General features: G+C 53.8%; 50 protein-coding genes, 2 rRNA genes and 2 pseudogenes (2 of these 54 only partly in view). 28 read left to right on the plus strand and 26 right to left on the minus strand.

What is annotated here, in order from left to right; all coding sequences use genetic code 11:
• Nucleotides 1–2,308, minus strand: partial view of a bifunctional cytochrome P450/NADPH--P450 reductase gene (locus JMJ16_RS32190; protein WP_201388266.1) — the 5' portion only. The gene continues 935 nt to the left of window position 1, outside the view; 2,308 of the gene's 3,243 nt are visible here — the first part of the coding sequence; the start codon lies at nucleotides 2,306–2,308; the stop codon falls past the left edge of the window.
• A 246-nt stretch (nucleotides 2,309–2,554) separates the two neighbouring features.
• Between JMJ16_RS32190 and JMJ16_RS32195 the strand changes: the two genes are divergently transcribed.
• A complete protein-coding gene (locus tag JMJ16_RS32195) occupies nucleotides 2,555–3,790 on the plus strand; it encodes a cytochrome P450 (protein ID WP_201388268.1) in 1,236 nt (411 codons plus the stop codon).
• A gap of 132 nt (nucleotides 3,791–3,922) precedes the next feature.
• Here JMJ16_RS32195 and JMJ16_RS32200 read toward each other — a convergent pair whose 3' ends face one another.
• On the minus strand, nucleotides 3,923–4,978 hold the full coding sequence (locus tag JMJ16_RS32200; protein WP_201388270.1) for an aldose 1-epimerase: 1,056 nt from the start codon (nucleotides 4,976–4,978) through the stop codon (nucleotides 3,923–3,925).
• A gap of 403 nt (nucleotides 4,979–5,381) precedes the next feature.
• On the opposite strand from JMJ16_RS32200, the gene JMJ16_RS32205 reads away from it, so the two are divergent.
• Nucleotides 5,382–6,323: a D-alanyl-D-alanine carboxypeptidase family protein gene (locus JMJ16_RS32205; RefSeq protein WP_201388271.1), complete on the plus strand. Its 942-nt coding sequence runs from the start codon at nucleotides 5,382–5,384 to the stop codon at nucleotides 6,321–6,323.
• 75 nt (nucleotides 6,324–6,398) lie between these two features.
• On the opposite strand, the gene JMJ16_RS32210 is transcribed toward JMJ16_RS32205, so the two are convergent.
• Both JMJ16_RS32210 and JMJ16_RS32215 read right to left on the minus strand, forming a co-directional pair.
• Entirely contained in the window at nucleotides 6,399–6,830 is a 432-nt protein-coding gene (locus JMJ16_RS32210) for an OsmC family peroxiredoxin (protein WP_201388273.1), read from the minus strand.
• Nucleotides 6,831–6,900: 70 nt separating this feature from the next.
• Nucleotides 6,901–7,476, minus strand: a complete 576-nt coding sequence (locus tag JMJ16_RS32215) for a TetR/AcrR family transcriptional regulator (protein ID WP_201388275.1) — start codon at nucleotides 7,474–7,476, stop codon at nucleotides 6,901–6,903.
• Nucleotides 7,477–7,676: 200 nt separating this feature from the next.
• Between JMJ16_RS32215 and fabF the strand changes: the two genes are divergently transcribed.
• Nucleotides 7,677–8,891, plus strand: a complete 1,215-nt coding sequence (gene fabF, locus JMJ16_RS32220) for a beta-ketoacyl-ACP synthase II (protein WP_236601762.1) — start codon at nucleotides 7,677–7,679, stop codon at nucleotides 8,889–8,891.
• A gap of 58 nt (nucleotides 8,892–8,949) precedes the next feature.
• Here fabF and JMJ16_RS32225 read toward each other — a convergent pair whose 3' ends face one another.
• Nucleotides 8,950–9,732, minus strand: a complete 783-nt coding sequence (locus tag JMJ16_RS32225; RefSeq protein ID WP_201388277.1) for an alpha/beta fold hydrolase — start codon at nucleotides 9,730–9,732, stop codon at nucleotides 8,950–8,952.
• A gap of 278 nt (nucleotides 9,733–10,010) precedes the next feature.
• On the opposite strand from JMJ16_RS32225, the gene JMJ16_RS32230 reads away from it, so the two are divergent.
• Genes JMJ16_RS32230 through JMJ16_RS32240 form a run of 3 tightly spaced genes read left to right on the plus strand, consistent with a single transcriptional unit; the run spans nucleotide 10,011 to nucleotide 12,102 of the window.
• Nucleotides 10,011–10,421, plus strand: coding sequence for an EVE domain-containing protein (locus JMJ16_RS32230; RefSeq protein WP_201372164.1), 411 nt, complete (start codon nucleotides 10,011–10,013; stop codon nucleotides 10,419–10,421).
• A gap of 16 nt (nucleotides 10,422–10,437) precedes the next feature.
• Nucleotides 10,438–11,280, plus strand: a complete 843-nt coding sequence (locus JMJ16_RS32235; RefSeq protein WP_201388280.1) for an aminotransferase class IV — start codon at nucleotides 10,438–10,440, stop codon at nucleotides 11,278–11,280.
• 39 nt (nucleotides 11,281–11,319) lie between these two features.
• Complete coding sequence (locus JMJ16_RS32240; RefSeq protein ID WP_201388282.1) at nucleotides 11,320–12,102, plus strand: HAD family hydrolase; 783 nt, start codon at nucleotides 11,320–11,322, stop codon at nucleotides 12,100–12,102.
• Between the two features lie 132 nt (nucleotides 12,103–12,234).
• Here JMJ16_RS32240 and JMJ16_RS32245 read toward each other — a convergent pair whose 3' ends face one another.
• Nucleotides 12,235–12,852: a helix-hairpin-helix domain-containing protein gene (locus JMJ16_RS32245; protein WP_201388284.1), complete on the minus strand. Its 618-nt coding sequence runs from the start codon at nucleotides 12,850–12,852 to the stop codon at nucleotides 12,235–12,237.
• 297 nt (nucleotides 12,853–13,149) lie between these two features.
• Nucleotides 13,150–14,424, minus strand: coding sequence for a general stress protein (locus JMJ16_RS32250; RefSeq protein ID WP_201388286.1), 1,275 nt, complete (start codon nucleotides 14,422–14,424; stop codon nucleotides 13,150–13,152).
• Between the two features lie 310 nt (nucleotides 14,425–14,734).
• Here JMJ16_RS32250 and JMJ16_RS32255 point away from each other — a divergent pair, with 310 nt between their 5' ends.
• The 5 genes from JMJ16_RS32255 to JMJ16_RS32275 all read left to right on the plus strand — a co-directional run bounded on the left by JMJ16_RS32255 (nucleotide 14,735) and on the right by JMJ16_RS32275 (nucleotide 23,200).
• Nucleotides 14,735–15,487, plus strand: a complete 753-nt coding sequence (locus tag JMJ16_RS32255; protein ID WP_201388288.1) for a hypothetical protein — start codon at nucleotides 14,735–14,737, stop codon at nucleotides 15,485–15,487.
• A gap of 274 nt (nucleotides 15,488–15,761) precedes the next feature.
• Nucleotides 15,762–17,006 (plus strand): NAD(P)/FAD-dependent oxidoreductase, encoded by a 1,245-nt coding sequence (locus JMJ16_RS32260; protein WP_201388290.1) that lies wholly within the window; start codon nucleotides 15,762–15,764, stop codon nucleotides 17,004–17,006.
• A 768-nt stretch (nucleotides 17,007–17,774) separates the two neighbouring features.
• Nucleotides 17,775–19,255 (plus strand): 16S ribosomal RNA (locus JMJ16_RS32265).
• A 298-nt stretch (nucleotides 19,256–19,553) separates the two neighbouring features.
• Nucleotides 19,554–22,521 (plus strand): 23S ribosomal RNA (locus JMJ16_RS32270).
• The 16S and 23S rRNA genes sit together here, the layout of an rRNA operon.
• 454 nt (nucleotides 22,522–22,975) lie before the next feature.
• Nucleotides 22,976–23,200: a mycoredoxin gene (locus tag JMJ16_RS32275; RefSeq protein ID WP_374226796.1), complete on the plus strand. Its 225-nt coding sequence runs from the start codon at nucleotides 22,976–22,978 to the stop codon at nucleotides 23,198–23,200.
• Between the two features lie 174 nt (nucleotides 23,201–23,374).
• On the opposite strand, the gene JMJ16_RS32280 is transcribed toward JMJ16_RS32275, so the two are convergent.
• The gene (locus JMJ16_RS32280) at nucleotides 23,375–23,959 is read right to left on the minus strand and encodes an HdeD family acid-resistance protein (RefSeq protein ID WP_201388294.1); all 585 of its coding nucleotides are present in this window, start codon (nucleotides 23,957–23,959) and stop codon (nucleotides 23,375–23,377) included.
• A 222-nt stretch (nucleotides 23,960–24,181) separates the two neighbouring features.
• On the opposite strand from JMJ16_RS32280, the pseudogene JMJ16_RS32285 reads away from it, so the two are divergent.
• Nucleotides 24,182–24,947: pseudogene (locus tag JMJ16_RS32285) on the plus strand (IS6 family transposase).
• Between the two features lie 141 nt (nucleotides 24,948–25,088).
• On the opposite strand, the gene JMJ16_RS32290 reads toward JMJ16_RS32285, so the two are convergent.
• The 6 genes from JMJ16_RS32290 to JMJ16_RS32315 all read right to left on the minus strand — a co-directional run bounded on the left by JMJ16_RS32290 (nucleotide 25,089) and on the right by JMJ16_RS32315 (nucleotide 28,981).
• A complete protein-coding gene (locus JMJ16_RS32290) occupies nucleotides 25,089–25,313 on the minus strand; it encodes a hypothetical protein (protein ID WP_201388296.1) in 225 nt (74 codons plus the stop codon).
• Between the two features lie 192 nt (nucleotides 25,314–25,505).
• Entirely contained in the window at nucleotides 25,506–26,111 is a 606-nt protein-coding gene (locus JMJ16_RS32295) for a response regulator transcription factor (protein ID WP_201388298.1), read from the minus strand.
• Nucleotides 26,108–27,379: a sensor histidine kinase gene (locus tag JMJ16_RS32300; protein WP_201388300.1), complete on the minus strand. Its 1,272-nt coding sequence runs from the start codon at nucleotides 27,377–27,379 to the stop codon at nucleotides 26,108–26,110. The genes JMJ16_RS32295 and JMJ16_RS32300 overlap by 4 nt, the downstream gene beginning before the upstream one ends.
• On the minus strand, nucleotides 27,306–27,581 hold the full coding sequence (locus JMJ16_RS32305; protein ID WP_201388302.1) for a hypothetical protein: 276 nt from the start codon (nucleotides 27,579–27,581) through the stop codon (nucleotides 27,306–27,308). The genes JMJ16_RS32300 and JMJ16_RS32305 overlap by 74 nt, the downstream gene beginning before the upstream one ends.
• A gap of 139 nt (nucleotides 27,582–27,720) precedes the next feature.
• Nucleotides 27,721–28,485 (minus strand): SDR family oxidoreductase, encoded by a 765-nt coding sequence (locus JMJ16_RS32310; RefSeq protein WP_201388303.1) that lies wholly within the window; start codon nucleotides 28,483–28,485, stop codon nucleotides 27,721–27,723.
• Between the two features lie 94 nt (nucleotides 28,486–28,579).
• On the minus strand, nucleotides 28,580–28,981 hold the full coding sequence (locus JMJ16_RS32315; protein ID WP_236601763.1) for a hypothetical protein: 402 nt from the start codon (nucleotides 28,979–28,981) through the stop codon (nucleotides 28,580–28,582).
• A 1,140-nt stretch (nucleotides 28,982–30,121) separates the two neighbouring features.
• Here JMJ16_RS32315 and JMJ16_RS32320 point away from each other — a divergent pair.
• A complete protein-coding gene (locus tag JMJ16_RS32320) occupies nucleotides 30,122–30,412 on the plus strand; it encodes a winged helix-turn-helix domain-containing protein (RefSeq protein WP_201388307.1) in 291 nt (96 codons plus the stop codon).
• On the plus strand, nucleotides 30,381–30,959 hold the full coding sequence (locus JMJ16_RS32325; protein ID WP_201388309.1) for an IS630 family transposase: 579 nt from the start codon (nucleotides 30,381–30,383) through the stop codon (nucleotides 30,957–30,959). Before JMJ16_RS32320 ends, JMJ16_RS32325 begins: the two co-directional genes overlap by 32 nt.
• Nucleotides 30,960–30,984: 25 nt before the next feature.
• On the opposite strand, the gene JMJ16_RS32330 is transcribed toward JMJ16_RS32325, so the two are convergent.
• Nucleotides 30,985–31,452 (minus strand): GNAT family N-acetyltransferase, encoded by a 468-nt coding sequence (locus tag JMJ16_RS32330; RefSeq protein ID WP_236601847.1) that lies wholly within the window; start codon nucleotides 31,450–31,452, stop codon nucleotides 30,985–30,987.
• On the opposite strand from JMJ16_RS32330, the gene JMJ16_RS54720 reads away from it, so the two are divergent.
• From JMJ16_RS54720 to JMJ16_RS32345, 4 genes are all read left to right on the plus strand, one after another.
• Nucleotides 31,333–31,647, plus strand: a complete 315-nt coding sequence (locus tag JMJ16_RS54720) for a hypothetical protein (RefSeq protein ID WP_236601865.1) — start codon at nucleotides 31,333–31,335, stop codon at nucleotides 31,645–31,647. The genes JMJ16_RS32330 and JMJ16_RS54720 overlap by 120 nt on opposite strands.
• A gap of 339 nt (nucleotides 31,648–31,986) precedes the next feature.
• Nucleotides 31,987–33,963 (plus strand): PAS domain-containing sensor histidine kinase, encoded by a 1,977-nt coding sequence (locus tag JMJ16_RS32335; protein ID WP_201388311.1) that lies wholly within the window; start codon nucleotides 31,987–31,989, stop codon nucleotides 33,961–33,963.
• Between the two features lie 901 nt (nucleotides 33,964–34,864).
• Entirely contained in the window at nucleotides 34,865–35,035 is a 171-nt protein-coding gene (locus JMJ16_RS57360; protein ID WP_374229131.1) for an ATP-binding protein, read from the plus strand.
• The gene (locus JMJ16_RS32345; RefSeq protein WP_201388313.1) at nucleotides 35,028–35,387 is read left to right on the plus strand and encodes a response regulator; all 360 of its coding nucleotides are present in this window, start codon (nucleotides 35,028–35,030) and stop codon (nucleotides 35,385–35,387) included. Before JMJ16_RS57360 ends, JMJ16_RS32345 begins: the two co-directional genes overlap by 8 nt.
• Before the next feature lie 113 nt (nucleotides 35,388–35,500).
• Here the strand turns inward: JMJ16_RS32345 and JMJ16_RS32350 are convergent, their stop codons facing one another.
• A complete protein-coding gene (locus tag JMJ16_RS32350) occupies nucleotides 35,501–36,022 on the minus strand; it encodes a hypothetical protein (protein WP_201378272.1) in 522 nt (173 codons plus the stop codon).
• Nucleotides 36,023–36,073: 51 nt separating this feature from the next.
• On the minus strand, nucleotides 36,074–37,165 hold the full coding sequence (locus JMJ16_RS32355; RefSeq protein WP_201388315.1) for a ParM/StbA family protein: 1,092 nt from the start codon (nucleotides 37,163–37,165) through the stop codon (nucleotides 36,074–36,076).
• A 391-nt stretch (nucleotides 37,166–37,556) separates the two neighbouring features.
• Here JMJ16_RS32355 and JMJ16_RS32360 point away from each other — a divergent pair, with 391 nt between their 5' ends.
• From JMJ16_RS32360 to JMJ16_RS32370, 3 genes are all read left to right on the plus strand, one after another.
• Nucleotides 37,557–39,452: a glycoside hydrolase family 15 protein gene (locus tag JMJ16_RS32360; protein WP_201388317.1), complete on the plus strand. Its 1,896-nt coding sequence runs from the start codon at nucleotides 37,557–37,559 to the stop codon at nucleotides 39,450–39,452.
• Nucleotides 39,453–39,951: 499 nt separating this feature from the next.
• Nucleotides 39,952–40,248 carry a hypothetical protein gene (locus JMJ16_RS32365; RefSeq protein WP_201378268.1) on the plus strand — a complete coding sequence of 99 codons (297 nt, stop codon included), beginning with the start codon at nucleotides 39,952–39,954 and terminating at the stop codon, nucleotides 40,246–40,248.
• Between the two features lie 202 nt (nucleotides 40,249–40,450).
• Nucleotides 40,451–41,665, plus strand: coding sequence for a hypothetical protein (locus tag JMJ16_RS32370; protein ID WP_201388319.1), 1,215 nt, complete (start codon nucleotides 40,451–40,453; stop codon nucleotides 41,663–41,665).
• 48 nt (nucleotides 41,666–41,713) lie between these two features.
• Here JMJ16_RS32370 and JMJ16_RS32375 read toward each other — a convergent pair whose 3' ends face one another.
• Complete coding sequence (locus JMJ16_RS32375) at nucleotides 41,714–42,172, minus strand: hypothetical protein (RefSeq protein WP_201378264.1); 459 nt, start codon at nucleotides 42,170–42,172, stop codon at nucleotides 41,714–41,716.
• Between the two features lie 325 nt (nucleotides 42,173–42,497).
• Here JMJ16_RS32375 and JMJ16_RS32380 point away from each other — a divergent pair, with 325 nt between their 5' ends.
• Entirely contained in the window at nucleotides 42,498–42,917 is a 420-nt protein-coding gene (locus JMJ16_RS32380) for a response regulator (protein ID WP_201388321.1), read from the plus strand.
• Between the two features lie 171 nt (nucleotides 42,918–43,088).
• On the opposite strand, the gene ptsP is transcribed toward JMJ16_RS32380, so the two are convergent.
• The 8 genes and pseudogenes from ptsP to JMJ16_RS32420 form a co-directional block, all read right to left on the minus strand.
• Entirely contained in the window at nucleotides 43,089–44,801 is a 1,713-nt protein-coding gene (gene ptsP, locus JMJ16_RS32385) for a phosphoenolpyruvate--protein phosphotransferase (protein WP_201388323.1), read from the minus strand.
• A 6-nt stretch (nucleotides 44,802–44,807) separates the two neighbouring features.
• Complete coding sequence (locus JMJ16_RS32390; protein ID WP_201372201.1) at nucleotides 44,808–45,089, minus strand: HPr family phosphocarrier protein; 282 nt, start codon at nucleotides 45,087–45,089, stop codon at nucleotides 44,808–44,810.
• Between the two features lie 97 nt (nucleotides 45,090–45,186).
• Nucleotides 45,187–45,591, minus strand: coding sequence for a PTS sugar transporter subunit IIA (locus JMJ16_RS32395; protein WP_201378254.1), 405 nt, complete (start codon nucleotides 45,589–45,591; stop codon nucleotides 45,187–45,189).
• A gap of 174 nt (nucleotides 45,592–45,765) precedes the next feature.
• Nucleotides 45,766–46,218: a PTS glucose transporter subunit IIA gene (locus tag JMJ16_RS32400; protein ID WP_201388325.1), complete on the minus strand. Its 453-nt coding sequence runs from the start codon at nucleotides 46,216–46,218 to the stop codon at nucleotides 45,766–45,768.
• A gap of 99 nt (nucleotides 46,219–46,317) precedes the next feature.
• Nucleotides 46,318–47,894, minus strand: a pseudogene (nagE, locus tag JMJ16_RS57365) (N-acetylglucosamine-specific PTS transporter subunit IIBC).
• 362 nt (nucleotides 47,895–48,256) lie between these two features.
• Entirely contained in the window at nucleotides 48,257–49,165 is a 909-nt protein-coding gene (locus tag JMJ16_RS32410) for a MerR family transcriptional regulator (protein WP_201388327.1), read from the minus strand.
• 406 nt (nucleotides 49,166–49,571) lie between these two features.
• Nucleotides 49,572–49,775 (minus strand): hypothetical protein, encoded by a 204-nt coding sequence (locus tag JMJ16_RS32415; RefSeq protein WP_201388329.1) that lies wholly within the window; start codon nucleotides 49,773–49,775, stop codon nucleotides 49,572–49,574.
• Nucleotides 49,776–49,852: 77 nt separating this feature from the next.
• Nucleotides 49,853–50,701 (minus strand): hypothetical protein, encoded by an 849-nt coding sequence (locus JMJ16_RS32420; protein ID WP_201388331.1) that lies wholly within the window; start codon nucleotides 50,699–50,701, stop codon nucleotides 49,853–49,855.
• Nucleotides 50,702–50,978: 277 nt separating this feature from the next.
• Between JMJ16_RS32420 and JMJ16_RS32425 the strand changes: the two genes are divergently transcribed.
• From JMJ16_RS32425 to JMJ16_RS32450, 6 genes are all read left to right on the plus strand, one after another.
• Complete coding sequence (locus JMJ16_RS32425; protein WP_007904316.1) at nucleotides 50,979–51,215, plus strand: hypothetical protein; 237 nt, start codon at nucleotides 50,979–50,981, stop codon at nucleotides 51,213–51,215.
• A 256-nt stretch (nucleotides 51,216–51,471) separates the two neighbouring features.
• Nucleotides 51,472–54,228, plus strand: a complete 2,757-nt coding sequence (locus JMJ16_RS32430; RefSeq protein ID WP_201388333.1) for an alpha-L-rhamnosidase — start codon at nucleotides 51,472–51,474, stop codon at nucleotides 54,226–54,228.
• A gap of 196 nt (nucleotides 54,229–54,424) precedes the next feature.
• Entirely contained in the window at nucleotides 54,425–55,246 is an 822-nt protein-coding gene (locus JMJ16_RS32435) for a sugar phosphate isomerase/epimerase (RefSeq protein ID WP_201388335.1), read from the plus strand.
• A 76-nt stretch (nucleotides 55,247–55,322) separates the two neighbouring features.
• Nucleotides 55,323–56,396 (plus strand): Gfo/Idh/MocA family protein, encoded by a 1,074-nt coding sequence (locus JMJ16_RS32440; protein WP_201372210.1) that lies wholly within the window; start codon nucleotides 55,323–55,325, stop codon nucleotides 56,394–56,396.
• A gap of 25 nt (nucleotides 56,397–56,421) precedes the next feature.
• Entirely contained in the window at nucleotides 56,422–57,141 is a 720-nt protein-coding gene (locus JMJ16_RS32445) for a glycine/sarcosine/betaine reductase selenoprotein B family protein (protein WP_201388337.1), read from the plus strand.
• Nucleotides 57,142–57,262: 121 nt separating this feature from the next.
• Nucleotides 57,263–57,671, plus strand: the 5' portion of a protein-coding gene (locus JMJ16_RS32450; protein WP_236601765.1) for a hypothetical protein. 782 nt of this gene lie beyond the right edge of the window; 409 of the gene's 1,191 nt are visible here — the first part of the coding sequence; it begins with the start codon at nucleotides 57,263–57,265; its stop codon lies beyond the right edge, outside the window.

Genomic DNA, 57,671 nt, shown 5'->3' on the forward strand with positions numbered 1-57,671 from the left:
TGGGCTCCTCAACTGGCGCCGCGGGCTTGCGTTCATCATTGGCGTGCAGCTGGATGATTGTCTGGCGATCAAACTGGAAATGGTCCGCGATGCGTGTTACCTGCTCTTCAGGATTGCTGGCCAGCACGCCCAGGTGGTCGCCTGTGCGATAGGGCATGTTTGGAGGCAGCGAGATCTGGAGATGGCGTGTTGAGTCGCCATTGAGTGCATCCGGTTGCTGTTGAACCAACTCCCTGTTTTCCAGGATCGTCATTGGTTGCGCCCCAAAGGAGTTAATGAAGGGATAGGGATGTGGGCGGCGAATGATCTCGATATCATAGCGCGGCCTATACTGGCGTTTGACCTCTTCCTGTGGTGTGAGCGATAGGGCCTGGGCGACCGAGTTCCATAGCCCATTGTACCAGGAGCGGAATTGCCCATCGAAATCACCCGCGGCATCGCCCTCGCCCCGCTGATAGACACGTCTGGCCCCTGCCTGTTCAAGCGCGCTATCCAGCAACTTGGGAATAGCCTGGAAGGTGCCCGCCCACTCATGGTTGCCGCATCCAAAGATGGTATAATTCACTCCTTTAAGGGCATCTGGCGCGAGACCACTCTGTAGCCAATGGCAAAATGCACTGGCATTATCGGGAGGCATACCATTGTAGGACGAGGTAACAAGCACAACGAGACCCTCTTTAGGCAGCTTATCGACATAGTTGTCTAGCTCGCCCACGGTGGCCTCAAAGCCACGGGCGGTGCCGGACTCCGCGATACGATGCGCAATCTCCTCGGCTGTGCCAGTGTTTGAGCCATAGAGCGCGAGTAGGGTCGTCCTCTGGGCTATTTTTTGCGGTGTCTCTGGCTCAAGGTGCGTGGCCTCGACCATGACTGGCTCTGCATCACTGACGGTATCCTCGTCTAGAGGTGTAATAATGATGTGATCGATATCGGTACGTGGCCTGACGCGCATATAGAAATCGGCTGGTTTAATGGTTAGCGTCTCGCGAATCTTCAGCTGATAGATGCCGGTTGTGTAGGGATAGAAGCGCTGAAGCATCATACCCAGAACGAGAGTCGCCTCCTGGAGGGCGAACTCGCGTCCAATGCAGGCACGTTGCCCAGTGCCAAAAGGCTTGTAGGCATTGGCTGGACGCAGCTTCTCTGCCTCTGGATTGAAATGGTGGTCGGGATTAAAGATTTCCGCGTCGTCACCCCAGATGCTGCGATCACGGTGGAGCATAGGAATCAGCACGGTGATAGTGTCGCTGGTTTGAAGCTGATATTTGCCTGTCAGAAGGCGCTCCTCGTAGGGCGCGCGATTGAATATCGGCGCGGTCGGGCAGAGGCGAAGCGTCTCTTTGAGGATCTGCTTGATATAGACAAGCTGGTGAATCTGTTCGTATGTGGGGGTCTTCCTGGTATCTCGGCCCAGGACGCGGTCCACCTCTTCATAGGCGCGGTTGAGTACATCTGGATGGTGTAAGAGGAAGTAGGTCGCGAACGAGAGGAGCCCACTGGTCGTCTCATGCCCCGCGATCAGGAAGGTAATGATCTGATTGCGGATATTGACATCGTCGAGCTTCTCTCCTGTTTGTTTGTCTATCCCGTTCAACATGGTGTTGAGCAAGTCATTGTACTTCTGGCCCTCTGTCCCCATCATCTTGCGCTCTCTCACGAGCTGGTCGGCGGTCGACAAGAGGAGATCAAGGTCGGCCTGGAGCTGTCTGCGCTGGCGGAAGCGCAGCTTTTCTTCGATAGGTGGATGTGCCGCTCTTGCTGCGGTCGTGCTAAGGATATGCACCATCGCCTCGACGAATGGATGCATTTGCTCGCGAGTGATGGCGTGAAAATGGTAGCTGAAGCCACAGAGGCCAATCGTCTCCAGCGTGACCCTGGTCATATCGTCGGGAACATTAATGAGATCCTCAGGATTAAGGTGCTCCCATTTGGCCATCAGTTGTTCTGCGGCATCGAGCATCATAGGTACGTAGTTGCGCATGGCCTGAAGGCTGAAACTAGGCATAAGGATGGTGTGAGCCTTGCGCCAATTGGGATCACTGGTATCCGCAGAAAAGAGGCCGCTACCAATAGCGCTACGCAGGTTGCGAATATTGACAGAGACGCGTTTATCAAAAAGCTGATCGTTGCAGACCTCATCGACGAGGGCAAAGCTAGAGAGAACGATACGCCTTGTGCCATCGGGCAGGGGGAGTTGGAAGATGGAACCATGCCGCTGGGCCTGCTTGATAAGATCGCGCACAGCCGACTCAGGATGCACATCTTTCATATCGCCCATGGGGATGGCGTCTAGCTGGGATCGTAACATGACAAAAAGGCTCCTTCACGAGAGCGCTTCCCTGCGTTAATGACGCCGCAAAGTGAGAGACTGTTTCTAAAGATCGCTGTATGTGCATGGTTTGTTCTCTCTATTTATGATACCTGGACCACCATGACGTATGCTTTTTTACGAGATTTGGGGCAATTTGCTACGCTACAGATAGATGCTGTGAGGCTGTGGGCTTGGGTGGCAGACTCTGATTATGTTTTCTGTTCGCAGAAAGGAAAGAGTGCTTTGGAGCATACAGACAGAGGGCGCCAGGCAACTTCTCTAGATCCGCGCTCCCTACAGGATCAACTTCTCTATCCGCATGCGTGTTTTACGGCCTTGCGCGAGAAGCATGGCCCGTTAATGTATAATAATGCGGCACGTTTCTGGGAAGCCTTTGACTATGAACTTGTGCATTTGATTGCGAATCAGCATGAATTATTCTCATCTGATAGCGTGAAATATGCCGCAGAACGTAGTGTTGATGAATTCCAGAGCATGCTCAATACCGACCCACCGCGTCATCGCCAGTTGCGCTCGCTTATCTCTCAGGCCTTCACGCCGCGTACGCTTGCTCAGCTTGCTCCACGTATTGCCGAGATTACCCAGAGTTTGCTTGATGATGTGATCGAACGTGGCAGAATGGATGTGATCGCTGACCTCTCCTTCCCCTTGCCAGTGATCGTCATCGCGGAGTTACTAGGGGTTCCCTCTGAGGATCGTGTGCAATTTAAGCAGTGGTCGGATGAACTAGTGATGGGCGAGTATGGCGAGTTTGCCAGCGAAGAGCGCGAGGAGTATGAGCGTCGTGCGCGTGAGCGCTTCCGTAAGACGCTGGATACCATTTATGATTACTTTCGCGTGGTCATCGCCCAACGGAGGCGTGAGCCGCGTCATGACCTTATTAGCGAGCTGATCGCCGCTCAGATCGAAGGTGAGTATCTAACAGAACAGGAGCTGCTTAGCTTCTGTGCGCTCCTGCTGGTCGCGGGCAATATTACGACGACCAACTTGATAGGCAATGCCATTCTCTGTTTTGATGAGCATCCCGAGGTTATGGATCGGTTACGACGGGAGCCTGACTTCATACCCGCCGCAATTGAGGAAGTCCTACGCTATCGCTCGCCAGTGACAGGGATTGGACGCTTCGCGACGCAGGATATTATCCTGCGTGATCGGCATATTCGCCCAGGCGATTTCATTATTGGCTGGGTTGCGTGCGCCAATCACGATCCTGAACAGTTTCCTGAGCCGGGAACATTTGACATTACGCGTACACCCAATCGCCATGTCTCCTTTGGCCACGGCATTCACTTCTGTCTTGGGGCGCCGCTGGCACGCCTGGAAACAAAGATTGTCCTGAACATTATGCTTGAGCGTATGCATGCTGTGCGGCGTAATCACGATTTGCCGCTCCCGTCGGTGCATAGCTCCTTCATCTATGGCGCAAAGTCGCTGCCCATTCTCTTTGAGGAACGCTAAACAGGGCATCAATAGGGGATATCGAGAAGGGAGGTGTAGAGGCGTGAGGTGCCAGGTGACCGCCTGGCACCTTACGCCTCCTCTGAGCGTCGCAGGCGCGAAAGTCTGGATGGAGGCTCAATCGCCCAGTGTTTAGCTAAAGGTGGGTGTATAGTGAAGTGTTCCACTATAGCTCTGTCCAGGAGCGACCTCAAGCAGATGCGCCATCTGACGCTCGCGCTCACCCTGGTTGTGCAGGTTAATGGCATCAGTTGAGCAGGTCTGATGTTCGACACAGAGGGAAGAGGCTCCTGGAGGCGCGTAGATGACGATATGCGTAAAATCGTCGCTGGCGGTAATCTGTAGTTGCAATCTGCGCTTCTTATAGTCTATAATTGCGGCTTCGCCTGGATGGACCTGGGTGTAGACATGGTCCAGGTTCAGACACGAGACTGGACGACCCTGGCGTAGATCATACATGGCGTACATCAGCTTTCCAACCTCAAAGATGCGGCCCGTTGGCAGCAGAGCATCGTCGGCCTCCATCACTGCGTCCGCTGGTAGCGTAACGTAGGTCTCTTGTGCGCCGTCAAGGACCGGAAAGTAGGGGTGGAGCGCAAAGCCAAAGGGAAGATCGTGCGTGTCTTTGTTCTCTACTTTATAGGTAATGTCGATGCCCTGGTGGGTGAGAGTATAGGTCAGTGAGAGACGGCTGCGGAAGGGATAGGCCGCAAAGTGGGGACTTTCAGGCGTCTGCTCGATGTAGGAGGTGACGCTAACGCTATCGGATTTAATGATGGGCTGCTCATATTGCCATACCTGGTCAAGGACCAGGCCATGCACCAGGGCTTTATCTGTCTCGACTCGTTTTACATCCTGTAGCGAGTAGTTTTTTCCCTGATAACTATAGTGCTTGTCGCGTACACGATTGGGGAGAGGCCAGAGCACAAAGTTGCCAGTAAACTGTTTTTGTTTGAGGAGCTCACTCTCATAGTAGATAAGATCGAGTGTTCCAACGCGAAAGCAAAATAAATTGCTTCCCAGTTCAGGCGCAATGCCTACCTCCATGCTGTGGGTAGCGTCGTCTTTATCTGTGTAGGTAAGTGAAATAACGGTTGTGTCAATTTCGGGATCAATGCCTATTCGTGCCCCAAAGGGGCTCTTCACTCCTTGCTTCATGATATCACTTGCTCGCTGCTGGTTTGTCATAAGGACCCTTTCTAAACATGTTTCATGTATTTTTATAACATGGAAAGCTCTGCTGTTAGCATACCAATCGTGGAAAGCGCGTGCGCTCCTGCTGTTTCAGCCTCAGCTCGCTGCGCGAACCTTCGGGATAAGGGGGGTGTGCCATAACATGCGTTTGCAAGTAGTATATGCTATGCTCTCTCTCCTGTTCAAATCGCTGTTCGCCAGGTGTTATCCTGCCAGGCCACATCTTTTTACCCCTGTCGCGCCGCGTAACGACGAGAAAGTCTGTTACAAAAAGCAAGCTGCAACGATTATTATATATGGCTTTTAATCTATGGGTCATTTGACACATGCTTTTCTATCATCAGTGCCCTATACTACACCGACTCCTGGTGTAGTATATTTCTGGAAAGCTAAATATATGAATTCGCGAAAAATACTTTTGAGTGTACTTCTGATTGCGATGGTTCTCTTTCTTGTCGCTATGGGAACGTTTGTGTATTTCTCGTTGAACGCTGCACCTACGATTGCTGCGGCTCAGGCGACGCCAACGCTGGAGCCAACACCCTCCCCGACGCCATCTCCAACACCTTCACCAACGCCATCTCCAACCCCAACCCCTATCATGAATGGGAGCAGCGCATACGTAATAGATAATGCCAACAATCGTGTCCTCTTCGACAGCGATAGTCAGAGAAGCGTCCCGATTGCCAGTACCACAAAGATTATGACCGCAGTAGTGACGATCGAGAATAGCAACCTGGATACGATTGTCACGGTGCAACAGGCCGATCTGGACCAGTTACCTCCCGAGGCGAGTATCGCTCAACTGCATGTTGGCGATTATTTACGCATTCGCCACTTGCTCTATGGGCTACTCCTCCCTTCGGGTAGCGACGCTGCTTTAACCCTGGCGCGTGTGGTGGGTGGCTCGACCGATGGCTTTGTTGCCATGATGAACGCCAAGGCCCAGGCGCTCGGCCTGGCACATACCCATTTCTCCAGTCCGCATGGTGTCATTCCTGATGGGAACTATTCAAGCGCACAGGACCTGGTGAAGCTCGCACGCTATGCCATGCGATACCAGATCTTTGCCGAGATTGTGCGGCAGACCGAGTATCATATTCCTCCCACACAATATAATCGGCGCTACGATTGGTATAACACCAATCAACTGCTCACAAGCTATTCAGGTGTGATTGGAATCAAGACCGGCTCGGGGAGCGGCGCTGGCTACTGCGTCGTTTTTGCCGCTGTACGTAATAACCGCCTACTCTATGGCGCTGAACTGGGCGCACCTGGTAGTTTTGATGTTCTCAACAGCGACGTCACGCGCCTGCTTGATAAAGCCTTTGCTAGCTAAATATAGTAAAAAGCCGTCATGAGGAAGGCACCAAGCAAACTTGGCCCCTTCCTCATGGTGGCTATACGCTTGTCACTAGGCTTCGAGGAGGGTGGCCTCCAGGTGAATCTCAGTGCCAGCTAGCGCCTTGGATACGGGGCAGGAGCGCTCGGCCCTTGTCGCGATCTCCTGGAAGGTGGCGGCGTCGATGCCAGGAACGATGGCCTCTGTTTTGAGGTCAATACGTGGGATGATAAACTCGCCACCGTGCTGGGAGAGGCGCACCTGAGCTGTGGTATGAATGCGCGTAGGTTCATGACCCGCTGCGCCCAGTGCCATGGAGAACGCCATGGTGAAGCAACCTGCGTGAGCCGAAGCTAGCAGTTCTTCAGGGTTGGTCTCAGCTCCGGCATCCATACGGGTGCGCAACGAATAGTCGCCCTCAAACGCGCCACTCGCGAGCTTAATATGCCCATGCCCACTCTGGACGCTGCCCTGCCATTCAACATCTGCACTGCGAAATGCCATGATTAAATCCTCCTGTGAACTTACCTATCTACTAGAAGGTAGATATATATCAAAAAAATTTGTGCCTTGTCTACTTTTGCAAATCTGAAGACACCTGGAGCGCGATGGCGCGGAAACGCTCGGGATCCTGGTAGGTTCGAGCGGCGATCATCGCCCCCTGCATAGCGGCCACGACGCTCTGAGCCTCGATCTCGGGGTCACCTCCAAAAGTAAAGATACCCTTCGCTCGTCCGCTTGTCAGTAGCGCAGAAAACCATGTCGCCTGGTCGCGGAAGTAACCCTGAACCTCGTCTCGTATATTCTCAGGTAAGGTCGGAAGCTCAGCGGCAAAGAGCGTACAGAGACAGAAGAAGTTATCCTCCTTCAGTTGCTTGTGTACTTGCTCAATGTACATAGCAAGTTGGCGCCTGGGATCGTCGCTTGCCTGCTCAATCTGGTTGAGACTCTGTTGCACCAGCGCACGATAATAAACCACGACTGCGCGCCCAAGGTCGCTTTTATTGGGAAAGTGATAGTGGATACTAGCCTTCCGGATCTCTAGCCGCTCAGTGATGTCGGCGTAGCTGAAGGCGTTGTATCCGCGCTCGATCATGAGTGCCAGCGAGATCTCGATAATTTGTTGTGCGGTATTTACCTGTGTCTTCATTAGCTTGAGTCTACCATCTAGTAGGTAGAATGTCAAGAGGGAGAGGTTTGACAGAACAAATGTGTCCAGTTATGATGCTTTCGAGGCCGTTAATCGATGGTGCTAAAAGATGAATATCTGAGCCATACAATGTGTTATTGCTATAGTAACTACCCAGTGGAGAAGTATTTTATGAGAACTAGCCAGTGGAGGAATATATTATGAAGCGTGTTGTAGTGACAGGTATGGGGATGGTGACATCCCTGGGGCATACACTTGAAGAGACCTGGGAGGCGCTCTGTCAGGGTCGCTCGGGTATTGGCCCTATTAGCAGCTTTGATGCTAGCGAGTACCTGGTACGCTTTGCAGGCGAGGTGAGGGACTTTGATGCCAGCCAGTATATGGAGCGTAAGGAGATCCGCCGCAATGATCCCTTCACGCACCTGGCGGTCGCGGCATCTCGCCAGGCGCTTGCCCAGGCCGGTTTAACAATTACTGATCAGCTCGCGCCTGATGCGGGCGTCTGTATTGGTAGTGGTGTGGGCGGCTTTATCAGCCTTCATGAACAGTTCGCGGTCCTGCACGAGAAGGGACCCTCTCGTGTCAGTCCATTTCTGATCCCCATGATGATGCTCAACGCGGCCCCCGCCATGGTCTCGCTGCTGACCGGGGCGCGTGGACCCGTATGGGCCGCGGTCTCCGCCTGCGCGACCAGTGGTAACGCGCTTGGAGAGGCCTGGGAGACCATCCGTCGCGGAACGGCGAAAGTCATGCTGGCGGGCGGTTCCGAAAAAGCTGTCACTCCTCTCGGGATGGCCTCCTTCGCCAATATGCATGCCTTGTCGCGCCGCAACGACGATCCTCAGCGGGCCAGTCGCCCGTTCGACGCCGAACGAGATGGCTTTGTGATGGGTGAGGGTGCCGGCATGCTGGTGCTGGAGGACCTGGACTTCGCCCTGGAGCGTGGTGCGCCCATTATTGCGGAACTGGTCGGCTATGGCTCAACGGCGGATGCCTATCATATTACTGAACCCGCTCCGGGAGGAGAGGGATTAATACGTGCCATGCAGCGTGCTTTGCAGAGCGCGGATCTGCGTCCTGAACAGGTCGATTATATCAATGCGCATGGCACCTCGACGCGTTTCAATGACTCTACTGAGACGCAGGCCATCAAAACCTGTTTCGGTGAGCATGCCTACAAGTTGGCGGTAAGCTCGACAAAATCCATGCTGGGACACACCTTTGGCGCGGCTGGCGCCATTGAGGCCGTCATCTCTGTTCTCAGTATCGTGCATGGCATTATGCCGCCAACCATCAACCTGGAGCATCCCGATCCCGAGTGTGACCTGGATTATATCCCCAACGAGGCCCGGCACGGAGAGGTCAACGTCGCGCTCTCTAATTCCATGGGCTTTGGGGGCATAATACATCCCTGATTTTTCAGCGTTATCAATAGGTTGTGCTGGTAGACTGAAGCCCTGGTAGTTGTATCGGCTATGCTCGTATCTGCAACACAACCTGGCGAATAGCCTCTACAACGAGATCGGGCACATCGCGATTGAGCATGTGCCCACTCTTCTCCGCTCGCATATGCTGGCTCTTTGAGGAGAGGCGAGCAAGCTCTCTCTGCATTTGCAGCCATGTCAGTTCGATCTCTTCCACGACTCCAGGTGGAAACTTGGCGGGGTCGCGGTCGGAGCGCCCACGACTGATGACCATGAGTGGGAGGTCATCGAGGGAGTGGCAGTGGCGCATAAGTGCGCTATTGGCGCGGTGGTCGAATTTCTCCTCATTTTTGTTTGGATCATTCCAACGTGTACTGAGTATGTGACGTAGATGTGCCAGGTGGCTCAATTCATCCTCTTGCTCAGGTGGCAGTACCGCCAGCAAGCGCTCGCGTTGTTCCTCGTGTGAGGCATCGAGGAGGACCATACCCGCGACCTCTTCTGGATAGTGTTCTCGGTAAAAGCGTACCGTCAAGCCTCCCATAGAATGCCCTACCAGCACATATGGTCCTGGGATAGATGCATGAAGTAGCAATGCATGCAGGTCTCGTGCAATATCTTGTATCGTTCGTGGAACAGGGGCGGGATCACTGAAGCCAAGACCAGCTCGATCGTACCAGACAACGTGGGTAAAGCTTGAGATACGCTCGGCAACCTCATTAAAGAGGCTACCCCTGGCCCCTAGCCCCATTTCTAGCACCACTGTTGGTCGTCCCCGCCCTTTATTGCTGACTGCTAGTCGGCGCTCACCAATATTGATCAGCCTTGGCATAGAACTGCCCCCATAATTGCTTCTGCGAAAGTCTTTCTATGCTTAGTATAGAAGACTACTGTGTTCCTGGTTTCAGGTATTGTTGTAGGACTCGCGTTTAGGTATTGATCCGTTTGGCTAACTTTGGTTAGTTTGTTCACATGTGCTCTGTTTCTTCGTCTTAATGATTGAGTAGGCAAGAATATCCGTTGCGTCCGCACTGCGGGCGGGATGCTTAGCATGTGGAGCTGTATGGTGTATGCCTACGGTGTATTTTTGATGGGAGAGGCTATCTTATTATGGCGTATTTTCTAGCGAAAACCGATCCAGAGACCTATGCTATTGAGCAGTTGGAGCAGGAGCAGCGTACAACCTGGGATGGTGTGCGCAATGCCCAGGCGCTCCAAGCTATTCGCATGATGAAGCCCGGCGATACCATGCTAATTTACCATAGTATGGGGACGGCGGCACTTGTCGGAGAGGCGCGTGTGATCTCAGAGCCGAGACCTGATGAGCATGATAGCAAGAGCTGGGTAGTTGATGTTGAATTTGTACGGCGTTTCGCTACGCCTGTAACCCTGCGCGAGATTAAAGAGACCCACCTGTTTGACGATTGGAGTCTGATTCGGCAGAGCCGCCTTTCGACCATGAGTGTTCCCGAAAATTTTGTGGAATGGCTGCGGGCAAAGCACATTCTAGAAGTACGCTGATAAGGAGTTCCGAACGATGGATACCGAAGCCCTCTGGTATGTTGATGGACGCTGGGTGCATCCGCACGAGGCCACGCTTTCAATCAATGATGTCGCAGTCCTACGGAGCTACTGCGTTTTTGAAAGCCTGCGTACCTACAATCGTCGCCCCTTCCACCTCGATGAGCATCTGCTCCGGCTCTACCGCTCGGCAGAGCTTATCGAGCTAGACATTCCCTATACCTCTGAGGAAATAGCCAACGTGGTGCGGGAAGCCATTGAGCGCAACCGCTACATACACGCCTCGCTGCGCCTGCTGGTGACCGGCGGCACAAGTGAGGATGGTGTCTTTCCCAGTGGCAAACCAGTCCTGGCAGTGCTGGTCACACCCTTGCCCGAGCGAGATATGCAGCGCTTCGAGCGTGGTATCAAGGTCATTACCACGCGCATGGAGCGCGAGATGCCCGAAGCTAAAACCTCAAGCTACCTGGCGGCGATGCGTGCCCTGAAAGAGGCCCAGCGACGTGGAGCAAGCGATGCTCTGTATGTAAATGCAGCGGGCCACGTATTGGAGGGGACGCGGAGCAATTTCTTTGTTTTCCGTGGAGATACGCTGATTACGCCACGCTCTGAGATCCTGATGGGAATTACGCGCCAGGTCATTGTAGAGCTAGCGCAGGGGCGTTTCCCTATTGAAGAGCGCCCCATCCTTCTCAGTGAGCTTGCTGAGGTCGACGAGGCCTTTATCTCATCTTCCTCGCGTGAGATCACGCCCGTAACCCATATTGACGATGTCCCGATTGGGGAGGGCAAGGCGGGAGCGCGAACCTATGAATTAGAGCAACGCTTTATCGCTATGATTGAGCACGGCAATTTTTGATATCGAAACAAACTTGCTTAACATATTATTGGGAGCTATATGTCAGTTCAAGCTATTATCTTTGATCTAGATGAAACCCTCATTGAGGATCGTCAGGCCACGCAGTGCGCCTTGCGTAAGGCCTGTCTCTATGCACAAGCGCGTGTTCAGCTTGATAGCGCGCGGTTGCGCATAGATGCTTATAGACACGCAAAATTACTCTGGGCAGAGGCCCCCACCTACGCCTATTGCCATGCCATCGGCATCAGCGCGTCAGAGGGGATGTGGGGCCGCTTTGAGGGTGAGACTCCAGACCTCCAGGCGCTCTTCCAATGGGTCCCTATCTTCCAGCAACTCCTATGGAAACGCGCTCTGGCGGAGCAGGATATCATCAATGATGAACTGGCCGAAGAGTTGGCTGCCTGTTTCCGTGAGGAGCGCCGGAGCTGTTATCGGGTTTTTTCTGATGTAGAAGCGGCACTGAGCACGCTAAAGCAGCGGTATGCGCTGGCCCTTTTGACGAATGGCGCACCCGATCTGCAGCGAGAGAAGATCCGAGCCTCTGGCCTGGAACAGTATTTTGATACGATTGCCGTATCAGGAGAGGTTGGTATTGGTAAGCCTGAGCCGGAGATATTTGTTCATGTCTTGCAGGAGTTAGGCGTTGCGCCTGAGCAGGCGGTCATGGTCGGTGATAGCCTGCCCAGGGATATCGCTGGTTCCTATCACTCTGGCATGCGTGGTATGTGGATCAATCGCTATGATGATGTCTGTCAAGAGGAGTACCGTCCAATGATTGCTTCACAGATCTCTGTGCTGGACGAATTAGAGGCTGTACTCTAGTAGGCACACAACGCTTACTGTTGACCTTACATCTCTGAATGTAAAAAGAACAGGCAGATGGCTTGCAGATATCATCGCAAGCCATCTGCCTGTTCTCATTCATGAGCACAGCAGGGACGAGGTATAGCTAGCTCAGGCAGCGCCGCCGAGCGGTTGATGAGAAGTCTTCTTGCCTAGTAGATGCAGGGCCGCCTCCTTCAGGCGCTCCTCGCTGCGCGCACCAAAGCCTGCTAGCTGGCGAATGCGTTGCTGCTGCGCGGCGCGGAAGAGCTTCTCGGGCGAGTCGATGCTTAATTCTTCATAGAGACGGATCGCCGTGTAAGGACCGACATGCTCGATATTCATTAAGGCCCGTACCCCCGCGGGTAGCGCTGGCATGCAGAGGCCATTCTGGAAGGTCATGGTTCCGCTCTGGGCCAGCTCGCGGATGCGTGTACGCAGCCGTTCTCCCACACCGGGGATCGTTGGTTCCTCGTTGCGTGCCAGAATATCGGCCACGGGCTCGGATAACTCAAGAACGCCTCGCGCAGCATTGCGGTAGGCTTGGATGCGATAAGGGTTGCCGTTTTGCGCTTCGATCAGGTCCGCGATACCTGAGAGCACTTCCGCAATCTGGCGATTAGAAATTTTTGGCTTTACTTCAATCTCCGGCTCTAGCCCGGGCAGCATAGGCTGTGAAGGACGCCTGCTTGAACGGGTAGGGAGCGACGGCATGATCTGGATGGTTTGTGTTAATTGAAAAATGCTCATGTGTACACTAACCTCCGGCCCTGCAGGGGCACATTTATGATAGAGAAAAAGAATAAGCAAACGTGGTGGTAAATAAGTGAGTAATGACCCGTTAGTGTACGATGCACATTGAAATCTTGTTCTAATTATAGCATGAAATGAGCTCAAAGTCAAATGCAACGCCGCTCGAAAGGTGGTAAGGCATGGGGGCGGATGAGTCAGCAAGCGTTTATATATGTGTAAAAAAGAGAGAGGCGCATACACTATGCGCCTCTCTCCTGCTCTGTTTTTGGGGCATGCCCGCATTTACTATGAGCATTAGTATTGGTTGTCCGCTGGTGGCGGTGTGTTCTCCTTGCGTATCTCCTCGGGGCGGAGATCACGGCGTCGCTGAGGATTGTTTGGTTGATTACTGCCAGGATTGTTGATGGTATCAGAGCGCTCCTCGTAAGGATAGTTCTTGCGTGGCGCCATGTTTGGATCTGCGTTGGGATTATTATATGTATCTGTCGTATCCGTCACGCGATAGGGATCATTACCTGGGGCTGCATTGGTGCCGTATTCTGCCTGATCCTGGGTATACGGTGACTGCGTCTCTGATTGTTCCATCCCCTGATTGTAGCGCTGCTGAGCCGACTGATCGTAGGCGGGATCATTCTGACTGTAGGGCTGTGTCTGCATATTGCGCTGGTCATAGGGCGTCTGGGCAGTGGTATTGTCATATCCAGGTCTGTTCAGATTACCCTGCTGTATTGAAGACGTGTGTGTGGTGTAATCATCGAGCTGACGATGCTGCGAGGCATCATCCTCCTGCATAGGAGGCATGTCCTTCCGATACATACCGGCGTTATTGCCCTGGAAATCTTCGCCCTCTTGCGGATTGTTTGTGCGATAGTTCTCGGTGCCAGCCCCCACGGGAGAGCCAGTATATGATGTGCCAACAGCGTCGGCAGGCTGTTTTACATTTGTGACAGGATAGTTTTCTCGGTTGTAGGTGCGCTGTTCGTTTGTCGTATAGCGTGGGTCTGTGTTTTGTGTACCATAGGTGCCAGCGATAGGCTGCTGAGAACCAGGCTGCGCATGCACATCATAAGCGCCCTGTCCGCGCAGGATGGTTACTGCCTCATCATAGCGGTCGCCCGCGTTGACCGTGACCAGGGTACGACCCGCTTCAAGCTCCTGCTGGTAGTAACGCGCCTCATCTTCGGGAATACCCATATTCGTAAGCGCGCCAATCAGGCCGCCTGCTACAGCTCCAATGGCGGCGCCACCCAGCGTTGTAATCAAAATGCCGCCAGCGATGGCCGGGCCAATACCAGGAATGACCAGGGCCGCTGCCGCGCCGAGCAATCCACCCAGAATGCCGCCTCCCACTGCTCCTGTCGCTGCTGCCCCTGTCTTATCATCGGCAGTCGCGGGCATCTCAGTCGCATCTGTAGCGGCGCGACCAGTATCAGCATTACGCAGGTCACGCTGGATAAAACCGATCATATCATCGGTAAAGCCCGCATTATGCAAAGCCTCCAGGGCACGATCCGCCTGAGCACGCTCTGTAAAAACACCTATTGCAGTTGTATGTTGATGCGTAGTCATAAGCGTTTCCTCCTAACATGCAAGCCAGGCGGCATAAGTATGCTTACCTGACAATGCGGCATTCTTTGTAGGATACCGCTCTACTGCTTACGTCAATTTTGTCACTGATAGAGTATCTATAGGTAAATACACGTATGCCAATGTATAAAAGTTGCACCTGGTGAGTTGTTGAATAGTTGAGTTTTGCTGTTAGCTGTACAGTATTAATGTAAAATCTGAACAAGGATGTGCTTCTGTCCACAGGCAGAGGCTCGATTGTGTGTTTGTGCGCGTCTAGCCTATAATAGTGATGTGACAGGAGAGCTTCTACATGCATCATCTTGGGCTATCTCAAATGATTTCCGGCAATGAACCTATCGTTGCGTTTACCTTGATTCGTTACCAGGAGCCAAGTCTACGCACGTTGGTATATCTGGGGCTGGATCGCTGGACGATGGCGCGTACGCCAGGATTGCACTTCTGGCGCTTGTTAGGTGTGGGCCAGGGCAAGGCTTTTGATTCACATGCCGATTTGCGGCGTTCCGCCATTTTCTCCGTATGGCACTCTTATGCCGCTTTGCACCAATTTGAAGTTCAATCTGCATTGATGAAGCGTGTGCAAAGCCAGGCTGAGGAGGTCTGGACGGTGTATATGCAGCCTGTGCGCTGGCATGGTGTCTGGGGAGGCCAGGACCCTTTCCGCGAGATGATGCCGGTCTCACCACCCCAGCCAGGTCCCTGGGTTATCTTAACGCGTGCTACCATTCGCCCCAATCGAGTTAGAGCCTTTCTGGGCGCGGTGCCAGCCGTGGCTGAGCAATTGTTGGAGCAGCCAGCGTTACTCAATTCGGTGGGGATTGGCGAGGCCCCTCTGTTTTACCAGGCCACGCTCAGCCTCTGGCAAAGCCTGCCAGATGTAACCGCGTTTGCCTATGGTCAGCAGGCTCATCGCGAGGTCATATGGCGTACCAGGCAAGAGGGTTGGTATAGCGAGGAATTATTTGCGCGTTTCCGACCTCTGGCGGCAAGTGGAACGTGGGATGGTACTAATCCCCTGTCTCAACTAATGGCCCCCGCATCCTAGTCGGAGGCCTTTATCCAGGTTGCATAGTATAGACAGTAATAGATCCGTGGTCTATACTATGCCTCAAATAGAGCCAGGAAAAGTGATCTAGTTTTCGCTGAACCTATACCAGAAATGGCTCATACTGTTCCTATTTCAAATCACCCCTTTCTTATACGAAAACCAACCTCCCATTTGGGGGCAAACGGTGGCATGGCAGTGTCACAACCGTGGCTGGCGCTCCCGTGCTTAGGTTTTTGCATAGGTAGTCTCCGAAGTTTGTAGAAGGAATCTCATGCCAGACGAGTATCAAGTACTTATTGTAGGCGGCGGCCCCGCTGGTCTGGCCGCGGCTGAGGCTGCGGCTGCCAAAGGGATGCGTACCCTGGTTCTGGAGCGACAGAACGAAATTGGTTATCCCATCCATACCAGCGGCGGAAGCTGGATCAGCGATATGAAGGCATTGAAAGTGCCTCATCACCTCTATCACCCGGTCACGAAGATTGTCTTTGTCTCCCCCAAACGCGAGTTCGAAGTAAACTATAATCCCGCGGTTGCCTGTGTGATTGATATTCGTGGCTTATACCAGCACCTGGCGGGCCGCGCGGTGAGTGCCGGGGCTGAGATACGCGTACGCCACACGGTTGACAAGGTGTTGACTAATGGTGAGCGTGTAGCAGGTGTGACCTATAAAAATCACGTAAGTGAGCGTAGCGAAGTACACGCTGACGTGACGATCGATGCCAGCGGCTTCTCGCGCCATATCGGGGTACGCACAGATATGGGCGAGGCCTTTCACCGCTATGGTTTTGGCGCTGAGTATGACCTTTATGCCCCCCATTATCCCCAGGATACCGTCTATCTCATTATGGGAAGCGAGTATGCTCCACAGGGCTATGCCTGGGTCTTCCCACGTGGAAATGGGCGCGTGCGCCTCGGAACAGGTGTGATTCATCCCGATTGCGATAACGACGCGCGTGTTTATTTGGATCGTATCCTGCATATGCCGCAGCTAAAAGAGAAACTGCGCGGTGCAAGCCCGGTTGAATATCATACTGGTCTCTTCCCAGCTATAAGGCCGGTGGAGCGTTTCTGCCGTGATGGACTGGTACTGGCAGGCGATGCTGGTGCTCAGGGGTCGACCCTGGTAGGTGAGGGCATTCGTTTTGCGATGTACTCAGGCCAGATGGCGGGCGAGGTCGCCGCCGAGGCTGTTCAGCAGCGTGATGTATCAGGCGCCTTCTTGAGCCGTTTCGATAAGAAATGGCGTGCGCGCTTTGGTCGCGATATGGAGCTTTCCTACCTGATTAATAAGCATATTGCTGCGTATACAGATCAACAGTGGGATGATGCCTTTGATCTGTTAAAGCGTCTGACCCCCGCGCAAATGGCCCAGGCCTTGCATTGTGACTATAGTGCCAGTCTCTTTATGGGAATTATGGCGCGTAATCCCATGCTTGTTGCTACAGGTGGCAAGAAGTTTTTAAATGTACTTCTTGAACGCATCAATAAACCATCAGTAGCCGTCGCAGAAGTCTAGAAGCCGCACGAAGCTTATCGAGGGGACCGGGGAAAAGATTTTCTTTTCCCCGGTCCCCTCTTTGGGGTAGGGCTATAATGAGATTGAAGTCAGGGTAAAGCCTTGACATGGAGATAAGGTCTATGGCATAATGCCTTCACTCCAAACACATGGTAAACAGCGACAATCACCGGTTTGATCGGTGCTCCTGTCCGATTTACCCGGCGTCTGTACCTCGCTTTTGAAGTGCAGGACCGCAGATGCCCAGGTGCCACGCTAAGGTGGCTCGCCACGGGTACTTCCCCCGCTGCATGACACGTTCTCTCCAAGAAGAGTGAGCGTGCTTTTTGTGCTGTCTCTGACAGGATGCAGAGAGGGTTCCTGACCAGATTTTGCACGACTGAAAACGAGTTTTCAGCGGTCGCAAAAAGAGGTCAGAAAAGTACTTGACAAAGCGCAAAGTGTATGCGATACTGACGAAGTCAACGGCGAACACGAACACCGCGAACGCCGGAGCGACACACAAGTGCAAGCTCATGGGCTTGCCGGGTTGCGGTTCATCACGCAAAAGAAGAACGAACCAGAGCACCCTGAACAACTGAAGAGTGGAATGCAGAAGTACAACGGAACTTCGTTGATTGAGCATCTCTCAATCGCGAAGAACACCGTTCCTGTCAATTCTGCGAACAAAGCAATGAAGTAACGACAACGTGCTTCTAGCCTGGACGCAAACTTACAACGCTTACTCCATCGCTGTGTAGCAGTGATGTAGAAAGATACATTCACATTTGAATGGCGAGTTTGATCCTGGCTCAGGATAAACGCTGGCGGCGTGCCTAACACATGCAAGTCGAACGCTCTCTCGCAAGAGAGGGAGTGGCGGACGGGTGAGTAACACATGGGTACCTGCCCCGAGGTGAGGAATACCGGCGAGAAATCGCCGACAATACCGCATATGCTTCTCGCAAGAGAAACAAAGCTCGCAAGGGCGCCTTGGGATGGGCCTGTGGCCGATTAGCTTGTTGGTGAGGTAAGAGCTCACCAAGGCCACGATCGGTAGCTGGTCTGAGAGGATGGTCAGCCACACTGGGATTGAGAACGGCCCAGACTCCTACGGGGGCAGCAGTGAGGAATTTTCGTCAATGGGGGCAACCCTGAACGAGCAACGCCGCGTGCAGGAGGACGCTTTTCGGAGTGTAAACTGCTTTTCTGAGGGACGAGTAAGGACGGTACCTCAGGAACAAGCCCCGGCTAACTACGTGCCAGCAGCCGCGGTAATACGTAGGGGGCGAGCGTTGTCCGGAGTTACTGGGCGTAAAGCGCACGCAGGCGGTTTCGTACGTCTGGAGTGACAGTTCCCGGCTCAACTGGGAAAGGTCTTCGGAAACGGCGAGACTTGAGGGCTTCAGAGGGACACGGAATTCCGGGTGGAGTGGTGAAATGCGTAGAGATCCGGAGGAACACCAATGGCGAAGGCAGTGTCCTGGGAAGCATCTGACGCTCAGGTGCGAAAGCTAGGGGAGCGAACAGGATTAGATACCCTGGTAGTCCTAGCCGTAAACGATGACCACTAGGTGTGGGAGGTATCGACCCCTTCCGTGCCGTCGCAAACGCAATAAGTGGTCCGCCTGGGGAGTACGGTCGCAAGATTAAAACTCAAAGGAATTGACGGGGACCCGCACAAGCAGCGGAGCGTGTGGTTTAATTCGATGCAACGCGAAGAACCTTACCAAGTCTTGACATGCAGATGCACCAGCGGTAATGCGCTGTTCCTTCGGGACATTTGCACAGGTGCTGCATGGCTGTCGTCAGCTCGTGTCGTGAGATGTTGGGTTAAGTCCCGCAACGAGCGCAACCCCTACTGCCTATTACAACTTCTAGGCGGAACTGCCCGTAAGGGAGGAAGGCGGGGATGACGTCAAGTCAGCACGGCCCTTACGACTTGGGCGACACACACGCTACAATGGCCAGTAACAAAGGGATGCCAACCCGCGAGGGGGAGCCAAGCTCAAAAACCTGGTCTCAGTTCAGATTGCAGGCTGAAACTCGCCTGCATGAAGGTGGAGTTGCTAGTAACCGTAGGTCAGCACACTACGGTGAATACGTTCCCGGGTCTTGTACACACCGCCCGTCACACCACGAAAGTCGGCAACACCTGAAGCCGCCAGGCTAACTCTTCGGAGAGGCAGGCGTCGAGGGTGGGGTCGGTGATTGGGGTGAAGTCGTAACAAGGTAGCTGTACCGGAAGGTGCGGCTGGATCACCTCCTTTCTAGGGAGTCATCACTACCCTTCGAGGTAGTGCACTCTCAGGTCGAACAGGAACGACCTGTCCGTTGATACCCTGCTTCCACTCTTGAGCGGTTCGGCCGCTGGTTTATTCCAGATCCGAAGCCCGCATTGTACCTGAACAACCAAAGAAGTATCCTTCAATTTTGCTGAGCGAGCATGTTGGCATGTAAGTGTTCAACCGTGGCGTGAGTCATATCGAGCTCGTGACAGTGAAGAAAGAAGACCGAGATCCCATACAACAAGGGTAACGAACCAACAAGCAAGAAGCAGACAAGGCAGAACAAGCGAAACAGAGTACGAGGTGGATGCCTTGGCGCTGAAGACCGATGAAGGACGCGGAGACCGGCGAAACATTCAGGGGGAGCTGCATCCAAGCGATGAGCCCTGAGAATCCGAATGGGGCAACCCCTCCAGAGTCATGTCTGGAGACCTATCGCTGAACACATAGGCGATATGGAGGATCGTGGGTGAACTGAAACATCTCAGTAGCCTGCGGAAGAGAAATCAACCGAGATTCCCGTAGTAGTGGCGAGCGAACCGGGACGAGCCCAAACCATCTATTCCTTGTGAATAGGCGGGGTTGTAGGACTTCTATCAACAGACATTTTCTTACTCGAAGGCATTGGAACGTGCCACCAGAGGGGGTGAGAGTCCCGTAGAGGACGAGAGAATGGCTGTGAGAAGTATCCTGAGTACCACGAGACACGTGCAATCTTGTGGGAAGCTGGGGGGACCACCCTCCAAGGCTAAAGAACTTCAGCGACCGATAGCGAACAAGTACCGTGAGGGAAAGGTGAAAAGTACCCCGAGAGGGGGATGAAAGAGTCCCTGAAACCACGTACTCACAAGCAGTCAGAGGCCACTGTTCCATGAGGAACCAAGGGCTGATGGCGTGCCTTTTGTAGAATGATCCGGCGAGTGCATCGCACGTTGCAGGTTAACCAGCGCTAAAGCTGGGGAGCCAGAGGGCAACCGAGTCTCAAATAGGCGTGTATGTAGCGGCGATGCGACCCGAAACCGTGTGAGCTACCCATGAGCAGAGTGAAGCGGATGTAACAGTCCGTCGAGGCTCGAACCCACCAGTGTTGCAAAACTGGGGGATGACTTGTGGGTAGGGGTGAAATGCTAATCGAACACGGAGATAGCTGGTTCTCCCCGAAATGTATTGAGGTACAGCCACCTGACACGACTATCCTGGAGGTAGAGCACTAGATAGGCTAGGGGCCCTGTGCGGGTTACCAACCCTACTTAAACTCCGAATGCCAGGACAGGATCCAGGTGAGTGAGACGGCGGGGGCTAAGCTTCGTCGTCAAAAGGGAAACAGCCCAGACCATCGGCTAAGGTCTCCAAATCGATGCTCAGTGTCAAAGGGGGTCAATGCGCCCAAACAGCCAGGATGTTGGCTTAGAAGCAGCCACCATTTAAAGAGTGCGTAATAGCTCACTGGTCGAGTGCAATGGCACCGACAACGTATCGAGGCTTAAGCATCGTACCGAAGCCGTGGAATATAGGACTACCTATATTGGTAGGGGAGCGTTCTCGACGCCTGAGAAGCCAGACCGCAAGGACTGGTGGAGGTAAGAGAAGTGAGAATGCCGGAATGAGTAGCGCAATGTCTGCGAGAACCAGACACACCGAATGCCTGAGGGTTCCTGGGCAACGTCAATCGTCCCAGGGTGAGTCGGGCCCTAAGCCGAGGGCGTCATGCCGTAGGCGATGGAAAGCAGGTCAGAGAATCCTGCACCGGAACGTTTCGTTATGAGCAATGGGGGGACGCGGTAGGGAAGGTGAGCCGATCGAATGGACAGGATCGGTGCCTCTGTTGAAGCGCGTGACCGAGGAAAATCCCGGACACAGATGCGTAACACGGAGGCCGAGCGCCCGCGAGGGTGCGGAAGTCATTGGTCCCCAGGCCGTCAAGAAAAGCCTCTCGCCAGAAATTGTTCCGCCCGTACCGCAAACCGACACTGGTAGGCAGGGGGAAATCTCCCCAGGTGATCGAGCGACCCTCTGTTAAGGAACTCGGCAAATTAACCCCGTACCTTTGGAAGAAGGGGTGCCTGCGTAGCTGCTTGTGCTTGCACAGGTGGTGAGAAGGTTGCAAGAAATCGGCTCAAGCGACTGTTTACCAAAAACACAGGTCTCTGCGAACGCGAAAGCGGAAGTATAGGGGCTGACTCCTGCCCAGTGCCGGAAGGTTACGAGGAGTGGTGTGCGTAGCCACGAATCTAAGCCCCGGTGAACGGCGGCCGTAACTATAACGGTCCTAAGGTAGCGAAATTCCTTGTCGGGTAAGTTCCGACCCGCACGAAAGGAGTAACGACTTGAGCGCTGTCTCGACAGAGGACTCGGCGAAATTGAAGTACCCGTGAAGATACGGGTTACCCACGACAGGACAAAAAGACCCCGTGGAGCTTTACTACAGTTTGGCCTGGAAACGAAGTATGGTGTGCGTAGCATAGGTGGGAGCCGGAGAGAGCAGGCTTGTGGGCTTGCAGGAGGCAGCAGTGAAATACCACTCTCACCATGGTTTGTGTCTCACACGTCACCGTGATCCGGGACGTGAACAGGGCCAGATGGGTAGTTTGACTGGGGCGGTCGCCTCCCAAAGAGTAACGGAGGCGCCCAAAGGTTCCCTCAGGGTGGATGGACATCACCCTCTGTAGAGTGTAAAGGCACAAGGGAGCTTGACTGTGAGGCTGACACGCCGAGCAGGGACGAAAGTCGGGCTTAGTGATCCCACATTCCCGTGTGGAAGGAGTGTGGCTCAACGGATAAAAGCTACCCCGGGGATAACAGGCTTATCTTGCCCAAGAGTTCACATCGACGGCAAGGTTTGGCACCTCGATGTCGGCTCGTCGCATCCTGGGGCTGGAGTAGGTCCCAAGGGTTGGGCTGTTCGCCCATGAAAGCGGCACGCGAGCTGGGTTCAGAACGTCGCGAGACAGTTCGGTCTCTATCCGTCGTGGGCGTCGGAAAAGTGAGGGGAGTCATCTTCAGTACGAGAGGACCGAGATGGCTTGACCGCTAGTGCGCCAGTTGGGGGGCCTCCTCCAGAGCTGGGTAGCTACGTCAAGAAGGGATAAGCGCTGAAAGCATCTAAGCGCGAAGCCGACCCGAAGATAACTTTTCCCACTCTCTAGAAGAGTCAAGATCCCAGGAAGAAGACCTGGTGGATAGGCTGCGCGTGGACGCCTGGTAACAGGTGGAGCGGAGCAGTACTAATGATCGTACGGCTTGTTTCCCAAGTATTTCTTCGCGAATGTGGTGAGTCCTTGTGGTGTGAGTGAGAGCGGTCTGAGATCAGACCTGAGCACGAGTGAGAGGACGAGCGGCACGGGGAGCAGGAGCAGGCCAGCGTGGCTCAGCAAAATTGAGGGAGTACTTCTTTGGCAGGTATTGACAAGAGCGTGATTTCATCAGCAGACACTTGATGGAGTCACGCTCTTTCTATTTTTGGTCTCAATTTATACAACAACCCTTCATAGGAAGATATGAGCGCCGCAGGCGAGAAGAGTCCTGGTTGCGCCAGGAGAAGATTTCCATTATGCTAATAGTTGAGTTCGAGGCGCTATAATGGGAATAGATCAGAGCCAAGGCTTGTTTTTAGAAGCGAGACCCAAAACCTCGTCGATAAATTACTTTCTCACTAAGGAGCTATCAGTGTCGGATACAACAACCTCTAATACAACCATTAAGATGTACAGCACTACCTGGTGTGGTGATTGCCGTATGGCGAAACGCTGGTTTGATTCGCATAGCATCGCCTATGAGGATATAAACATTGAAGAGGATGAGCAGGCCGCGGAATTTGTGGTCAAGGTCAACGGCGGTAAGCGTACTGTCCCAACCATTATCTTCCCTGATGGCTCGATCCTGGTTGAGCCGAGTGCTCGCGAGCTAGCGGCAAAGTTTGCTCAGTAGTAAGTACCCTGGCTCACATACGACCCTCATACGCATGTGTATGAGGGTTTTCTCTAAAAAAATCATCCCTTTCGCATCGAGAGTATGGTCCTCCTCCTGAGAAACATCTTATACCAAACAGTTGCACATCGGGTTTGGGTCAGTTCAGAGCCGTCATCTTCAAGTGTGCGTGCCTTACACAGGCTGTGCCCCGGGCGGTTGTAGCGGCGTCTGTCGCGGACGCGAAGCAAAGGCTCGAATAGCTGCAAGACCTCCGCCAATCACCGCAATAATACCCAGAATAATCGGCAGAAGAAGAACTCCAATGAGTGGGTTCAACAGCAAAATGATGGCAAAGATGGCATTCATGATGCCCAGGATAGCGAGGCTGGAACCGCCACCTCTGAACGCATGAATGTTCTGTGTTACCCCCATAACAAACGCATCTATTGCCAGAAAGATCACCAGCAATTTTGGCACTAAGATCGCGCTCAATAATGGATTCCGTAAAACGAGCAGACCTGCAACAACGCCTAAAACACCAGAGACAAGCTTCCACCCCCACAGCGTTCTATCAATGCAGAGGTTGGCAAAAGCAAGAACACCAGTTACCAACCAATAGACTCCTAAGAGTTGTACGAGCACAAGAAGCGTCGTTCCTGGCGAGATAAGAAGCAACAATCCCACAACAATCGCTGCAATCCCTGCGATCATGACAAACCACCAGGCACTATTGTTTGATGCTGTTGTTTCCATTATGGATGAAAAACGTGAACGCATGGTTACCTCCTCATTTCCGTTCCTCCCTCCAGTATAAGGTGACGGAAAAAGCCCTGGAATGGAGCACAAGAAGCGCTGAAGCACGGTGGGTGGAATTCCTCTCGTGTGTGACCCGTTTCTTTGGACCACAAACCGGTAGTGTCAGAGTTCAGAAGAAAACTTGATCTGGAAATCGCTGGGGAGGTATGCTGAGAACAACAACCCATCTGATGAGAGTGATGTATGAACTGCTCCCACTGCGACTCAGCTACCGCAGAAGAACAAAAGCAGAAGACAGCGCTCGGTTATCGGATGTTCCGCTGCTCAATTTGTCAGCAACGCTTCAACGAACGGACAGGAACGCCGTTCAACTTTCTGGAATATGCCACCGATGTTGTTCTTTTGGTTATCCTGTGGCGACTCCGGTACACGTTGAGTCTGCGAGATCTCGCCGAGATGTTTCTCGGGCGAGGATGGGTATTCTCTTATAAAGACTGTTCGGGAGTGGGAAAGGCGGTTTGCTCCACTCATTGCAGAGCAATTGCGGGCGAAACGACACGGATAAGCGGGGCAGTCGTGGTATGTAGATGAAACGTACGTCAGGGTCAAGGGGAAATGGTGTTCTCTCTATCGCGCTATTGATGCAGATGGCACCTTGGTGGATTCCCGCTTGAGCGAGAAACGGGACATGGAGGCAGCCCAACTGTTTTTCAAGCAAGCTCTCGCCGTTGTTGGTCATGCTCCGGAACGGGTACCAACGGACGGACATGCCTCCTACCCACGAGCAGTGCGTGAAACGCTGGGTGGACATGTACTTCATCAAACCAATAAGCCCCTCAATAATCACGTGGAGCAAGAGCATCGAGGAATCAAGCAATGGTATTATCCCATGCGTGGCTTCGGAAACTTCAATTCAGCAGTTCGTTTCTGTCGTGCTTTTGACGAATTACGGAGCTCTCTTCATCCTCGTACCAAGATGGGAGAACCAATCCCACACTCAGAGCGGTGAAAAGCTTTCCTCGATTGGCTTGCAGCTTTGAAGGCATCGATACAGGTTTCCTCCCGGTGAGAGGCAGCATATCGAGGCATTCTATTCAATCTGATTCGTTTCTGTTTTCTCAGTTCTGACAGAACCGTTGCGACTTCTGCTTTATTGCCGCTGTGCTAGGGCTTGGAACAAAAAAGGCTTCGCCCCCGCCTGAAAGTCTAAGAACGGGTACAACTGCTTTGCAATCCCTTCAAACACGAGGAGCGAAAGAATTGCCATGGTGAAGTTGATGGAACCACACAATCCGAAGCGCCTTTCAATATCGAATATCTGAGCGGCAAAGGGCGCTACCTGCAATGAATCCTGTATCCAAGTTGCTACTGTCAATATATCCTTCAGAGAGGGCAGGCGAGTTGTATGACATTCACCTCATGGCATGTCACCCCGGTCTGAGAAGGAGACATCCCATCTCATTGGTGATAAACAGGTGCGAGGGAAAAAACACGCGATGGTTTAGAATCATTGTGCGGCGCCCTATCGCGTCCCGTTCAGAAGAGCGAGAGCAGAAGAACAGCGTGATCACAACCATCCCTTTTGTTCGGCCAGGTGTGCCGCCTCCATCCGATTGCGTGCCCCCAATTTCTGTATGGCTGCGGAAAGGTGATTGCGCACCGTTCCTTCGGATAAAGAAAGGCGTGCAGCGATCTCTGCATGACTGAGGCCAGGAAGGGCAGCGGCGAGCACCTCCCGCTCTCGATGGGTCAAGGGATTGTTTCCCTCCGAAAGCGCCAGCAAGGCTAGTTCGGGATCAACGACTCGTTCCCCCTGCATCACCCGCCGCAGGGCGGAAGCCAGTTCGGAGGCTGGGGCATCTTTGAGTAGAAAGCCGACTGCCCCGCTCTCCATCGCCCGGCGCAGATAGCCGCTACGCCCAAAGGTAGTCAGGATCACTACGCGGCAGGATGGCAACGCCGTGCGCAACGCGTGGGAAGCTTCGAGTCCGTTTTCCCCAGGCATTTCAATATCCAGCAGCGCCACATTTGGGAGAGCCGTCAGAGCTGCTTCGACGACCGTATCCCCCCGCGCCACTTCCGCGACGACCTCGATATCTGGTTCTCGACTCAGTAACGCTGCCAGTGCCCCACGCACCATCGCCTGATCTTCTGCCAATAACACACGGATCATGATCGTTCCTCCGGTATCGCTGTCACTCCCACCTGGGGCTGCATCGGCAGTTCCACATGTAAGCGAAAATGTGGCTCGCCTTCCAGCAGAAGTGGACCAGCTTCCATCGTTCCTCCCAGTCTACTCACCCGTTCCCGCAGGCCAAGTAGCCCACTCCCCTGGCCGATGCGTTGCGTGTCAGCATCTGCTGTCCCTTCCCTATCGTTGAGCATCTCCACCCCAATCCACCCCTGAACCCGCGTGAACCGCAGCAGACAGTGTCGTGCCCGGCTGTGACGGATGACGTTGGTGACCCCTTCCCTCACCGTCCACGCCAGGACCGCATCGAGTGGCTGGGGAAGCTCTCCATGAAGCTGCTCGACGGAATACTCGATCCCCGCTGCTTCGAGCAGTTGTTGTGCCCCGTCTAATTCGCTCACAAGTCGCGGTTGCCGGTAGCCCGCGACGGTCTTGCGAACTTCGCGTAGCGTCATCCGCCCGACCTGTTCAATCTCAGCGAGTTCCTGGGCACAGCGGGCGGGATCTTCCGTGATCAGGCCACGGGCCAGTTCACTCTTCAGGGTAATCATCGAGAGCCTTTGTCCCAGCAGATCATGCAAATCCCGCGCCAGGCGCAGGCGCTCTTCCTCCACTTTTAGGCGAGCAAGTGCTCGGCGCGCCGTATGCAGTTCTCGAAGGGCGCTGCCCAGACGGGATACGCCAATCATATCCAGGCCCAGTCCTCGCACCAGCAGCATCAGCGCGATGAGCCACCACCAATTGATCTCTGCCACGTCTCTATGGGTGAAGATAGTGATGAGGAGCGGCAACAGAGTTAAGAGCACGACGACCACCCCCGCCCGGCGCATGGGGAGCACCACTCCAGCCATGGCACTCACCCCGAGAAAGGGCCAGAGCCAGGCAGGATCATCAAGGTGGCTGAACACGGTGACCTGGAGGCCGAGCGTAACCAACAGGAGTACCGACAAATGGGATCGGCCACGGGTTTGCACTCCCCGGCTCGTGGGATGCGGCCACATGATCCAGGTATAACTGATCGCAAAAAAGAGCAGGGCCGTGCCGCCCACAGCGAGACGAAGCCAGGCATCTGGTTTGCGTACCAAAGAAATCAGAGGAAAGGACAGACAAATCAGCAGCCAGAAGTGCTGATAGAGCCGCCAGATGGGGATGGTGACGCCACTCTCCCTCATCACTTCATCGTTGGTCTCGACTTCCTCCTGGCTTATATTTCCCTTTGCTCGCCACTGATTCTCGTCTCGTACTCGCATAACAGGACCCTTTCTTTTGGGCGCCACAAATGATGTCACTGGGCATCCGCTCCCATTTTACCACCGCTGTTTTGCCCGGCCCACCCTCCATGACGGACTCGACGAAGCGCACCCACGCATCGATCAGTTCCTGTTGCTGCTCAGGCTTCGTCTCAAAGACATTGATCAACGTTACTAGCTGACCCTCTCGGGAAATACGCATCTGTTTCCTCCTCTCGTAGAGCTCTTCTCGCGCTTTGATTCCAGCTCTCACCCAGTCAGCCTGACCCTCGCTTGTCTCTCAGCTAGCTTGAGTTGGCTGCGAAAGAGAAACACGTCTCCAAGAATTCCAGGGTATGGACTTAGTGGTGCTGGAGCCATGCTTCCCAGCTGATTGTACCAGTCGCCTGTTGGGGGCAGGTATTGCCACCCTGGCGCAGGCCGCGGGCGGTTTTGCCAGGCAGGAAGATCGGGAGAATGACACGGTGCATCCCATGTTGCTTGAGCCAGATCCGCGCCAGCTCTCCCGAGGTGTAGACCTGCGGGCCACCCATATCTGGCAGGCGACCGGAGGGGCCAGCCTGGACGATCTCACAGAGATGCCCGGCCACTTCCTCCTCGGCCACCGGTTGCAGCAACAGGTCAGTCGGCACAAGCGCCACCAGAGGAAGCCTGGTTAGCGTGTGCAGCACGAGCTCGATGAGGTAATGAAACTGGGTCGCTCTCAGGATGGACCAGGAAATACCGCTGTGCTCGATGAGATCTTCGCAGGCGAGCTTGACTTTGCCATAGTTATATGGAACCCGATCAATGCCCACAATCGAAATGTAGACCACATGCGAGACACCCGCCTGGCGGGCAGCATCCAGCAGGCGGCGCGTGCCTTCGAAATCGACCTGCCAGGTCCCTTGGCCGGCAGTATGGACCACCACATCTATACCCTGGACGGCGCGAGAGAGGCCCTCGCCAGTCACCAGATCCGCCTGCTTCCACTCAGCGCCGGGCCAATCCTCTCCCGGGCTGGCCCGGCGACTCATCCCACGCACCCGATAGCCTGCGGCGCTCAAGTGCTTTACCACCAGGCGGCCCAGTCTTCCCGCACCGCCGGTCACCAGAATATGTTGCATCGTTTTTCCTTCCATGTTTCTGTGTACTTTGCATGCTGCGCATACATGTATCGGGCCTCCTGCGGCGTGTGACGACCTTTCAACAAACATAAACTCAGAGCCGCGACACTTGAGACGCAGTCTCGGGCTTCGCCTCGCTGCGCTTGAGCGTCCTGTAGCGCGCGCCGAATGCGCCCGTCAGCACGATAGCGCCGATGCCGGCCAGCAGATGCAGCGCCTGGATCAGCCAGTGCAGATTCCCGACGAGTAGCTTGAATTGCAACTCGCCAAAGATTAGCAGGATGATGGCGTAGACGATCCCGACCATGCCCCAGATGCGCAGTCCCCTGGCGGTGAGTGCGATGATGCTCATCACCAGCAGCCCCAGGGTGACAAGCAGGCCGAAGAACATATGAATGTCAGTCAGGTCAATGTTGGCGATCCAGATTACCAAGCCAAGCACCAGGGCACATAGCCCGGCAAGACCAACGATGATCTGTAGAATACGTGCAGTCATAACGACCATAAAACCTCCTCTTCATCTCTGTAACTTGATTGTTTTGGCTGCCTTTCCCCTACAAGCGGGAGCGATGTTCGGTCCATCTTCTCCAGAGGGACCACGAGCGTGCCGGAACTAGGCTGGTTCTCATCGTTCGATGGCAATCCGTGGTTCTGCTTCCTCTGACTCCTGTCGTGAGTCCCGCAAGGATATGTACAACGAGTGGCAGGAAGAAGGAGAGCGAAAATAATCGATCATGCTTCACGCCTCCTTTGCCTTGCTCCATTTCGCTGCTTGCATCAATTCCTACACAGGAGTGTACCCGCATCCGAAGAGGAGGGGAAGTGAAATTCATCCAGATTTGACCATGACAAAGATCACGGGTTGGGGAGCGAGGACGTGTCGCGCGATGAGCACACGTCCTTGGGAGATGAGGTACAGGAGCGTTTCCTGCGATAACTCCTGTCCTGTAAAAAAACGGGGACGAGAGGCAAGTTTCTATTCCTGCACGTATCGGTGCTGTTATCACCCCGGCTTCGCCTCCGGTCCCCGATATCGCAGTGGTGCTCGGCTTTCGCTCGAGGAGAAGGTCGAGAGCGCACCAGGTGACATCCGCGCTTCTTTCCAGTTAAGGAGCCATGGTGTGTTTCTTGCTCACCGACTGGATACCGTTTCGGGGCCATAACATTTTTTCGCACCATTTTCCTTGCCTACGTGAAGATCATCCTCAATAACTAAAATAGTTGTGGCTGCTTGCATCTTCGCCTGTTTTTCAACCATGGAAAGATGGTGCATCGCTTGTTGCCTCTCCTCTGCTAGAAAGGTGTCATTTCTCTTCAAAATATACTACGACGCTGGTATAACACCAAGGGAACGACCACCTCTCTATCCTCGAAAGGCCGATGAATAGAGCTACGCTCTCGCTATATGTCTGGCTCTTCGCCTTGGAGTACCTTCTGGACCGCATATCCCTTAGCACGGTAGAAGCGTTCCCAGAGATGCTTTTGCTCTTCGAATGTGACCCGGTTTGGTGGAGACTGAGAAGCAAGAGGATGATGTGCCAAGAAGAAAAATACCAATTGAAAAGGTAATCTCTTGATCTCCCGCTTCACAGTTTCCATCAAAACGGATTAATCTCAGTTGCACCGGAGAAGGGCAATGGGAGTAGCACTGCGGATGAGCAGTGAGCAACGAGCACAATTGTCACTGATTCTGTTGCGTGGTGCTGAAGCTGTTGGGTATCGAGGAAATGTTTGGACCGGCCAGCGGGTAGCTGAGGTGATCAAAGGTGTCTTTGGCATCAGCTATCATGCGGATCATTGCAGTCGCATCCTGAGGCAGATCGGTTGGAGTGTGCAAAAACCGATCGAGCGACCCAACGCAATGAGGAAGCCATCAAACACTGGAAAGAGCAGCAGTGGCCTGCTCTTCAAAAAAAACGGAAGTTGAGAAGCGAACCATTATTTTTGTAGACGAATCAGGCTTTTACTTCCTGCCAATGGCGGTACGTACGTATGCACCTCGGGGCCAGACGCCTGTCCTGCGTGTCAAGCTGACACGCGATCACCTTTCCGCCATTGGAGGAATCACCGAGGAAGGACGGATCTTTATGCAAGTGCAAGAGCGGGCGTATCGATCCGAGGACGTGGTGAGGTTTTTACGTCTGCTGCTGCGCAAAGTTTCAGGCAAATTGCTCGTGATTTGGGATGGTTCTCCTATCCATCGGGCAGAGCTGATCAAGCAATTTCTCAGATCCAAAGAAGGCAAGCGTTTGCATTTGGAGTGCCTGCCTGGCTACGCGCCTGATCTTAATCCGCAGGAGCAGGTCTGGAATTTGCTCAAACGGCGCGAATTGAAAAATCTCTGTTGCCGGGATCTTGCTCATTTAGGCCAAGAACTGGTGCGCGCGAAAGAACGCCTTCGCCATCGGAGAGAGAGCCTTCAACGCTGTTTTACTCACGCGTTAGGAGCAGAAGAGAAAGAGATGCAGAGATGAATCTTCCCCTCCTTTTTTTGCTTCATCACCGGAGCTCGCAGATGTAGGATATGGCTGGCTTGCCGTTGAGCGTTAACTCACCGACGGCGACGAATCCGTTGTGTTCAAGCACCTTGCGCGAGGCCGGATTGTCTAACGTGACCCTCGCGCGCAGCTTGGTGAGTCCGTACTCTGTGGCAGCGAGCTCGCGCACCTTGCGCACCGCCGCTGTGGCCAGTCCCTGCCCCGCGGCCTTCTGCGCGATCCGGTATCCCAGTTCCGCCGACCCGCCTGCCACTTCGGCCAGGTTCACCCGCCCCACCACCTCGCCGCCCTCGGCCACCAGCAGGTGGAAGTAATCCGTCCCGGCGGCCTGCAGCGCGAGCAGTTGCGCATGCCGCATGTCGAACTCAGTAAAGAACTCGTCCCCCCGATCCGGTATCACCGCCGCGAAGTAGGCCCGATTCTCCCGCTCGAACGCAAGCAGGGCAGGCGCGTGGTCGAGGCGGACCAACTGAAGGTCTGGCATGGGAAGTTGGAGGCGCGGTGTCGATTCCGACCCAGTTCCCCTGTCCTCCTTCGATTCCGTGGGCGCGGGTTTCCCGCCCACGGCTTGCCTCCCGAGAAAGGAACATTCACCGACTTCTGGTGCGTTTCGTTCGTCTCGTTCTTCCATGTGTTTCTCCCTTTGCTCAATGCTGAATTGTAAATCCCAGGATGAAATAGCTCGCCCTCACTTTGCGTGAAAGCTCTAGTGTGCGTCAAGAAACCACGACCATGACGAGACTTCACAACGGCTTTCCTTGGATAGTTCTGCTTTGCTCATTGCTTCAGTTTATCAGGTTCACCAATCTTTGTCGAGGTCAGTAATAGAATAAAATAGAAAGGATGTTTCTTTGTACATACGACATAATAGGATCAATGCACATTATGCATGAGATGGAACTGTGCCAGGGGGCTGATATCTCACCTTGATCAGGTACACGATCAGATGGGCCGCCTCCCGCCTCTCCAACACTATGTGGCTTGTGGAATAGGAGCAAGACCTATGATGGCTCATAGCGGTGATTTTTTTGACCAGCATGCATCTGCCTCATCTTCATTCCGGCAGATCTCGCCCACGCATCTCCGCTCATTTTTAGATATTTCACCGGATGCACTCTTGTTGGTTAATCAGTCCGGAACGATTGTTATGCTCAATGAGCAAACGGCCGCGCTCTTCGGGTATGCAGAGAAAGAGCTCTTTGGCGCGCCGCTTGAAATACTCCTCCCACCGCGCATTCGTGAAGCTTATCTCCGTCATCAACAGCAGTATTTCGCCGCTCCGTATGCTCGTTCCATGGGGGCTGGATTGGAACTCTATGGCCAGCGTAAAAATGGCGCGGAATTTCCGGTTGATGTCAGCCTGCGTCCGCTCCTATTGGATGGAGAGCTTCATATTCTGGGAGCCATTCGTGATGTGACCGCACAACGGGTAACCGAACGCAACTATGCGGTACAAGCACAGCGTCTCAGCCTCTTGACGGATCTGATGAACCTTGCTGCCGATGCAATCCTCATGAGTGACCCCATGAGCCGCATTATCTTCTGGAATCATGGAGCCGAGCGACTCTATGGTTGGAGTGAACAAGAAGCCTTAGGGAGAATCTCCCATACTTTGCTCGAGACACGTTACCCTCAGAGTCGTGCCGTCACTGGTACCATACTCGAGCAACAAGGGCAGTGGGAAGGAGAACTGACCCATACGTGCCATGATGGGCGCAAGGTCCTGGTTGAGAGCCGCCAAGCATTAATACGCGATAACCAGGGAGAGCCCCTGGCCATTTTGGAGGTAAATCGCGATATTACCGAGCGTCACACACGAGAGCAAATGGAGCGAGCCTACTGTGAGGAAACTGTTGGACGAGAAACGCTCTTTCATCAGATACTTGATAGTTTGCCATGTGTCGTCTTTCTGGTCGCGGGTACTGATGCCCGCATGCTCTTTGCCAATCGTGCTGCTTATCAGGTGTGGGGCGTACCATGGATGTTCCAGCAGCCCTTGGGTGAGTTTTTCACCACCAATGGCATTACGCTCCTGAATGCTCAGGGACGCCCCCTCTCAGTGGAACACTATGCCACTTTGCGCGCAATCAGAACTGGCGAGCCCGTGCGCGACTTTCAGACGATGATTCTCCCTGATGAGAGGATGCTTCCCATCCAGGTCTATGCAGAACCTTTCTCGCCCCCTCAGAGCGCGGGCATACCTGCTTCCGAGCCAGTCGTGCTGGTCACGTATGAGGATGTCACTGTGCTCAAAGAGGCTGAGAAACTCAAGGACGAGTTTGTGGGCATTGCAGCACACGAACTACGAACCCCTCTTACGGTCCTATCGGGCTATGTGGATATACTGCTGAGGCAGACGTCGCGAGAAGGGACATCACCGCTCTCAGAACGGCAGCAGAAAGCGGTTACAGCAATCAAAGAGGCAACCCTGCGACTCTCCACGCTGACCGGAGATTTACTCGATGTCACGCGCCTGCAAGCAGGACGGCTGGTCTTGAAGTGCTGTTCGACCAACATCGTTCCGCTCGTGCGGCGGGTTGCCTCGTATTGCCAGCAGACCACGGAGAAACATCGCATCGAGGTTTCCACAGCGAGGGAAAGAGCGATAGTAATCGTTGATGAGTCTCGCTTGGAACAAATCCTGACCAATCTTATTGACAATGCGATCAAATATAGTCCCCAGGGGGGGCCAGTTCTTATTTCTATCGAGGAGGATCTTCTGCATCGGCAGATCCAGATTAAGGTGCAGGATCGAGGAATTGGTATTCCGCAACACCAGCATGGGCGGATCTTTGGGCGTTTTATGCGCGCGGAGAATGCCCTGGCCTGGGAGATCTCGGGGACCGGACTGGGCCTCTACCTCTGCTCTGAGCTTGTCGAATTGATGGGGGGGCATATCTGGTTTGACTCACAGGAAGGAGTAGGCTCTACCTTTTTTGTGTCTTTTCCTATGAGTGAAGGATCAGAGGAGTGGCCCTAGAGACATCATACTGGGGCAGGGTTATTACTGAGCTCAAACCACTTTTGATGATGAGACTAGAATGTATAAGCAACCGGACAAACGAATCTTGAAAATCTGCGCTCAACGAAGCAGAAGTCAGCCACAGTGAGGTTTATGCAGCATGTTAATGAAATTTAACAACCAAGATAGGAAATCAAATGGCAGCACGAAGCAGCTTGAAAAAGTTACCAGCTTTGGTTGTTAAATTTCATTAACATGCTTTGCCGCTCGGATATTTCCCTCATCATCAAAAGTGCGGATGAGCCAGTTTGCGCTCTCACTGCGCAATGTTGATGTTTATTCATCCCGCTCTGCAAGCTGTGTATCACACTGCTTCTTTGACAGCTTATAGGGCTGAATTAGTGGATAAAATGGATGTATCAGGATAGAATGGACAGGGGGTTTGAGCGTAGCGAGGGACGTGAGCGACGTTGGTAGCAAGGAGTATCCTTGTAGGAGAGCAGCAAAGGGAGATGTCTGCTTGATTATCTACTCATGATAGAGCCTTGTTGGTTCTACCAGAAGCATGTTCCGATTCTTGCTAAGTGACGCAACATCCCGCAAAAAGCCTGGTGAACCGTAGCATCTCTTTACCTGGGAGCGCCAGGCAAAAACTGAGATCGAGAATTTGACCCAAGAACTACAACGGAATAAATGTGTCTGGATCTCATGCAACACGCGGCACATATAGGTATATTTGAGTGGGATATCTTAACGAGTGCCATTGTCTGGACGTAAGATGAGTTCATGGGCATTGTGAGGCATGAGTTACGAACACCAGTGACCAACCTGAAGGTATTTGGTCAGGTGTTGCAAAACAGATTTCAAAAAGCCGGTGACCAGAAATCTATAGATCTCTTGAAGAAGTACGATTCCTGGTATCGGGCTGGGGTTATATCTCTTCGCTGAAATCATTAAGCGCCATGGGGGGCATATGTGGCTGGAGAGCAAGCCTGAGCAGGGACCAACATTCTATTTCAGCTTACCCCTGGTAAGAGAGCAGGAGCAAGCGAGCGATTTTTCTACGGAGAAGGAGCCTCAGCATGATTGAGCCGAAACGAATTGTCATTGCAGATGATGATCGGTTTATTCTTGAAGCGATGACTATGATCCTGGAGGACGAGGGGTATATCGTGGAGACGGTGCGCAATGGCGCGGAGGTTGAGAAGCACCTGGATGCAGGGGTGGGCGTTCTGCTACTAGACGTTAGAATGTCGGGCATGGATGGAAGTGAGTTGTGTAAACATTTCAAGAGCCAACCAGCAACCAGGCATATTCCGGTTATCCTCTTTTCGGCCAATAGAGAAACGCAACATATGGCCCAGGAGGCGGGGGCGGATGATTTTCTCGTCAAGCCATTTGAGTTGAGCTTATTGCTGGAAAAGTTGCAGCAATATATGTAGACGATGCAGTGAGTGGTTTTGTGTTTGACTTCTCGTGCCTGTGGTGCTCGCCCTGGTGAGGAGTGCACATTAACAGGCTGCGGCTGTCAATGTGCACCACACCACCTATGAGCTTAGAGAGTGCTCCAGTAATCGGCGGCCTCATCAGCATTTTGTTCTACGTTAGGCGAAGCCGCGATAATGTTTTCGCCTCCCTGTTGCAGGGCACGCATTCTACCGGTGACCTGGTTTTGTGAGGCGAAGGAGCCGTTGGTGGGCATCTGCTGTGGATAGCGTGGCGCTGTCCCAGCTCCAGGCATGGACGTAGGGTTCGATGCTGGTGTGAATATCGCAGGCGATGCTGGCGCTGGCGGCGTGGCACGCGGTGCTGTGGGTGTGGTCTGGGGCGCCACTTCCCGGGCAGGGCTATTCTCAACCTCCGCGGGGAGCGCGATGGCTGGAACACGAACTACCGGTTGAACGATGCCTTTGTTCATCATCTCGTAATATTCAGTCAGACGCAAGGCGATCAATTGACCTGGCTGGTCAATCATATGATGTTTTAAGGCATCCTGCCTCAGTGCCTCTAATGCAGTCGAATCCTTGAGCAGGCTCACTGTGAAGTGAATAAACTTGTCTGACGAATTCTGTGTCATAGCTAAAACCCTCTCTCCCTAAGTGCGTTTGTGAGCTATCCTTACTTTCCTCTAGACCGCGCTGCTGCTTGGGCTGGCTTGCGTTTTGCGCATCAGCAGGCGGCCAGCAAGATTGCAGTAGCCGAGTGGGTTCGCGTGGACAGGATCCTCAGGGCGCGAGAGGTGTGGAATGCGCTGCTTCAAGAAGTTATAGAAGTAGTACACGCCTCCACCGATATTGAGTACTGGTTTGAAGCTGGCGGCGACGGCATCGCGGTCGCTCTGACCCCAGGCTGCGGCGACGAAGGAAGCGATTTCGCTCCCAACCTGCGACACCCCTTCTTTGACCAGGCGCTCAAGCTCAAATTTGCTGATGGCTGTGCCATACGAGGACACCTCTGGATAGGGCTTCTCTCCCTGTGCGGCGTAGGCATGCATGAGTTCACGCGCTTCAAGCAGCGAGAGCGGGCGATCATATTTGTTTTCAAAGGCATCCATGACCATCTGCGTGGCGCGCTCGACTCCCAGGGGTTTACCTTTGCAGTACTCGGTGACAGGCACCTGGCCACGAGCGACGTAGAGATCGGTTGTGCGACCGCCGATGTCGATAACGGCGCTCTCTGTACGATTGCTTCCTTTGTCGCCATAGGCAATAAGGGCGCCTGCGCCCTCCATAACCACGGTTGCGACTTCGACGGTGACCCGGCGCATTGTCTGGCTGCCATTGAGAGTAAAGATGTAGGTGCCGTCAAGGGCGGCTTTAATGGCGCTGCGCAGAGCCGAGTTTTTGATATAGGTTTCGGCGGGCAGGCCCGTGACAACGTAGATACCGAATTCGGTATCTGGAATTAGCGTTGCCGCGATGGTCAGCAGGCCACGCAGGCTATATTTTCCGGAGTAGCGCTGGATATCGCCGCGTCCATGATAGACGTCAATCGATTGTTCGAGCGCGAGGTCGCCCAGCGCGTAGGCGCTTTCCTCTTCATAGAATTGAATGATATGGACGTTGGATTGATCGAGTTTAATACCAAGGTTGCGCATCGCGGTTGTATCAACCTTGGAGAATGCGGTAGGAAGGCTAAGTGATTGGATTTTTCCGTTAATAACGGTCACGCCACCTATCTCTGCGTTGCCGAAATCATGACCATAGGGATACCATTTCATCGAAATAGAGTCCTTCTTTACTTGGTTAATATCAGTATGTGCAAATTATTGAGTCCAGTCCTCAATACTTAAACGGTTTAGCCTCAAGTTAGTATCGTCACCTGAGGTAATCGGCTGAAAGAGGTTTCTCTTTAATGAGGCAATTGAAGCAGGACGAGAACGCTTCTTATCGCCGTCTCCTCTCCTCATTGTACTGGTCTAATCTATTGACGGGCAATCGTTTACTATAAACTCAAGTGAGGGTCATTTTTGCGTCGAATGTGAGTGTGGGGCGTCTATGATGTAAGCATGGCAGCCCGCTACAGCCTATTCGTTTGCCTGAGTACTATGATAGAAGAAGATTAGAGCGATAAATTGAAACGCGTTTAGTATGACCCATTTGGGGGGTGTGATGGCTAAGGATCATTTGCAAGAGACGTGTCTGACCTCAAAGAACTATTTGCCTATTGAAGATTATGGCATGATTGGGGATCTGCATACTGTGGCTCTTATTGGCAAAAATGGCTCGATCGATTGGTGCTGCCTGCCTCGCTTCGATTCGCCAAGTGTCTTTGGGCGTTTGCTTGATGTCAATAAGGGTGGCTTCTTTCGTATAGCACCGCCCGAATTCATTATTGCGGGCCATCGGCAGCTCTATTGGCCAGAGACAAATATCCTGATTACGCGTTTCCTCACAAACGATGGCGTCGGCCAAATTACGGATTTTATGCCAGTGTATCCCGCTCAACGCCTTGGATATCAGCACCAGATCATCCGTATAGTAAAGGTTGTGCGCGGTTCGCTGGCCTTTTGCATGGAGTGCCGACCAGCCTTCAATTACGCGCGCGAGGCTCACGAATTGCAGCTCTCTGAAAGTGGAGCGTTGTTTCAGAGCAGTGAACTGGCCCTGGCACTTGACGCGAGTGTGCCCCTTGAGGCGGATGATTATGGTGGCGTTCATGCCTCGTTTACGCTCCAGGAAGGCGAATCGGCCTACTTCTCCATGGAGTGTGTGACCGAGGGGGAGCTGGTTATTCACTACTATCCCCAGTATTACGAAGATGCGTTTTTGAAGACACGCGCGTACTGGCAGAACTGGTTGTCACAGTGCCAGTACCTGGGGCGCTGGCGCGAGGTGGTACGGCGTTCAGCGCTTGTGCTCAAACTCCTGACCTATGCGCCAACGGGGGCCATTGTCGCCGCGCCCACCACCAGCCTGCCCGAGACGATTGGTGGCGCGCGCAATTGGGATTATCGCTTTACCTGGTTGCGCGATGCGGCATTTACACTCTATAGTCTGCTCTTACTTGGTTTCTCCCAGGAGGCTGAGGCCTTTATGGGATGGTTGAACGCTCGTTGTCATGAGATAGAGGAGGATGGTGGTCTACAACCCATATACGGCATTGATGGCAGTCATGACCTCTCTGAACATACCCTGGACCACCTGGAGGGGTACCTGGGGAGCCGCCCCGTGCGTATTGGCAATGGTGCGTATAATCAAAAACAGCTCGACATCTATGGTGAGCTGATGGACGCCATCTACATTTATAATCGCTACGAGGACATTTCCTATGATCTCTGGCAGAACTTGCGTCGCCTGCTTGGCTGGTTGACTCTGCACTGGCATGAGCCTGATGAGGGGATTTGGGAGGTGCGAGGGGGTCCCAAACCCTTCGTCCATTCGCGTCTGATGAGCTGGGTGGCCTTTGACCGTGCCATTCGCCTGACACGTCATCGTGGCTGGTATGCCCCCCTTGAGGAATGGCTGCGCACAAGCGGCATCATTTATGAAGAGATTATGCGCAAAGGCTGGAGCGACAAGAAAGAGAGCTTTGTACAGTACTATGGGAGCGAGGCTGTGGATGCCAGTGCCCTGCTCATCTCGATTACTAAGTTTCTGGGAGCGACCGATCCGCGCATGTTAAGCACGGTGGAGTGCATCAAACGCGAGCTAAGTCGTGACTCTCTCGTGTATCGCTATCATCCCGAGCAGGCTGCTGATGACGGCTTACGCAGTCAAGAGGGCGTGTTTAGCCCCTGTAGCTTCTGGCTGGCTGAGGCGCTGGCAAACGCGGGCCAGTTGGAAGAGGCGCGCCTGATCCTGGAGAATGTGTTTACCTATGCCAATCACCTTGGATTGTACGCAGAAGAGATTGGCCCCACGGGCGAGGCGCTGGGAAATTATCCGCAAGCCTTTACCCACCTCTCACTGATTACCGCCTGCCACACGGTTGACCAGGCGCTCAATAATCCGATGATGCGTTATCGCAGTCGTGAATTTAACCTGTTCTCACCAGGCAGGGGCTAAAAAGCTTTACAGGATAAAAGAAGAGTGGTCTGCGGGCGTATACGTCCGCAGACCACTCTTCTTTTATCCTGCCCATCGGAAGCTGTGCTCTTGCGTCGAAAATCATCTTTGATGCGTGTGGAACTGAGAGGGATTGTAGTGGGGGTCCTACAATCGTTACTTTTGTAGGTGTAAAGGTGTGAAGATTGTATAATAGAGCAGAAGGGTTCCTCTCCTGGCAGGAAGAGATAATCGCTGGCCGAGTGTGCTTTTAGCTGTATCTGCGAAAGGAATCATTGTTTGCTTGCTCCCTGCCTTTCTTGTCTTCTACGAAAAGAGTAGAGGGTACTTCATGCGCTTTCGCTTTTTCATAGTTTTTAGTGTCGGATGAGAGCGGCTTCATTTTTAGACCTCATGAGGAGGAAAATCGATGTATTGTCCCAAGTGTCGTGTTGACAGCATGACTGAGGATACATTTTGTCGTCAGTGTGGGAATGAGCTGGTAGAAACATCCAGAAGTATGGTCACAACACATCAGGTGAGTCTGCCCGCGGTATTATATAATCCGCAGGTCTCTAAAAGTGTTGCTGCTGGTGTGGGGGCTATCGCGCTTGGTGTAGGTATTGAGTTGTTGCGCCGTAATCTTCTGGCACGTCTGGCGCCTTCGCCCCGCATGGTTGCGAGTACTTTACCCTCAGTAAAGAACATTAAAGATGTGTTGATGCCCCAGAACGAGAAGACTACGAAGCTCCCCAAGGGCTATGAAGTCCAGGAGACCGTCGTATATATGCAACGGGTCATTCGGCGGGCGCGCTAGCCTGGAACCATATATGGCCTTCTAGGCTGGTATACTCACCAGGAGTAGGGCGTGTTGGTGTGCGGTGCGAGCGAATGCTCGCACCGCACACCAACACGCCCTACTCCTGAGCGCCGCAGGCGCGAAAGGGGCAAGAAGCTTGCCTTTCTTCCCTGAGCACTGTATGTTATAGTTGCATCATGTTTTGAGGGAGAAAAAATTCGTGCAGGCACAACGATCACGTTCTGAGCGTGTTTTTTTATTTTGGCGCCGGCTAGCTGCTTGTGTGATGGGGAGCGTCGTCTTGCTCTCCCTGCTTGCGGCCTGTGGCTCTGGCGCGGGCGCTCTGGGGGGAGGCGACTGGCAGCAGAGTAGCCTGCGCCAGCCTGAGATACGGGCACTTGTGGCGCAACCAGATGACCCTAATACCCTGTATGCTGGCAACAGCCAGGGGCAGATATTTTATAGTACCGATGGTGGTAATAAGTGGAGCAGCACCAGCCCGGAAGTGCTCCAGGGAAGCGCAATTCAGGCATTTACCTTTGACAGCGCGGGGAAGAAATTGTACGCGGCAACAGAGCATGGCCTCTTTGTTAGTTCGGCACCTACGCAGCAGTGGCAGACGCTTGTGAATGCATCAACACATCTGCCCTCGACCAGTTATACCACCATCGCTGTCGACGAGGTGCGCTCTAATCATCTCTATGCTGGCACAGTTGACCAGGGAGTCTTCATAAGTAGCGATAATGGCACTACCTGGAAGCAGGCGAACTCGGGCCTGCCAGGTCACGTGGCGATCAAGCAACTGGTGTATGATCCTGCGACGCATCGACTCTGGGCCGTGAGTGCTGGGGGCCTCTATCGCTCCGATGACCGGGGCGAGAACTGGCAGGCGGTGTCGACGAGCCTACCGGCGACGACCGAGCTAAATGTAGTCATGCCCGCCTCCGTTGGCGGGGGACGCCAGGGATTGATCTACCTGGGAACCTCGAAGGGAACCTTTCTCTCACAAGATAATGGCCTGCATTGGATAAGTGGAAAATCGCCTCTGCCAGGGCTACAGATTTACAGTATCCTGGTTGATTTTCGCCAGCAAACGAATACGGTCCCGGTCTATGTTGGTAGCAGTATCGGGCCGCTACGCAGCGATGACGAGGGACAAAGCTGGCGCAGCATTGCCAGCGGCTGGCCCCGGAAGATCCCTGCCTATACTATGATCCTGGGAGCTAGCGACTATGCTCGTTTATATGTCGCTGGTCGCGATGCTCTTTATCAGTATCCTGGTACGAGCACAGGCTTCTCGGCTGATCGGTTGCTCCCGTTTGTAATCGTAATTGCGTTCTTTGGCCTGCTCTACTGGCTCCTTCAACGTGGACGAAGGCGTGGTTTGCGGAGCAGGGAATCGGAGCACGAGAGCGGGGCGACACAGAAGGATTAAGCATATCATCCAGCAAAGAAGATGAGGTGTGAGAGGGCGTTGCGCCCTCTACGGATGATGTGTGCCCAGGAAGGCAACGGCGAGATAGAGGAGATAGAGGAGGACGCAGATCAGAACAATCGAGCCATAGCAGGTGAGTGACCAGGCACGCTTGGTATTGAGGGCCTGACGCAACTGCTCACCCATGTCAGGTGGATCTAGCTCCAGGTCGGGATGTAGCTCTTGCAGGTGAGGGAGGAAGGCGCGAAAATCTTTGGCATTACTCATGCCCTCCGCTAAAATAATGGTCTCTCCATCCGTCAGGTCGGCCATAAGAACCAGCTTGGAGGGGGTTGGATCACCGGGCGTCAGAATCAGGCGCTTGAGCTCCTCCAGGGGTAGGCGTATTTCATGGCCTTCCTCTAGCGAGGTAACGACCAGTTCATCCTTATAGAGCTGTATTTCTTTGCCCATGCCATAGCGTACGGCACTGATGGGGTACTTTTTGACTACTTCATTATCGCTCATGCGTACTTCTTCTCTCTGAGATAAGAGTGGTCTATCGACTAAGATTGTACAGCATATTGATATGAGCGTCGAGAGTGGAGGACCTGCTACTGATAGGGGAGCCTGATAAGGCTTTGCGAGGGGAAGCGGGTTTTCTTGACAGAAAGCGCATTTGAATTTACAATCAAGAGAGAATATCAGAGCAAGCAGCCAGGCGCCTTTGCCCCTAGAGGTAAGAGGCGTGTGAGGTGTATAGACGACAGCGTCTCACCTCTAGGCGCGTTCCTGCCATCCCGTGAACGGAGATGGGCCTCCAGAACGGAGTTTCGGTGAAAGTTGCGGTGTTATGGCCCAAGTAGGTTTGCTGGAAGATAATGTACGCATAGCACGCCTGTGTGCAACCATGCTGCAATATGCAGGTCATCAGGTGACGATCTATGACCATGCTCTCGAATGTCTGCAAGCGTTACTCCCCCCAACAGAGATCTCTTCCCAAGCCACTTCCTTGCAGCCTCCCATTTTGCCGGTCGATGTACTGATTCTTGATCTGCATCTGCCAGATGTTGATGGTTTAGATGTGCTACGCCGCTTACAGGCGCATCCCCTCACACAACGCCTCCCGTTGATCTTTTGCACCGCGGCTGCGCTCTCCGAAGTTGAACTGGCCCTGACGATTGCTCCTCATGCCAGTGTGATTGAGAAGCCTTTCACCTTTAAGGATCTAACTTCGGCAGTCATTAATGTGTTGCCTTCCGCTACCAAGTAGGGATGGGTGAGCATCATACATCTCCTCTTCAACACCAGTGGTTCTTCACCCGGGTAGAAGGAATGTAGACACCTATGGTCCTTCGCCCGGGTAAAGAGGTTGGTGGCGGGCAGAGCCCGCCACCAACCTCTTTACCCGGGCGAGCCACGTAATGGCGAGCAGTCGCATCGCTCAGGCAAGAGACTCCAGGTAGGCATGCACCGCCTGGGCGTTAGGCAGGCCGAGGGTGTGAAGCGCGATGGCGCGAGCCTGCTCTGTATCTAACTGGCGTAGACGTTGTTTGACGAGCGGGACAAAGCTGGCTGTCATGCTAAACTCGTCCAGTCCCAGGCCAAGGAGAACCACTGCCGCCAGGGGATTTCCAGCCAGCTCGCCACAGAGGCCAACCCATTTCCCATGCGTATGGGCGGCGTCGATAACCATGCGGATGAAGCGCAAGACCGCTGGATGGAGGGCATCAGCGAGGTGAGCCACGGCGGAGTTGGTGCGGTCGGCTGCCATCACATATTGAGTGAGATCGTTGGTGCCAATGCTAAAGAAATCGACATGTGGTGCAATGACATCAGCCATCACGGCGGCCGCAGGCACTTCAATCATGATGCCGATTTCAACCTGTTGCGCGTACCGGGTGTTTTGCGCACTGAGAGTGGCCTGAGCCTGCTGGACCTGTGCTCGCAGGGCCGCGACCTCTTCCAGGCTGCTTACCATGGGGAACATGATTTTGAGATTGTGGCCCTCACCAGCTCTGAGCAGCGCGCGGAGTTGCGCTTGCAGGAGGTCGTTATGTTCCAGGGCCAGGCGTGCACCACGGATGCCTAGAAATGGGTTCATCTCTTTGCTCATGTGCAGGTATGTGGCGGGTTTGTCGCCGCCGATATCAAATGTACGCACGACAACGGGGCGTTGATCCATCGCCTGGAGAATGGAGCGATAGATCGCGTATTGCTCGTCCTCGTCGGGGGCGGCCTCACGCTCCATGAAGAGAAATTCTGTGCGCAGAAGACCGACACCATCGGCTCCCTGGCGCAGGGCTTCGGCAACCTGCTCCGGCGTGCCAATGTTCGCGACGACCTCTATCGTGTGCCCATCGCGCGTTGTTGCGGGCTGGTGCGCATCCTGGAATGCATCCTGGCGCGCCTGGGTCAGGGCCTGGATTTCTTGCTGGTAGGTTGCAAGGGTGACTTTATCTGGATCGAGGATAATTTCTCCACTCGCCCCATTCACAATGGCCCGTTGCCCATCATGGAGGTTTTCAATGGCCTTCCCAAGCCCGGTGATGGCTGGAATGCCAAGCGCTTTCGCCAGAATGGCCACGTGGGAGGTTGGACCACCTTCGGCGATACAGAAGGCGCGTATCTTCTCGTTTTCAAATTGAATAGTCTGGGAGGGCGTGAGATCCTGAGCGACAATGATCGCGGGCTCGGAGAGCGCCAGTTTCTGCTCCTCGACACCTTGTAAGATCCGCAAGACACGTTGGGCAACATCTTGCAAGTCCGTAGCGCGGGCGGCGAGATATTCATCATCAATGGCCCGTAATTCGGCGACGGCCTGTTGCATGCTCTCTTGCCAGGCGTAGGCAGCGCTTACCTGTTGTTGCTGTAGCATACTGTCTACCTGGTCAAGTAGTTCTGGATCGTCGAGAAACATTTCGTGAGCTTCAAAAATAGCGGCCTCGCCTGCGCCAACGTTGTGCTGCGCCTGCGTTGCGAGCGCCTGAATTTCTTGCCTGGCCTGAGCAAGGGCCTCCTCCAGGCGCGCTTTTTCTCTCGCGGGATCGGTGCTTGTGCTGTGGGCGACATTCAGGGTCGCCTCCGCATAGTGATGAAGGTGTCCGATGGCGATACCAGGAGAGGCTCCGACGCCTCGCAAGGTGGTGGTGGGCATGCCTATCTACTCCGTCTCCTGAAAGTTTTGCTTGATCAGTTCGCAAAGCGCTTTGACGGCGGCCTGTTCATCATCGCCCTCAGCGGTAATACGCAACTGGTCATTCATCTGAATGCTGGCCGAAAGAAGGCGGAGCATGCTCTTCGCATTGACCGGCTGACTCCCCTTGGTTATATTCTCAATAGAGATGGCCGAGGCGTATTGTGCGGCCCTTTTGGCAAAGAGGGCCGCTGGGCGTGCATGCAGCCCAACTTCATGTTGAATGATAACTTCCTGTGATGTAGCCAAAGGTATCTCCCTTTCCGGTATGCTCTACTCTCAAAGATGGGGGTAACGTTTTGGGTTGCTCCTGTTACCTTTCTGAAGAACGGTTGTGAAGGTGGGCTTATTCGTCTTCGTCAGCAGGCTGACCACTGAGGCGAATGACCCCTTCGCGTGCGGTTTGAACCGCAAGGCTGGCTAACTCTTGCAGCGTCGAATTCTCGCGCTGGGTAAGCATCTCCAGGAGCATAGGTAGATTGGTGCCACAAATGACCTCTGTGTCGCTCTTGGCCAGGTGCAGCCCGATATTGGCCGGACTCCCGCCGAGAATATCTACAAGGACGAGTGCTCCTCCCTGGTCTCCAACTTGCAGGAGCGCGGCCTCTATTTCATGACGCAACGTGGCAAGATCCGCCTGAGGAGGCATGCCAATCGCGATCAGTCGCTCCTGAGGACCAATAATCATCTCCGCTGCATTTTTGAGACCTTCCGCCAGTGTGCCATGCGACACAAGGACAATCCCAATCAAGTGTTTCCCTCTCTTTGATGCAAGCAAGGAGACACCAGGTGTGGTCGTGTAGGTGTCTCAAGGTACTGCCTCTTCGGAAACCTGAGCGCGTGAGCGCTAGCCACGAGAGTGGCGTTGGTTTCCGTCTAAGAAGGTAGTGAACGTTGAACGAATAGCCAGGAATAGAATACTAATCTAGACTTCCAGGACAAAAAGCACATCTTGCCCAGCTTTAACAGGCCCCTGGGTATGCTGTGTGACTGTTCCCGCACCCGAAGAGACGACGGGGCTGATGACGGATTTGCCCAGGCGCTCGATGGTAGCCCGATTGAAGCGTACAATCGGCGTTCCAGCCTCAACGTGCTGCCCCTCGGTGGCGATATTCTCAAAGCCCTCACCGCCCAATTCAATTGTGTCCAGGCCAATGTGGACGATCAGTTCCACTCCTTCGGGAGTGGCGATACCAAAGGCATGGCCGCCCGGGAAGAGCTTGATCAGGTCGCCGCTCACGGGTGCGACCGCGACCGCACCTTCTGGCGCGATGGCGACGCCGTCTCCGGCCATCTTCTGCGCGAAGACTTCATCGGGAACGGTTTCCAGGGCGACGGCTGTGCCATCAATGGGTGCTAAAATGGGAATGCGTGCCATTATGTTCCTTCCATCCAGGTAAAATGTAAAAAACCAGGTATGCTAGCCGTATGAGTAGCCAGTCTATACAATGACCGGCTACTCATACGGCATCAGGCGTTAAGCATTTTCTTCGACAGTGGTCTTCTCTTTAATAATGCGGCCCATACGAGCAGCGATGCGATCCGACTGGGTTCCCATCACTACCTGTACAACTTTACCGCGTTTGACAACCCCAGAGGCGCCAAGGCTCTTCAAGCGAGGCTCGTCAATCGAATCAGGCTCGTTGATGAAGAGGCGCAGGCGTGTGATGCACCCCTCAACGCTCTGGATGTTCTCTTTGCCACCCAGGGCATCAACGACGTTGCGCGCCAGGACTGTATCTTTGTCTTCCTCAGCCGTGGTCGCCGTTGCGGCGGCAACAGTGCCTGGTTTGGGGCCGCGCTGGCTCTCGGGAGAATCCAGTCCGCGCTCAGGCCGGTGGATTCTTCGCCGCGTCCAGGTGTCCCCAGGTTGAAGCGCTTGATGCAGAAGCTAAAGACAAAGTAGTAGACGACGCCGTAGATGAGACCGATGAGCAAGAGTAACAGCGGGTTGGTCGTATTCGACTTGTTAAAATTCAGGGCATAGTCGATAAAGCCAGCTGAGAAACCGAAGCCGATTTTAATGTTGAGCAGGGTACAGATGGCTAGCGCGGTTCCTGTGAGCAAGGCATGGATGACGAAGAGAACTGGCGCGACAAACAGGAACGCGAACTCGATAGGCTCTGTGATACCGGTCAGGAACGAGGCGAAAGCGGCGGAGAGCAGGATACCAGCCGCGACCTTCGGGTATTTCGCCTGGCGAATCATGGCCAGACAGGCGCCTGGTAGACCGAACATCATCATGGGGAAGAAGCCAGCCATGAAGTTACCGGCGGTGGGATCGCCCGCGAAGTAGCGGTTCAGATCTCCATGAACCACGCCAGTCGCACCATTGTATGTGCCGAGCTGGAACCAGACATACGAGTTCAGCACGTGATGCAGACCAACGGGGATCAGCAAACGGTTCAAAAAGCCATAAATACCAGTGCCGATAGGACCAAGGGAGACGATGCCCAGGCCCACACTATTGATGCCCTGCTGGATAGGGGGCCAGATATAGCCCAGGACAATACCCAGAATAAGCATTGTGAAGGCGGTAATGATGGGGACAAAGCGACGTCCGCCGAAGAATGCCAGGTAATCAGGGAGACGGATATCATGGAAACGTTTATACAGCCCGGCTGTGATGAGTCCAACCATAATACCAGAGAGGACGCCCATATTAATGCTGGGATCGGGCTTGCCATCGACCTGAGGGATAACGGTATTGAAGACTGCAGTAAAGACCAGGAAGCCTACCAGGCCTGCGAGAGCGGCTGCGCCCTCACCACCAGCAAGACCGATGGCGATGCCGATAGCAAAAATTATTGGTAGGTTGCTGAAGACCGCATTGCCTGCTGCCGCCAGCCAGGGACCAAAGACATGGCTCCCGATAGCCACCATCCAGGGTAATTGTACGAAGTCGTCCTGTCCAAAGCGCAGCAGCAGGGCGGCGGCTGGCAGAACGGCGATAGGTAGCATAAGCGAGCGGCCAATACTTTGTGCGCCGCCTAAAATACGGTCCCATCCGCTCGATTGAGAGGATGTGGAGACAGCTGAATTGCCAATACTCATGTGTTGTGCTCCTCTTTCCTTGCGAGTCTGGCGTAATGAAAAGTCGCTTGTATGAAGGGGACCTTTCTCTACGCATTCCATTGCGCGTGAACCTCTGATCCGAACACCCTGAGCGCGAAGCGCTAGACACATACGTGGCGTTGGGTTTCGGAATAAGATTGAAGTCGAAAAATGAGAAAACGAGTGCTGTTGTGATACAAACATTGTATCGAAAGGACGAACGTTGTCTTTGTGGATTCACCTCCTTTTGCGTCTATGGTGCTCCATTGGCATAGACTTTTCTTATTGGCCACATGCGCGTGAAAAACGAACAAAATGTGCTATCAGAACCTCTTGCTCGGGTTGAGTGACAGGGAAAGAGCTCAACCCTTGGGTGTACCAGCTCCATGGCCCTGGCGTGTCTGTTGACCGAAAAAGAAGGACGATTTGCTGGTATTGCTACTATCGCGCTTCTCAACGGGAAATTGAATCTCAGTGATATAAGACTCAAAATCCCCTTCGCGTTGCAGACAGACCTTGCGGCAATGGCCGGTAATGGTGTAGTCATTGACCTGGAGCCACATGCCCAATGCCTGGTAGGCCTCCATCATGGTATCGGGACTGCCGTGATGGAGGAGTGTTGCCATGGTATTGACTCCCGGAAGCTCGCGTACCGTGATTTTTCCACCGCTCTGCTCCACAATGTTGCCAACGGAGGAACTATGCACGGGAACAGCGATCTCAATGCCACTGGTATCATCTTCGTGATAGCCACCATCTTGTTCGATATAGAGAAGATGATCGACCTGCTTTACGCCCTGGCGTTGAAGAAAGTCAAGCATCTCGTTCGCAAGTTGATGTCGTTGTGTGCTATTTGCCACAACCTTTCGGCTTGAAGCGACGATTTGAGGTTTAATCTTTTTGATGGCCACTTCGTGAGTAGGTTTCGCATCATCCATCTCAATCTGTTTGAGACGAGATTCGACACGTGCCAGCCGTTCTTGTTCTGCCTGGACACGTTGCTGGAGTTCGATTTGTTTGAGTCGGAGCATGCCACGTATTTGCGCAGGAGGAACCTCTTCGTCCAGGAGCTGGACGATTTGCGAGAGCTCAAATCCCAGGTCTTTAAAGGCCAAAATACGGTTCAGACGGGGTAATTGGTCAATCGAGTAGTAGCGATACCCCGTTGTGGGATCGACCTGTACTGGTTTGAGCAGCCCAATTTCATCATAGTAGCGAAGTGTGCGCATGGACACCTGACTCAACTTTGAGAAATCGCTAATTTTGAACAAGGCTTGCGTTCCTCTTTCTCTTGCAGAATCTCCAGGGATAGGTAGAACTCGTCATCGCGTTCTTGCTGAAGTTATTACTAAGCATAAACTTTACCGTGACGTGAAAGTCAAGTCTTCTTCAGACGAATTTTTCTCTTGAGAGAAATGTAGCAGAAAAATAGTAAGCGAACTATCGTGTAGAGAGAAATGTAGCAGAAAAATAGTAAGCGAACTATCGTGTAGTAGGTAGTGTGGCATGCTCTCGTAGCCTCAGGCTACGAGAGCATGCCACACTACCTACTACACAACTAGCGCCGCAGGCGCGAGGAGTCAAGTCAAAAAAGAGCCAGGAGAGAGGATATGCTTTCTCTCTCCTGGCTCTGTCTCGCGCCTAGAGTCTTGCTTGAAGCAGCTCTAGGAGCGAGATTTAGCGCTCACGTGTGTTGGTGTTGCGCGGGGACTGTTTCTGGGAACCCGATGTCAACTGCTGACAGGTGTCCATCAGGTTTTGTGCGGCCTGCTCGGGAGTGATGCCGGCCGCTTGAGCAGCAGTGATAATATCGCTTTGGGTGATATTGCGGCTATCACCATGATTGTCATTCACTTTGCCGCAACCACAGCTAACGCACATAGTAGATGCTCCTTATGCTGACTGACAACGGTAAGAAAAAAGTCTCTCTCAGTGAACCCGTTACGGGCCAGTGCTGGCTAAACGCGAGCGTAGGCCTCTTGCACCACACGATCAATCGTGTAATGAAGTTTTTGCGCGTAGAGAGCCGTCTTCTCACCGGTGAACCAGGCAGCTTCGCGAGCAGCCTGAAGTTGGCGGCTATCGTTAGGAAGACCACGCGCAATCGGGGTGCGTGGAGTCAGGCGATCATAGTTTTCGCGCAGGCTGAAGCGCTGCTGTACGGGTGATGTACCCAGATCAACATAGCCACCATCGACGCCAAGCTGGCGGAACTGCCAGTAGTGTCCATCATTGGCGTTGAACCAGGTGATATAGCCACCGGGGAGTACCTGACGGGGTTCAGTAATGGCGCCGGTGTAGCTATAGCGCTCGCCGTTTGCGCGCACAGGCTCATAGTAGTGAGGTGTGCAGAAGTCGGAGACGAGGATGTCATTGACGGTGTAGGCCAGTTCCGCGCCCTGACAGGGATCGCAGATGCCAAGGAGGTACTGAACGCGACCATGCTCTCTCTTCAAAGAGGGGCCGGCAACCAGGCGATTCCCATAAGGATCGGCCAGCATCTCCAGGCACTCATGACTGGCGCTGAGTGACCAGCTATTGGAGTACTGGACGAGTGCGTAGGGCTGACCCTGCTCATCGAGGTGGAAGCCGAGCGCGTGATCAGGAACATTGGCGCGAACGATGATGGGCCAGTAACCCAGGGGCACATCCTCCAGGCGGCTGAAGGCATCAACGGTTCCATAGATATTCCAGATGGGGGCAAAATCGCGGGTTACCTGCTTTTGGAGTGCCGCGGCGACGCGAGTCAGTTCTGGCATGCTAATGGCATCGATCTCCGACACCAGGGCAATGTGTGAAAACATCATAGTATCTTTTTCTCCTGAATACTGTATCTGGCAGGAAATATGTTCCGTAAAAAGGAAGCGAGTGGCCAGTTGGCCCGCGCTCTCTTTTTGTTTCTACACCCAACGTACCCCTGGCGAAGCAAACACGCATTTGCAAAAGAGAACTCAAGAATGAGAGCGATAGAGTGGCATATAGAAAGAAGCCTTTCTTTCTGGCTTACCTAATCTTTAGCTTTTTCTGCTCGCTATAATGGCAATGGGAAAGAGCACCATGCAAGGAAAAAGGAGTGAAATAGTTATGTCGCAATGTGAACAATGTGGCAATGAGTATGACAAGGCCTTTGAGGTTAACATGTCCGGAAAGAGGCATGTGTTTGATAGCTTTGAGTGCGCCATCGCAGCTCTAGCGCCTACCTGTCAGCACTGTGGCTGCCGGATTGTGGGGCATGGAGTAGAGACGCATGGCTCGATGTATTGCTGCGCCCACTGCGCGCGCAAGGCGGGCGCGCAGGACATGCGTGACCGCGACGCTTAAGCAAACACAGATACTATTTTGATATTGCTTATAGCCAAGTAGAGAGGGAAGCTGAATCCTATAAGTTTTAGCTGTATAGGGGGCTTCCCTCTTTTATTACAAGAAAAAGGAGAACAGCAGGGTTCCAATCCATTCTTTCTCAACTTTAAATTGACAAATATTTTTCTCGCAGTTACACTTTCGTTAATTACGAAATTAATGTATTGGCCATAATGTGTTGGCCGAAAAAACTCAATGCTTGAAAGAGGGGTTAAGGATGACCAGGATTGCTGCGCTGCGCTGTGAATATGCCCAGAATCCACTCGGTATCGATTGTGTGTATCCCCGTTTCTACTGGCGTCTGGAGGCCTCCCAACGTGGGACTCGCCAGAGCGCCTATCAAATTCTTGTTGCGTCTAGCCCCGAGGCATTAGCGAAGCGAACCTCGTTGCTCTGGGATAGCGGCAAGGTGCTTTCGGAGCATTCAACCCATATTGCATATGCAGGCCTCTCTCTCCAATCACGACAACGGGTCTGGTGGCAGGTGCGTATCTGGGATGAGCAGGGCCAGGTAAGTGATTATAGCGAGCCTGCATGGTGGGAGATGGGCCTATTGCAGCGTGATGATTGGCGTGGTCAATGGATGGTTGTACCAGAGCCAGAGCAAGCTGCTACCCATTTTTCTCCACACCTTGCACAGCAGTCAGGGGTGCTGGCGGAAGAGATTGAGCGCTGGCACCACATCCAGGCTGAATTTGACGAGAAGGCTCGCCCCTGTCCGCTGGTGCGCAAGGAGTTTCGGGTTGGCGCCGGACTCAAACAGGCGCGCCTCTATGCGACTGCGCGCGGCCTCTATCTCCTCTCGCTCAATGGGCAGCGTGTTGGTGATGACTATTTCCGCCCTGGTTGGACCGACTATCATCAGCGCTTACAGTACCAGACCTATGATGTGACTTCGCTCCTTGTGCCGGGCGAGAACGCCCTAGGCGTTATTCTGGGGGATGGCTGGTATCGTGGGGTCATGAGCTGGCTAGGCCAACGCAATTTTTATGGTCAGTCGGTGCAAGCCCTGGTGCAGCTTGAACTGGAGTATAGTGATGGCTCGCGTGAAGTCGTTGCCTCAGACGAATCCTGGAAAACGGCGACCGGGGCCTTGCAGTACTCAGATATGTTGATGGGCGAGGCCTATGATGCACGCCTGGAGCAGCCTGGATGGGACCAGGCTGGCTTTGATGAGGCGCACTGGCAAGCAGTCACTATTCAGCCTCTGGATGCGACCTTACTCGTGGCACAGTATGGACCGGGTGTCCAGAAGGTAGCTGAGTTAACGCCGCAGCAGATTCGCGAACTACAACCCGGCACCTATCTTGTCGATCTGGGGCAGAACATGGTTGGCTGGATGCGGCTACGCGTGACGGGGCCAGCCGGGACAACGGTGCAACTGCGTTTCGGCGAGATGCTGCAAGCTGATGGGACGCTCTATATCGAGAACCTGCGCACGGCGCGAGCGACGGATCTCTACACACTCAAAGGCGAGGGTGAAGAGGTGTATGAGCCACATTTTACCTTCCACGGCTTCCGCTATGTCGAGGTTACGGGCTATCCCGGTCAACTCACCAATGAGCATATTACTGGTATTGTTGTACAGACCCCGACGCCGCCAACAGGTTCCCTCCTGAGTTCAAACGCTATGCTTAATCAGCTTGTGCATAATATCGAGTGGGGGCAACGCGGCAACTTTTTAGAGGTCCCAACGGATTGTCCCCAGCGCGATGAGCGCCTGGGCTGGATGGGTGATGCCCAGATCTTCGCGCGGACCGCGACCTATAATGCAGATGTGGCCGCGTTCTTTACCAGGTGGCTGAGCGATGTGGCGGATGCCCAATCTCCCGAGGGCTGGCTGCCGAATATCGTCCCCAGCATCATTGATCCCAAGGCTGGCGCTCCGGCCTGGTCAGATGCCGGCATTATCGTTCCCTGGACGCTGTACCTGGCCTATGGCGATACTCGCCTGCTTGCACGCCAGTACACGTCGATGACGCGCTGGCTGGAGTTCCTGGTCGAGGCCAATCCCGATGGGCGCTGGCGCAAACGACGCAATGGCGGGGGTGAGGGGCAATGGGACTTTGGTGACTGGCTTTCTATCGAGGCTGAGACACCAAAGGACGTCATTGCCGATGCCTTTTTTGCGCACAGTGCCGCTCTCCTGGCAAAGATCGCACGTGTCCTGGGGCGCGAAGACGACGCAATGCGTTACGATAAACTCTTTGCGCGCATCCAGACTGCGTTCCAGACCTCGCATATCACGCCAAGCGGGCGGGTCGCGGGCGAAACGCAGACTGGCTATGTTCTGGCTCTGCGCTTCGGTCTTATGCCCGAGGCTCTGCGCCCTATAGCCACACAACACCTGGTTGAGGATATCCAGCGTCGAGGCGGCCATCTCTCGACTGGCTTTGTAGGCGTTGCGCATCTCCTGCCAGCGTTGACCGAGAATGGGCGCGTTGATGTTGCCTACCAACTCCTGCTTAAGGACACTTTTCCCTCCTGGGGCTACTCTATTCGGCATGGCGCGACCACCATCTGGGAGCGTTGGGATGGCTGGACGGCTGAAAAGGGCTTTCAGACCCCGCTGATGAATTCGTTCAACCATTACTCCTTTGGTTCGGTGGGCGAGTGGCTCTATCGCTATGCGGCGGGTATTGAAACCCAGGAGATGCCTGAGCCCGCCTTCAAGCAGAGTATATTGCGCCCCTTCCCGGACCCCTCTTTGCAACGCCTGCGCGCCGTCTATGATTCGATTCATGGCCGCATCGTAAGCGCCTGGGCCTATGAGGAGTCAACCTTTACCTGGCAGATTGAGCTACCGCCCAATACCACAGCAACGGTCTATGTTCCAGCCGCTCCAGGAGCGCTCATCAATGGCCAGGAGGTCCAGGCGCTTCGGGAAGAGGGTATTACCTTTGTACGACGCGAGGAGCATGCTGCTGTCTACACAGTGCAAGCAGGTCATTACCAGTTCACGGTTAGTATGTAGATAGAAAGCGACATTGTGGCAGCAATACTCTGGCAAGGGAGAATGAGGCGCTCAGCGTGACGCTCTTATAGGCAACACAGCAGGCCTTGCACTGGCACAAGCGGGCGCATTAGCCTGAATTTCTTTTCCTGAAGAGGCGTATTGTGGCATACTACAACGTATAGCACAGTGGTTTAAAGCGAAGAGAGGAGATGTTATGGAAGACCCACAGAAGCGTATATCGTTTATGGGAGCCAACTATGTCGCTCAGCAGGTTGGCTATCATATGACGCAGGGTTGGGGCGAGGGCGATAGCTCCACCAATGCTTATTTCCGGCCCATTGAGACCTTCGCGCAGCGTTTCGAAGCCTTACTACTCGCTATTCGAGGGATGGGCTTTTCGCTGATGGATCTCTGGATGGCCCAGTTAAACTGGTCGTGGGCTACCCCTGAGCATGTCACCATCGCGCGTGATCTGCTCCAGCGTTATGATGTTCGCATCGTCAGCCTGGCGGGATACTTTGGCGCGACTAGGCGCGAGTTTGAGGCTGCTTGCAGCCTGGCGCGGAACCTGGATGTCTCAATTCTTGGCGGCTCGACTGGTTTGCTGGCCGATGATCGTGCCTTGACGGTTGCCATTCTCAAGCAGTATGGCGTCCGTTTAGGGATCGAGAATCATCCGGCGGAGAAGACCGCTCAGGATATGCTCGACCTCATTGGTGATGGCGGAGATGGCTTTATCGGAACCGCGGTTGATACCGGCTGGTACGCCACTAATGGCTATGATGCCGTACGCGCCTTTGAGGAGCTCTATCCTCATCTTATCTATGTGCATCTCAAAGATGTGCTAGCGCCTGGTGCTCACGACACCTGCCGCTATGGTCAGGGCTGCGTTGATATCCCCAAGTGTGTAGAGACGCTGGAGCGCCTGGGCTACCAGGGGATCTACAGTATCGAACACGAGCCAGAGCAATTTGACCCGACCGAAGATTGCATCGCCATGCGTGAAATGCTATTGAAGTGGCTCACACAAGCGTAGTTGGCTATGGACTGAACTGGGTAGGCAAAGGGAAGTGTGCCTACCTTTCCTCTCGATTTAAAAAGGAATAAACACTATGGAGAAAAAGCCGTTTCGTATAGCTGTCGTTGGTTGTGGAAATATTGCTGGCGCCTATGCCAAAACCCTGGAGCCTTATTCTCATATTCAATTATTGGGTGCGACTGATGTGGATCTCACGCGTGCGGAAGCCTATGTCTCGACCTATGGTGGCCAGGTCTACGCCTCGTTAGATGAGCTACTGGCGGATGAAGATGTGGACCTGGTAGTCAATTTGACCATTCACCATGCCCATGTCGAAGTGATCCGCAAGTGTCTGCTTGCTGGAAAGCACGTCTATAGCGAGAAGCCCCTGGCGCTGGATGGGCAGGATGCCTGGGAATTGGTCAAGCTGGCTGAGCAGCAGGGCAAACGTCTAAGCTGTGCGCCGATGACGATTCTCGGAGAGGCGCAGCAGACTGCTTGGAAGCTTATTCGCGAAGGAGCCCTGGGAACGGTACGTCTGGCGTATGCCGAGGTTAATTGGGGGCGTATTGAGTCCTGGCACCCGGCGCCGGGTCCCTTCTACGAGGTGGGTGCGCTCTTCGACGTAGGCGTGTATCCACTCACGATCCTGACTTCGATCTTTGGTCCGGCGCGGCAAGTGACCGCTTTTGGCAAGGTGCTCTATCCAGATCGGGTGACGAAGGAGAATGTGCCTTTCCATATTAGTACGCCTGACTTTGCGGTGGCGGCCATCGAATTTGCCTCGGGCGCAGTTGCTCGCCTGACGACCAATTTTTATGTCGGCCATCATAGTCCTCAGAAAGGCATCGAGTTCCACGGCGATAAGGGTTCCTGCTTCCTGAATGACTGGCAAAATTTCTCAGGGAAGGTCGAGTTCACCGAGTTTGGGGGTAGCTACCAGCCGGTACCTTATGTGAAAGAGTCATTCCAGGGAACCGAGTGGGCGCGTGGTGTTGTTGAACTGGCCGAGGCTATTGAGGAGGACCGGCCTGCGCGCATCACCGGGGCCCAGGCCGCCCATGTCGTCGATATCCTCTGTGCCATTCAAACCTCCTTTGGTGAAGGTCACCCAGTTGCCATCGCTTCGGAGTTTGCGCCGCCTGCCCCCATGGACTGGGCGCGCTAGTTTACATAAGAAGGAGACCTGGCGGATGCCAATGTCCAAACGGTGTATTCCCTATACTCCACGTTCGCGCGAGCTAGCAGATAGCGTTATTGCGCTGGTGAGTACTGCGGGCGTGCACCTGCGCGAGCAAGAACTCTACAATGTGGATGGGGACAACACCTGGCGCCTTCTTCCTGGCGATGTCAGCGCGAACCAGCTCATGGTGACTCATAGCCATTATGATCACCAGGACGCGGACCAAGATATTAATTGTGTGTTCCCTATTGATCGTTTACGCGAACTGGCTGCTGAGGGGATCATTGGGGGCGTCAACGATAAACATCTTGGCTTTATGGGCTATACTCAGAACTTTCGTGACCTGTATGAGCGCGTGGCGCCAGAGATGGCGAAGCTTATTTCTCGCTCAAAGGCCGACGCTGTTGTGCTCACTGCTGGCTGCCCACTCTGTCATCGCGTGGCGGCGGCGTTAGCGCGTGAGATAGAGATGACGGGCCTACCCACCGTCTTTATCAGCGTCGCGCCAGATCAGACGAAGCAGGCTGGTCCTCCGCGTGTCCTGGCCCCACAGCATTTTAAGCTTGGCAATAGCCTGGGAGGGCCTGGTCAGCGGGACCTGCAACGTCAGGTTTTGTTGGATGCCCTACGCCGTCTGGAAGCGCGCGAGGAGCCAGGTCGCTTCTGGGAGCTCGAGTATCCCGCGTATGATAGCAGTCAGTGGCAGCCTATTGACCTGCAGGAAGCATAAGCCGGTTATAAAGCAACAATGTATAAAAAATTTCCAGGGGGCAGGCCTGCGGTAGGACTTCATTAACTGGTGAAAGTGGGAGAGACTTGCAAACATCAGGCTCCATTGACAAGATATGGATATGCAAAAGACCATATTTCCCTCAATGGAGCCGTCGAAACAATTCTGCCCCAATTCGACGTGTTGCGCAAGAGGGCAAATCGGGGCAGGTACCATCGTCATTCATGACCGCAAGCGGCAGCGCTATCGCTGTACGCGTTGCCGTAAGACCTTCAGTGCTCGAAAGGGAACCATGTTGGAGGGGCTGCGTAAGCCAACTGAGCTGGTCGTCATCGTGGTGACGCTGCTCTCGTACGGATGTCCCCTTCAAGCCATTGTTCATGCCTTTGGCCTGGATGAACGAACCGTGGCCAGCTGGCGAGATCGGGCCGGAATGCATTGCCAACGCGTGCATCAGGATGTTGTAGAAACGGCACAGCTGGATCTGCAACACGTGCAGGCGGATGAGATTCGTGTCAAAGGTTCCAACA

The sequence above is a fragment of the Ktedonobacter sp. SOSP1-52 genome, assembly GCF_016587395.1.

Bases quoted from the DNA above. Each gene is read 5' to 3' on its own strand.
- JMJ16_RS54720 (WP_236601865.1), top strand. From the start codon at position 31,333: ATGCCGCATGTCGAACTCAGTAAAGAACTCGTCCCCCCGATCCGGTAT.
- JMJ16_RS32400 (WP_201388325.1), bottom strand. From the start codon at position 46,218: ATGGCACGCATTCCCATTTTAGCACCCATTGATGGCACAGCCGTCGCC.
- JMJ16_RS32250 (WP_201388286.1), bottom strand. From the start codon at position 14,424: ATGACTACGCATCAACATACAACTGCAATAGGTGTTTTTACAGAGCGT.
- JMJ16_RS32235 (WP_201388280.1), top strand. From the start codon at position 10,438: ATGGATACCGAAGCCCTCTGGTATGTTGATGGACGCTGGGTGCATCCG.
- JMJ16_RS32295 (WP_201388298.1), bottom strand. From the start codon at position 26,111: ATGATCCGTGTGTTATTGGCAGAAGATCAGGCGATGGTGCGTGGGGCA.
- JMJ16_RS32350 (WP_201378272.1), bottom strand. From the start codon at position 36,022: ATGACACAGAATTCGTCAGACAAGTTTATTCACTTCACAGTGAGCCTG.
- JMJ16_RS32360 (WP_201388317.1), top strand. From the start codon at position 37,557: ATGGCTAAGGATCATTTGCAAGAGACGTGTCTGACCTCAAAGAACTAT.
- JMJ16_RS32375 (WP_201378264.1), bottom strand. From the start codon at position 42,172: ATGAGCGATAATGAAGTAGTCAAAAAGTACCCCATCAGTGCCGTACGC.
- JMJ16_RS32300 (WP_201388300.1), bottom strand. From the start codon at position 27,379: ATGCGAGTACGAGACGAGAATCAGTGGCGAGCAAAGGGAAATATAAGC.
- fabF (WP_236601762.1), top strand. From the start codon at position 7,677: ATGAAGCGTGTTGTAGTGACAGGTATGGGGATGGTGACATCCCTGGGG.
- JMJ16_RS32225 (WP_201388277.1), bottom strand. From the start codon at position 9,732: ATGCCAAGGCTGATCAATATTGGTGAGCGCCGACTAGCAGTCAGCAAT.
- JMJ16_RS32420 (WP_201388331.1), bottom strand. From the start codon at position 50,701: ATGATGTTTTCACACATTGCCCTGGTGTCGGAGATCGATGCCATTAGC.
- ptsP (WP_201388323.1), bottom strand. From the start codon at position 44,801: ATGCCCACCACCACCTTGCGAGGCGTCGGAGCCTCTCCTGGTATCGCC.
- JMJ16_RS32240 (WP_201388282.1), top strand. From the start codon at position 11,320: ATGTCAGTTCAAGCTATTATCTTTGATCTAGATGAAACCCTCATTGAG.
- JMJ16_RS32335 (WP_201388311.1), top strand. From the start codon at position 31,987: ATGATGGCTCATAGCGGTGATTTTTTTGACCAGCATGCATCTGCCTCA.
- JMJ16_RS32310 (WP_201388303.1), bottom strand. From the start codon at position 28,485: ATGCAACATATTCTGGTGACCGGCGGTGCGGGAAGACTGGGCCGCCTG.
- JMJ16_RS32230 (WP_201372164.1), top strand. From the start codon at position 10,011: ATGGCGTATTTTCTAGCGAAAACCGATCCAGAGACCTATGCTATTGAG.
- JMJ16_RS32425 (WP_007904316.1), top strand. From the start codon at position 50,979: ATGTCGCAATGTGAACAATGTGGCAATGAGTATGACAAGGCCTTTGAG.
- JMJ16_RS32215 (WP_201388275.1), bottom strand. From the start codon at position 7,476: ATGAAGACACAGGTAAATACCGCACAACAAATTATCGAGATCTCGCTG.
- JMJ16_RS32445 (WP_201388337.1), top strand. From the start codon at position 56,422: ATGCCAATGTCCAAACGGTGTATTCCCTATACTCCACGTTCGCGCGAG.
- JMJ16_RS32260 (WP_201388290.1), top strand. From the start codon at position 15,762: ATGCCAGACGAGTATCAAGTACTTATTGTAGGCGGCGGCCCCGCTGGT.
- JMJ16_RS32415 (WP_201388329.1), bottom strand. From the start codon at position 49,775: ATGTGCGTTAGCTGTGGTTGCGGCAAAGTGAATGACAATCATGGTGAT.
- JMJ16_RS32345 (WP_201388313.1), top strand. From the start codon at position 35,028: ATGATTGAGCCGAAACGAATTGTCATTGCAGATGATGATCGGTTTATT.
- JMJ16_RS32315 (WP_236601763.1), bottom strand. From the start codon at position 28,981: ATGACTGCACGTATTCTACAGATCATCGTTGGTCTTGCCGGGCTATGT.
- JMJ16_RS32275 (WP_374226796.1), top strand. From the start codon at position 22,976: ATGTACAGCACTACCTGGTGTGGTGATTGCCGTATGGCGAAACGCTGG.
- JMJ16_RS32210 (WP_201388273.1), bottom strand. From the start codon at position 6,830: ATGGCATTTCGCAGTGCAGATGTTGAATGGCAGGGCAGCGTCCAGAGT.
- JMJ16_RS32245 (WP_201388284.1), bottom strand. From the start codon at position 12,852: ATGAGCATTTTTCAATTAACACAAACCATCCAGATCATGCCGTCGCTC.
- JMJ16_RS32255 (WP_201388288.1), top strand. From the start codon at position 14,735: ATGCATCATCTTGGGCTATCTCAAATGATTTCCGGCAATGAACCTATC.
- JMJ16_RS32440 (WP_201372210.1), top strand. From the start codon at position 55,323: ATGGAGAAAAAGCCGTTTCGTATAGCTGTCGTTGGTTGTGGAAATATT.
- JMJ16_RS32430 (WP_201388333.1), top strand. From the start codon at position 51,472: ATGACCAGGATTGCTGCGCTGCGCTGTGAATATGCCCAGAATCCACTC.
- JMJ16_RS32380 (WP_201388321.1), top strand. From the start codon at position 42,498: ATGGCCCAAGTAGGTTTGCTGGAAGATAATGTACGCATAGCACGCCTG.
- JMJ16_RS32280 (WP_201388294.1), bottom strand. From the start codon at position 23,959: ATGCGTTCACGTTTTTCATCCATAATGGAAACAACAGCATCAAACAAT.
- JMJ16_RS32435 (WP_201388335.1), top strand. From the start codon at position 54,425: ATGGAAGACCCACAGAAGCGTATATCGTTTATGGGAGCCAACTATGTC.
- JMJ16_RS32200 (WP_201388270.1), bottom strand. From the start codon at position 4,978: ATGACAAACCAGCAGCGAGCAAGTGATATCATGAAGCAAGGAGTGAAG.
- JMJ16_RS32305 (WP_201388302.1), bottom strand. From the start codon at position 27,581: ATGCGTATTTCCCGAGAGGGTCAGCTAGTAACGTTGATCAATGTCTTT.
- JMJ16_RS32355 (WP_201388315.1), bottom strand. From the start codon at position 37,165: ATGAAATGGTATCCCTATGGTCATGATTTCGGCAACGCAGAGATAGGT.
- JMJ16_RS32365 (WP_201378268.1), top strand. From the start codon at position 39,952: ATGGTCACAACACATCAGGTGAGTCTGCCCGCGGTATTATATAATCCG.
- JMJ16_RS32205 (WP_201388271.1), top strand. From the start codon at position 5,382: ATGAATTCGCGAAAAATACTTTTGAGTGTACTTCTGATTGCGATGGTT.
- JMJ16_RS32320 (WP_201388307.1), top strand. From the start codon at position 30,122: ATGGGAGTAGCACTGCGGATGAGCAGTGAGCAACGAGCACAATTGTCA.